49 protein-coding genes (2 of these 49 running past the window's edge) are annotated in these 57,671 nt (G+C 71.3%); 30 read left to right on the plus strand and 19 right to left on the minus strand.

The features are described from left to right. The 7 genes in view from ABH927_RS12660 to ABH927_RS12690 are tightly spaced (at most 17 nt apart) and all read left to right on the plus strand, a layout consistent with a single transcriptional unit that may run on beyond the window. Positions 1 to 496 carry the 3' portion of an acyl-CoA thioesterase gene (locus tag ABH927_RS12660; RefSeq protein ID WP_370021089.1) on the plus strand. It extends 359 nt beyond the left edge of the window, so only the last 496 of its 855 coding nucleotides appear in the window; the start codon falls outside the window, past its left edge; the stop codon is at positions 494 to 496. Next, on the plus strand, positions 493 to 1,155 hold the full coding sequence (locus tag ABH927_RS12665) for a 2-hydroxychromene-2-carboxylate isomerase (RefSeq protein ID WP_370021091.1): 663 nt from the start codon (positions 493 to 495) through the stop codon (positions 1,153 to 1,155). The genes ABH927_RS12660 and ABH927_RS12665 overlap by 4 nt, the downstream gene beginning before the upstream one ends. Further along, positions 1,148 to 1,858, plus strand: a complete 711-nt coding sequence (locus ABH927_RS12670; protein ID WP_370021093.1) for a class II aldolase/adducin family protein — start codon at positions 1,148 to 1,150, stop codon at positions 1,856 to 1,858. The genes ABH927_RS12665 and ABH927_RS12670 overlap by 8 nt, the downstream gene beginning before the upstream one ends. 17 nt (positions 1,859 to 1,875) lie before the next feature. Further along, on the plus strand, positions 1,876 to 3,357 hold the full coding sequence (locus ABH927_RS12675; protein WP_370021094.1) for an AMP-binding protein: 1,482 nt from the start codon (positions 1,876 to 1,878) through the stop codon (positions 3,355 to 3,357). Then, on the plus strand, positions 3,354 to 4,598 hold the full coding sequence (locus ABH927_RS12680) for a cytochrome P450 (RefSeq protein ID WP_370021096.1): 1,245 nt from the start codon (positions 3,354 to 3,356) through the stop codon (positions 4,596 to 4,598). Before ABH927_RS12675 ends, ABH927_RS12680 begins: the two co-directional genes overlap by 4 nt. Positions 4,599 to 4,600: 2 nt before the next feature. Next, a complete protein-coding gene (locus ABH927_RS12685; RefSeq protein ID WP_370021097.1) occupies positions 4,601 to 5,677 on the plus strand; it encodes an LLM class flavin-dependent oxidoreductase in 1,077 nt (358 codons plus the stop codon). Further along, the gene (locus ABH927_RS12690; protein ID WP_370021099.1) at positions 5,674 to 6,192 is read left to right on the plus strand and encodes an NADPH-dependent FMN reductase; all 519 of its coding nucleotides are present in this window, start codon (positions 5,674 to 5,676) and stop codon (positions 6,190 to 6,192) included. The genes ABH927_RS12685 and ABH927_RS12690 overlap by 4 nt, the downstream gene beginning before the upstream one ends. On the opposite strand, the gene ABH927_RS12695 is transcribed toward ABH927_RS12690, so the two are convergent. The 3 genes from ABH927_RS12695 to ABH927_RS12705 form a co-directional block, all read right to left on the minus strand. After that, on the minus strand, positions 6,181 to 6,660 hold the full coding sequence (locus ABH927_RS12695; RefSeq protein ID WP_370021100.1) for a hypothetical protein: 480 nt from the start codon (positions 6,658 to 6,660) through the stop codon (positions 6,181 to 6,183). The two genes, ABH927_RS12690 and ABH927_RS12695, sit on opposite strands and share 12 nt — an antisense overlap. A gap of 141 nt (positions 6,661 to 6,801) precedes the next feature. Further along, positions 6,802 to 7,236 (minus strand): hypothetical protein, encoded by a 435-nt coding sequence (locus tag ABH927_RS12700; RefSeq protein WP_370021102.1) that lies wholly within the window; start codon positions 7,234 to 7,236, stop codon positions 6,802 to 6,804. A gap of 494 nt (positions 7,237 to 7,730) precedes the next feature. Next, complete coding sequence (locus tag ABH927_RS12705) at positions 7,731 to 9,020, minus strand: MFS transporter (protein WP_370021104.1); 1,290 nt, start codon at positions 9,018 to 9,020, stop codon at positions 7,731 to 7,733. A 173-nt stretch (positions 9,021 to 9,193) separates the two neighbouring features. On the opposite strand from ABH927_RS12705, the gene ABH927_RS12710 reads away from it, so the two are divergent. Further along, positions 9,194 to 10,054, plus strand: coding sequence for a TIGR03619 family F420-dependent LLM class oxidoreductase (locus tag ABH927_RS12710; protein ID WP_370021106.1), 861 nt, complete (start codon positions 9,194 to 9,196; stop codon positions 10,052 to 10,054). A 1-nt stretch (position 10,055) separates the two neighbouring features. Here ABH927_RS12710 and ABH927_RS12715 read toward each other — a convergent pair whose 3' ends face one another. From ABH927_RS12715 to ABH927_RS12730, 4 genes are read right to left on the minus strand one after another with little or no spacing between them, the layout of a single operon-like run. Beyond that, entirely contained in the window at positions 10,056 to 10,772 is a 717-nt protein-coding gene (locus ABH927_RS12715; protein ID WP_370021108.1) for a histidine phosphatase family protein, read from the minus strand. A 16-nt stretch (positions 10,773 to 10,788) separates the two neighbouring features. Then, complete coding sequence (locus ABH927_RS12720) at positions 10,789 to 11,286, minus strand: hypothetical protein (protein ID WP_370021110.1); 498 nt, start codon at positions 11,284 to 11,286, stop codon at positions 10,789 to 10,791. Continuing rightward, entirely contained in the window at positions 11,280 to 11,612 is a 333-nt protein-coding gene (locus ABH927_RS12725) for a nucleotidyltransferase domain-containing protein (protein WP_370021112.1), read from the minus strand. Before ABH927_RS12725 ends, ABH927_RS12720 begins: the two co-directional genes overlap by 7 nt. Before the next feature lie 50 nt (positions 11,613 to 11,662). Beyond that, positions 11,663 to 11,881, minus strand: a complete 219-nt coding sequence (locus ABH927_RS12730; protein ID WP_370021113.1) for a hypothetical protein — start codon at positions 11,879 to 11,881, stop codon at positions 11,663 to 11,665. A gap of 241 nt (positions 11,882 to 12,122) precedes the next feature. On the opposite strand from ABH927_RS12730, the gene ABH927_RS12735 reads away from it, so the two are divergent. Then, positions 12,123 to 12,443 carry a hypothetical protein gene (locus ABH927_RS12735; RefSeq protein ID WP_370021115.1) on the plus strand — a complete coding sequence of 107 codons (321 nt, stop codon included), beginning with the start codon at positions 12,123 to 12,125 and terminating at the stop codon, positions 12,441 to 12,443. Here ABH927_RS12735 and ABH927_RS12740 read toward each other — a convergent pair. After that, the gene (locus ABH927_RS12740) at positions 12,436 to 13,047 is read right to left on the minus strand and encodes a class I SAM-dependent methyltransferase (RefSeq protein WP_370021117.1); all 612 of its coding nucleotides are present in this window, start codon (positions 13,045 to 13,047) and stop codon (positions 12,436 to 12,438) included. The two genes, ABH927_RS12735 and ABH927_RS12740, sit on opposite strands and share 8 nt — an antisense overlap. 274 nt (positions 13,048 to 13,321) lie before the next feature. Here ABH927_RS12740 and ABH927_RS12745 point away from each other — a divergent pair, with 274 nt between their 5' ends. Next, positions 13,322 to 15,250, plus strand: coding sequence for an amino acid transporter (locus tag ABH927_RS12745; protein ID WP_370021119.1), 1,929 nt, complete (start codon positions 13,322 to 13,324; stop codon positions 15,248 to 15,250). Positions 15,251 to 15,317: 67 nt separating this feature from the next. Next, positions 15,318 to 15,782, plus strand: coding sequence for a MarR family winged helix-turn-helix transcriptional regulator (locus tag ABH927_RS12750; protein ID WP_370021121.1), 465 nt, complete (start codon positions 15,318 to 15,320; stop codon positions 15,780 to 15,782). Positions 15,783 to 15,788: 6 nt separating this feature from the next. On the opposite strand, the gene ABH927_RS12755 is transcribed toward ABH927_RS12750, so the two are convergent. After that, complete coding sequence (locus tag ABH927_RS12755) at positions 15,789 to 16,298, minus strand: ATP-binding protein (protein WP_370021123.1); 510 nt, start codon at positions 16,296 to 16,298, stop codon at positions 15,789 to 15,791. Positions 16,299 to 16,525: 227 nt separating this feature from the next. On the opposite strand from ABH927_RS12755, the gene ABH927_RS12760 reads away from it, so the two are divergent. Beyond that, on the plus strand, positions 16,526 to 16,900 hold the full coding sequence (locus ABH927_RS12760; protein ID WP_370021124.1) for a response regulator: 375 nt from the start codon (positions 16,526 to 16,528) through the stop codon (positions 16,898 to 16,900). A gap of 259 nt (positions 16,901 to 17,159) precedes the next feature. On the opposite strand, the gene ABH927_RS12765 is transcribed toward ABH927_RS12760, so the two are convergent. Then, the gene (locus ABH927_RS12765; RefSeq protein ID WP_370021126.1) at positions 17,160 to 17,819 is read right to left on the minus strand and encodes a response regulator; all 660 of its coding nucleotides are present in this window, start codon (positions 17,817 to 17,819) and stop codon (positions 17,160 to 17,162) included. A gap of 203 nt (positions 17,820 to 18,022) precedes the next feature. Between ABH927_RS12765 and ABH927_RS12770 the strand changes: the two genes are divergently transcribed. From ABH927_RS12770 to ABH927_RS12810, 9 genes are all read left to right on the plus strand, one after another. Continuing rightward, positions 18,023 to 19,573, plus strand: a complete 1,551-nt coding sequence (locus ABH927_RS12770) for a DUF4118 domain-containing protein (protein ID WP_370021270.1) — start codon at positions 18,023 to 18,025, stop codon at positions 19,571 to 19,573. 74 nt (positions 19,574 to 19,647) lie between these two features. After that, positions 19,648 to 21,894: a hypothetical protein gene (locus ABH927_RS12775; RefSeq protein WP_370021128.1), complete on the plus strand. Its 2,247-nt coding sequence runs from the start codon at positions 19,648 to 19,650 to the stop codon at positions 21,892 to 21,894. Further along, positions 21,894 to 24,146 (plus strand): hypothetical protein, encoded by a 2,253-nt coding sequence (locus ABH927_RS12780; protein ID WP_370021130.1) that lies wholly within the window; start codon positions 21,894 to 21,896, stop codon positions 24,144 to 24,146. Before ABH927_RS12775 ends, ABH927_RS12780 begins: the two co-directional genes overlap by 1 nt. Positions 24,147 to 24,183: 37 nt before the next feature. Next, a complete protein-coding gene (locus ABH927_RS12785) occupies positions 24,184 to 26,361 on the plus strand; it encodes a hypothetical protein (RefSeq protein WP_370021132.1) in 2,178 nt (725 codons plus the stop codon). Between the two features lie 17 nt (positions 26,362 to 26,378). Next, the gene (locus ABH927_RS12790; protein WP_370021133.1) at positions 26,379 to 28,598 is read left to right on the plus strand and encodes a hypothetical protein; all 2,220 of its coding nucleotides are present in this window, start codon (positions 26,379 to 26,381) and stop codon (positions 28,596 to 28,598) included. A 34-nt stretch (positions 28,599 to 28,632) separates the two neighbouring features. Further along, positions 28,633 to 31,560 (plus strand): hypothetical protein, encoded by a 2,928-nt coding sequence (locus ABH927_RS12795; protein ID WP_370021135.1) that lies wholly within the window; start codon positions 28,633 to 28,635, stop codon positions 31,558 to 31,560. A 125-nt stretch (positions 31,561 to 31,685) separates the two neighbouring features. Further along, complete coding sequence (locus ABH927_RS12800; protein WP_370021137.1) at positions 31,686 to 32,726, plus strand: hypothetical protein; 1,041 nt, start codon at positions 31,686 to 31,688, stop codon at positions 32,724 to 32,726. An 81-nt stretch (positions 32,727 to 32,807) separates the two neighbouring features. Further along, a complete protein-coding gene (locus ABH927_RS12805) occupies positions 32,808 to 32,939 on the plus strand; it encodes a hypothetical protein (RefSeq protein ID WP_370021139.1) in 132 nt (43 codons plus the stop codon). After that, positions 32,923 to 33,687, plus strand: coding sequence for a peptidoglycan-binding protein (locus ABH927_RS12810; protein ID WP_370021141.1), 765 nt, complete (start codon positions 32,923 to 32,925; stop codon positions 33,685 to 33,687). The genes ABH927_RS12805 and ABH927_RS12810 overlap by 17 nt, the downstream gene beginning before the upstream one ends. 96 nt (positions 33,688 to 33,783) lie before the next feature. Here the strand turns inward: ABH927_RS12810 and ABH927_RS12815 are convergent, their stop codons facing one another. The 3 genes from ABH927_RS12815 to ABH927_RS12825 form a co-directional block, all read right to left on the minus strand. Continuing rightward, positions 33,784 to 34,221, minus strand: a complete 438-nt coding sequence (locus ABH927_RS12815) for a hypothetical protein (RefSeq protein ID WP_370021143.1) — start codon at positions 34,219 to 34,221, stop codon at positions 33,784 to 33,786. A gap of 52 nt (positions 34,222 to 34,273) precedes the next feature. Continuing rightward, the gene (locus tag ABH927_RS12820; RefSeq protein ID WP_370021145.1) at positions 34,274 to 34,837 is read right to left on the minus strand and encodes an RNA polymerase sigma factor; all 564 of its coding nucleotides are present in this window, start codon (positions 34,835 to 34,837) and stop codon (positions 34,274 to 34,276) included. 61 nt (positions 34,838 to 34,898) lie between these two features. Next, positions 34,899 to 36,518, minus strand: coding sequence for a S8/S53 family peptidase (locus tag ABH927_RS12825; RefSeq protein WP_370021146.1), 1,620 nt, complete (start codon positions 36,516 to 36,518; stop codon positions 34,899 to 34,901). Between the two features lie 115 nt (positions 36,519 to 36,633). Between ABH927_RS12825 and ABH927_RS12830 the strand changes: the two genes are divergently transcribed. Next, positions 36,634 to 39,255, plus strand: a complete 2,622-nt coding sequence (locus ABH927_RS12830; protein WP_370021148.1) for a CHAT domain-containing protein — start codon at positions 36,634 to 36,636, stop codon at positions 39,253 to 39,255. Here ABH927_RS12830 and ABH927_RS12835 read toward each other — a convergent pair. After that, positions 39,210 to 41,129 (minus strand): LuxR C-terminal-related transcriptional regulator, encoded by a 1,920-nt coding sequence (locus ABH927_RS12835; protein ID WP_370021150.1) that lies wholly within the window; start codon positions 41,127 to 41,129, stop codon positions 39,210 to 39,212. The genes ABH927_RS12830 and ABH927_RS12835 overlap by 46 nt on opposite strands. 100 nt (positions 41,130 to 41,229) lie before the next feature. Between ABH927_RS12835 and ABH927_RS12840 the strand changes: the two genes are divergently transcribed. The 3 genes from ABH927_RS12840 to ABH927_RS12850 all read left to right on the plus strand — a co-directional run bounded on the left by ABH927_RS12840 (position 41,230) and on the right by ABH927_RS12850 (position 44,360). Further along, positions 41,230 to 42,045, plus strand: coding sequence for a hypothetical protein (locus ABH927_RS12840; RefSeq protein ID WP_370021152.1), 816 nt, complete (start codon positions 41,230 to 41,232; stop codon positions 42,043 to 42,045). Further along, positions 42,042 to 43,451, plus strand: a complete 1,410-nt coding sequence (locus ABH927_RS12845) for a hypothetical protein (RefSeq protein ID WP_370021154.1) — start codon at positions 42,042 to 42,044, stop codon at positions 43,449 to 43,451. The genes ABH927_RS12840 and ABH927_RS12845 overlap by 4 nt, the downstream gene beginning before the upstream one ends. 243 nt (positions 43,452 to 43,694) lie before the next feature. Then, entirely contained in the window at positions 43,695 to 44,360 is a 666-nt protein-coding gene (locus ABH927_RS12850) for a hypothetical protein (protein ID WP_370021156.1), read from the plus strand. Between the two features lie 97 nt (positions 44,361 to 44,457). Here ABH927_RS12850 and glpK (ABH927_RS12855) read toward each other — a convergent pair whose 3' ends face one another. Then, on the minus strand, positions 44,458 to 45,969 hold the full coding sequence (gene glpK, locus ABH927_RS12855; RefSeq protein WP_370021158.1) for a glycerol kinase GlpK: 1,512 nt from the start codon (positions 45,967 to 45,969) through the stop codon (positions 44,458 to 44,460). A gap of 16 nt (positions 45,970 to 45,985) precedes the next feature. After that, positions 45,986 to 46,753, minus strand: a complete 768-nt coding sequence (locus ABH927_RS12860; RefSeq protein ID WP_370021160.1) for an IclR family transcriptional regulator — start codon at positions 46,751 to 46,753, stop codon at positions 45,986 to 45,988. Positions 46,754 to 47,061: 308 nt separating this feature from the next. Between ABH927_RS12860 and ABH927_RS12865 the strand changes: the two genes are divergently transcribed. The 5 genes from ABH927_RS12865 (at position 47,062) to ABH927_RS12885 (ending at position 55,383) form a co-directional block, all read left to right on the plus strand. Beyond that, positions 47,062 to 47,904: an MIP/aquaporin family protein gene (locus ABH927_RS12865; protein WP_370021161.1), complete on the plus strand. Its 843-nt coding sequence runs from the start codon at positions 47,062 to 47,064 to the stop codon at positions 47,902 to 47,904. Positions 47,905 to 47,940: 36 nt separating this feature from the next. After that, positions 47,941 to 49,458, plus strand: a complete 1,518-nt coding sequence (gene glpK, locus ABH927_RS12870) for a glycerol kinase GlpK (protein WP_370021162.1) — start codon at positions 47,941 to 47,943, stop codon at positions 49,456 to 49,458. A gap of 49 nt (positions 49,459 to 49,507) precedes the next feature. After that, positions 49,508 to 51,229: a glycerol-3-phosphate dehydrogenase/oxidase gene (locus tag ABH927_RS12875; RefSeq protein ID WP_370021164.1), complete on the plus strand. Its 1,722-nt coding sequence runs from the start codon at positions 49,508 to 49,510 to the stop codon at positions 51,227 to 51,229. A gap of 157 nt (positions 51,230 to 51,386) precedes the next feature. Further along, the gene (locus ABH927_RS12880) at positions 51,387 to 54,242 is read left to right on the plus strand and encodes a CDP-glycerol glycerophosphotransferase family protein (RefSeq protein ID WP_370021166.1); all 2,856 of its coding nucleotides are present in this window, start codon (positions 51,387 to 51,389) and stop codon (positions 54,240 to 54,242) included. Then, the gene (locus tag ABH927_RS12885; protein WP_370021168.1) at positions 54,235 to 55,383 is read left to right on the plus strand and encodes a glycosyltransferase; all 1,149 of its coding nucleotides are present in this window, start codon (positions 54,235 to 54,237) and stop codon (positions 55,381 to 55,383) included. The genes ABH927_RS12880 and ABH927_RS12885 overlap by 8 nt, the downstream gene beginning before the upstream one ends. 10 nt (positions 55,384 to 55,393) lie before the next feature. Here the strand turns inward: ABH927_RS12885 and ABH927_RS12890 are convergent, their stop codons facing one another. The 3 genes in view from ABH927_RS12890 to ABH927_RS12900 are tightly spaced (each overlapping or abutting the next) and all read right to left on the minus strand, a layout consistent with a single transcriptional unit that may run on beyond the window. Continuing rightward, positions 55,394 to 56,197 carry a DUF1295 domain-containing protein gene (locus ABH927_RS12890; protein WP_370021170.1) on the minus strand — a complete coding sequence of 268 codons (804 nt, stop codon included), beginning with the start codon at positions 56,195 to 56,197 and terminating at the stop codon, positions 55,394 to 55,396. Further along, a complete protein-coding gene (locus ABH927_RS12895; protein WP_370021172.1) occupies positions 56,194 to 57,090 on the minus strand; it encodes an SDR family NAD(P)-dependent oxidoreductase in 897 nt (298 codons plus the stop codon). Before ABH927_RS12895 ends, ABH927_RS12890 begins: the two co-directional genes overlap by 4 nt. Then, a protein-coding gene (locus ABH927_RS12900; protein ID WP_370021174.1) for an acetyl-CoA C-acyltransferase crosses the window boundary here: on the minus strand, positions 57,087 to 57,671 show its 3' end. 624 nt of this gene lie beyond the right edge of the window; the window shows 585 of its 1,209 coding nt (coding positions 625-1,209); the start codon falls outside the window, past its right edge; it ends in the stop codon at positions 57,087 to 57,089. Before ABH927_RS12900 ends, ABH927_RS12895 begins: the two co-directional genes overlap by 4 nt.

The raw sequence follows: 57,671 nt of genomic DNA on the forward strand, positions 1-57,671 counted from the left end.
GGCCGCCGCCCCGCCGCCCGCGGAGCTCGCGGACCTGGTCACCGAACCCACCACGGGAGCCGAGGCCCGGCCCGGCGCCGGGTTCTCCTGGTCCTACCGGGTCCCCTACTTCCACTGCCACTTCTCCGACCGCGTCGCCCACTCGGCGTACGCGCGGACCCTGGAGGACACCGTGGACCGCTTCCTCTACGACCGCGGCATCGGCGTCGGACGCCTGCTCGCCGAGCGCGGCTGGATCCCCGTCGTGTCCCGCTCGCGGATCACGATGCTCGCCGACGCGCACCTGGACGACACCATGACCGTCACCTTCTCGGCCGGCGACATCATCGGGGGCGTCACCTTCGACGGGCGAATGGACTGCTACGCCCAGCGTGGCGACGACCCGCCCCGGCACGTGGCGACCGCCACGATCCTGCACGGGTACGCGATCAGCCGCGGGCCGGACGCCGGCACCCTCGCCACGCTCGACGACGACGTGCTGAAGGCGCTCCAGTGAGGCCGGGGCGCGGGCCGCGGGTGCACTTCTCCCTCCGCAGCCCGTTCAGCTGGATGGCCATCGAGCGGCTCCGCCGCGAGATTCCCGACGCGCACGATGTCGTGGAGTTCATCCCGTTCTGGGACCCGGACCCCGAGACCGAGCGCCGCCTGGCCGCGCGCGGCGGGGAGTTCCACTACCAGCAGATGAGCAAGGCCAAGCACCTGTACATCCTGCACGACACGAAACGGATGGCCGCGCGGCTCAAGCTGGACATGCGCTGGCCCGTCGACATCGACCCGTGGTGGGAGATCCCGCACCTGGCCTTCCTCAAGGCCCGCGACCTGGGCGCGGAGGCCGCCTTCTACACCGAGGTCACCGAGGCCCGCTGGACCCGCGGCGAGAACATCTGCGACCCGGCCGTCATCACCGCCATCGAACACCGCTGTGGCCTCGACGGCGCCGGCCTCGCCCGGACCCCGGACGACTCCGAGCTGCGTGAGCGGGGCGTGGACTGCCTGTTCCGGGCGTATGAGGACGACATCTTCGGCATCCCCTACTTCCGCGTCGGACGCGAGCGCTACTGGGGTCTCGACCGGTTCGACTGGTTCCTGGCCGACCTGCTGCGCACGCTCGGCGACCGGCGCTTCGACACGGACACGGCAGGCGGCTGTGGATAGCCCGACGACGGAGCACGTCAAGCGGCAGCTCGTGCTGGCCCTCCGGCTGTTCGCGGTCAACGGGTTCGACGAGGGCGCGGGCGGGCACATCACGGCCCGCGACCCGGAGCGGCCCGACCACTTCTGGATCAACCCGTTCGGCCGCAGCTTCGCCCACGTCGCCGTCGCCGACCTGCTCCTGGTCGACCACGCGGGCGAGGTCGTCGAGGGACAGGGCAAGGTCAACCCGGCCGGCTACGCCATCCACTCGGCCATCCACGCGGCCCGCCCCGACGTGCACGCCGCCGCGCACAGCCACTCCGTGTACGGCCGGGCCTTCGCCACCCTCGGGCGCCTCCTTGATCCGATCACCCAGGACGCGTGCGTGTTCTTCGAGGACCACGCGCTCCACCAGGAGTTCGGCGGCGTGGTCCTGGAAGGCAAGCAGGTCGCCGCGTCCCTGGGCGACGCCAAGGCCGTGATCATGCGGAACCACGGTCTGCTGACGGTCGGCGGCACGGTCGAGGAGGCCGCCTGGTGGTTCCTGGCGATGGACCGCTGCTGCCAGGTCCAGCTCATCGCGGAAGCGGCCGGAAAACCGCATCTCATCGACCCGGAAACGGCCCGCCTCACCCGCGGGCAGATCGGCACTCCCGGCACGGCCCGGCTCAATTTCCGCCCTTTACGCGAGCACATTCTGACGCTATTTCCTGACATTTCTTGAATGAGTGGAGTCAAAATATGGCCGTACTGCTGGACGGATTTCCCCATGAGGAAGTCGCCCTTATCGACGACACCGGGTCGTCGACCTGGGGTGAGTTCGCGGCCCGTGCCGATTTGTGGTCGGGGGTTCTGCGCGGCGCCGGGCTCCGTACGGGTGACCGGGTGGCCGTGGTGCTGGGTAACCGGCGGGAGACCTACGAGGTGCTGTTCGGCTGCCTGCACGCGGGACTGGTCGTGGTGCCGATCAACTGGCGGCTGACCCCTCCGGAGATCGCCTACATCCTGGCCGACTCCGAGGCCGCCCTCGTCGTCACCGAGCCCGCGTATGCCGCGAACGTCGCCCAGGCCTCAGGAGGCCTCGCCGTACTGGACTGCGAAGCCGACCTCGCGGACCTGCCGTCGGCGGACGGCGAGCCCGTGGCGGGGGCGACCCTGCTCTACACCTCGGGGACGAGCGGACGCCCGAAGGGCGTCGTCACCACCCTGCTCAAGGTGGGCGCGCCGATCGAGCGGGTCGCGGCGACCGCGACCGCCCTCGGGGACTGGCTGGAGATCCCGCGAGGTGGCCGGAGCCTGCTGGTCGGCCCCTGGTACCACTCGGCGCAGCTGTTCTTCACCCTCTACCCGCTGCTGCGCGGCTGCTCGGTGGTGATGCGCCGCAAGTTCGACGCGGCCGAGACCCTCGCCCTCATCGACCGGTACGGCGTGACCATCTCCCACCTCGTCCCCACCCAGTTCATCCGCATGCTGCGCCTGCGCGACACGACGTTCGACGGCACGAGCCTGGTCCGGATCTGGCACGGCGGCGCGCCCTGCCCGCCCGCCGTGAAACGGGACATGATCGACTGGTGGGGCCCCGTGTTCCGGGAGTACTACGCGGCCACCGAGTCGGGCATCGTCACCCTCATCGACTCGCCGGCCTGGCTCAAGAAGCCGGGCAGCGTCGGCCGGTCGCTGCCGCCCAACGAGGTGGTCATCGTCGACGCTGACGGGCAGCCGGCGCCGCGCGGCGTCGAGGGGCGGGTCGGCATCCGGCGTAACCCGAAGCGGTCCTTCAGCTACCTCAAGGCCCCTGAGAAGACGGCCGAGGCCTACGTGGCGCCAGAGGTGTTCACGGTCGGCGACGTCGGCTACCTCGACGACGAGGGGTACCTCTTCCTCACCGGGCGGTCCGTCGAGATCATCGTCTCCGGCGGGGTCAACATCTACCCGGCCGAGATCGAGGCCGCGCTGCTGGCCCACCCCGGCGTGCGGGACGCGGTCGTCATCGGCGTCCCGGACGCCGAGTTCGGCGAACAGGTCAAGGCCCTCGTCGAACGCGAACCGGGCAGCGAGGTCACGGACGCCGAACTGGACGCGCACTGCCGGACCGAGCTCGCCGGGTTCAAGGTCCCCCGCTCGTACGACTTCGTCACCGGCCTGCCCCGTGAACCCACCGGCAAGGTGGCCAGGCAGGCGCTGCGCGAGCCGTACTGGGAACACGCGGGGCGGCGCATATGAGCACCCTGCTCGCCGATCCGGCGACCTACGCCGAGAGCGTGCCGTTCGAGGAGTTCGCCCGCCGCCGCCGTGACGATCCCGTCGCCTGGGTCGAGGAGCCCGAGCTGGTGGCGCACGCGGCCGACGGCACGGCCAGAACCCGGCAGGGGACCGGTTACTGGGCGGTGACCAGGCACGCGACCGCGCACGCCGCGTCCCGCGACCCGGCGCTGTTCTCCTCGGCCGAACGCGGCGCGTTCCTCGCCGACCCGCGCAGCCGCGCCGACCTGGAACGCAACCGGCAGCTGCTGATCAACATGGACGCCCCCCGGCACACCCGGATCCGGCGGCTGGTCAGCGCGGCGTTCACGCCGCGGGCGGTCGCCCGGCTGCGCGAATCCGTCCGCGACCACGCGGCGACCCTGGTGAAACGCCTTTCGGCGGCGGGTGGCGGCGATCTCGTCACCGACCTGGCCGCCGAACTGCCGCTGCTGGTTCTCACCGACCTGCTCGGCATGCCCCGCGAGGACCGGGGGCTGCTCTACACCTGGAGCAACAACCTGGTCGGCTTCGACGACCCGGAATTCGGCGGCGGCCAGATCGACGTGTACGCGCGCACGTTCGCCGATGCCTACGCCTACGCGGCCGAACTGGCGGAGTCGCGCCGTCGCGACCCGGGCGACGACCTGTTCACCCGGCTGGTGGCCGCCGAGGCCGACGGCAACCAGCTCACCAGACGCGAACTGGCCCAGATGTGGCTGCTGCTGGTCATCGCGGGCAACGAGACGACCCGGCATCTGATTTCCGGATCCGTGCTCGCCCTGCTCGACCACCCGGCCGAGCGCGACCGGCTCGTGGCCGACCCCGGCCTCGTTCCGTCGGCCGTCGAGGAACTCCTGCGCTGGGTCACCCCCATCATGCAGTTCCGCCGTACGGCGACCCGCGACACCGTCCTCGACGGCCGCCCGATCTCCGCCGGGGACAAGGTCGTGTTGTACTACATCTCCGCCAACCGGGACGAGCGGGTGTTCGGCGCCCCCGACACGCTGGATCTCTCGCGGACCCCCAATCCGCACCTGGCCTTCGGCATCGGCCCGCATTTCTGCCTCGGCGCTCACCTTGCCCGGCTGGAGGCCGCCGAACTGCTCCACCAACTCCGCCCCCTCCTGCCCGGACTGCGCCTCGCCGGTCCCGTACGGCGGATGCGCTCCAACTTCATGAACGCCATCACGTCCATGCCCGTCGAGTTCACTGAGAGGTAGTGATGTCGTTACATCTCTACTGGTTCCTCCCATCGCACGGCGACGGACGGGACCTGGCCGAACGCCGAGGCGGGCCGCGCTCGACGACCATCACGCGGCGCAAGCCCACGCTCGGCTACCTCGGGCAGGTGGCGCGCGCCGCCGACCAGCTCGGGTTCGAGGGTGTGCTGACCCCCGCCGGGCTGTTCTGCGAGGACGCCTGGGTCGTCGCCTCCGCGCTCGCCGCCCAGACCGACCGCCTCAAATTCATGATCGCCATTCGGCCCGGCCTCGTCGCGCCGCTGCTGGCCGCCCAGATGGCGGCCACCTTCCAGCGGATCTCCGGCGACCGGCTCCAGTTCAACGTGGTCATCGGCGGCGACCCCGACGAGCAGCACCGCTTCGGCGACTGGCTGGACCACGACGCCCGCTACGACCGGGCCGGGGAGTTCCTGCGGATCCTGTCCGGGGTGTGGGACGGCAAGCCGTACACCTTCGAGGGCGTCCACTACCAGGTGCGCGACGCGCTGCTGACCAGACCGCCCGCCGTGCCGCCCACCGTGTTCCTCGGCGGTTCGTCCGGCGCGGCGCGACAGGCCGCGGCGGAGCACGCCGAGGTGTACCTGACCTGGGGTGAGTCGCCGGGAGGGCTGGCCGGGATGTTCAAACAGGCCAGGCAGGAGGCCGAGGAACACGGGCGCGCCCTGTCGTGCGGCACCCGGCTGCACGTGATCACCCGGGAGACGGCCGACGAGGCGTGGGCGGAGGCCGACCGGCTGATCGCGGGCCTTGACGCCGAGACCATCGCCGCCGCGCAACGCCGGTTCGCGGCGTCGGAGTCCGAGGGCCAGCGGCGGATGGCCGCCCTGCACGGCGGCGGCCTGGAGATCTACCCCAACGTCTGGACCGGGTACGGCCTGGCCCGCCCCGGCCCGGCCGCCGCCCTGGTCGGCAGCCATGCCGAGGTCGCCGACCGGATCGCCGAGTTCCACGCGGCCGGGGCCAACCACCTGATCCTGTCCGCGCAACCGCATCTGGAGGAGGCCTACACCTTCGCCGAGGGCGTCATGCCGATCCTGCGCGCGCGGGGGTTGCTATGACGCCGTTCCACGTGCTCGTCGGCAATCCGAAACCGCACTCGAGGACCCGGCAGATCGCCGTGCACTCGGCGCACGCGCTGGGGGCGTCACTGGGCGGGACGGTCGGCGAGCCGCGGCTGATCGATCTGGCCGAACTGATGGCCGACCTGCTCGGGCAGTGGAACGGGGGAGGTGGCCTGGACGAGATCCTGACCGCGGTGCGGACGCCCGGGGGGTTGCTGCTCGTGGCCAGTCCCACGTTCAAGGCCGCCTACACGGGACTGCTGAAACTCTTCATCGACCTGCTGCCGAAGGGCGGCCTGCGGGATGTGGTGGCCGTGCCGTTGATGACGGCCGCCAGCCCTCGGCATGGTCAGGTCGCCGAGACCATGCTCGGCCCGCTGCTGGCCGAGGTCGGCGCGAGCGTGCCGGCCCCGGCGCTGTGCCTGCTCGAAGCCGAGTTCGACGCGCTCGACGGCAAACTCGGCCCGTGGCTGGAGCAGGCCGTGCCGGTGCTGCGGCGTTCACTCGGCTGATATGGCTCCCCGGCGGCGCAGCCGGCCGATCCACCCCTGCGCCGTGTGACTCGGGACGTCGTAGTGCTTGGCGACTCCGGCGATGCTGCCGGTGTCGGCGTAAACCTGCTGCAGCTCGTCCGGATCGGGCATCTTGCGGTATGCCCTGGCGCCGGGAACCGCCATCGCCGTGGCCGCCGCGCGGCGTGTGCGGCGCGGGCGCGCGGAGGCCTGGGCGGCCGGCGGCGCGGGGGCCGTCAGCGGCGCCGCCGGCGACGACTGGGTCGCGAACGCGCGGGCCAGGCTCTCCAGATCGACCGAAGGAAGGTCGCCACTAGTGAGGTCGGCTCCCGCGGTGGCCCGCACGGTCAGCTCGACGACGTGGGGCTCCCCGTGGACCACCTCGATGCGTACCACCATCTCTGGCCGAGTCGCGCGCGCCGCCTCTTCGCCGGCCTCCGGCGCGATCGTCACCGTATAGCGCTTCACAGTCTCTCCCGGAACCTCAAACAGGACTCATGAGACCAGTGTGAGGCTCCCGCGGGGAAGCTGCAAACGCGATAGTGCTAACAGGATACTGCAATCGGGGGCCCGGCCTCTAACCGTACGCGGTGGAGGAAGACCAGATGGTCACGAACAGGACCCACATCGGGGTCCGACGAGTGCCGAGGCCAGATGGCCGACCACGTACCGGTCGGCGGGCGGGGCGAGTCTGGCCAGGTCGTGAAGGGACGAGACGTACGGTCCCGCGGACGGCCGCGCCGTGGGCATCCCAGATACGGGATAGAAGAGCACCGCGGTCCTCGGCTGTGCTTCGGTGAGCAGCACGATGACCCGGTCGCGCAGCACGGCGGGCATCAGGATCAGGTTGCTTGTGCTGGTGCTGTGCTCGCTGTCGCACATGGTGTCCACCAGGAGCGTGGAACCGTCCAGGCGGATGCCCGGGTTGAGATCGGAGAGCAGCAGCGGCAACCCTCCGTTCGCCAGTCGCGACATCCGATAGCGCAGGTCGGCCTCCAGCACGTCGCGCAGGCGCGCGCGGGTCTCCCAGGTGTGGGCGCGCACGGCCCGGGTGGCCGGACACGGGCGGGCCGCTGCCGGCCGGGGCCGGCAGCGGGTGACGTGAACATGTGACGCTGAGTCATGGCCGACGCCGGACCGGTTATTTGAATTCTTGACGAAAAATAGGCCGGCAAGCGCACTAGCAATTGGTGCGACTTTGAGCTGAAGGCTCGCGGGTTGTTTTGTCTCAATTAACAACCGCATAACCATCTCGGACTCCTGGGTCGGGGGGCTGCCCAGCTAGATACAACTATCACCCGATAAACAAGGCGGTCAATGCTCGCGAATCTCTCTCGACGGCCTGGTGTCCATTCAGGGGAGGGGCGTCAGACGGTGCTCGGCGAACGTAACCAGGTGCCGATCCCGCGAGAGCTGCGTGAATGGCATCGATCGCCGTCAGGTGCGGTCGATCACCGCTTCCTCTGCGACAGGGGAACCGAGGGCGTGTCTCCGACCTGATCACTTCTGTTCACGCCCGCGTAACATCGGCGACAAGCTCAGCGGAGGGCGGGGGCCTGCTCGGCGGGGACGCGGCGGAACAGGAGCCCCTGCACCGGAACGGTGACGGCCCTGCCGAGCCGGACCTTCGCCAGGCGGGCCAGGACGACGGCGGCGACCAGCGTGGCGGCCATGACCGCCATTCCCGTGGTGCCGAGGGTGAGGCGGGGGCCGATGCCGTCGCAGAGCCAGCCGAGCAGGGGGCCGCCGATCGCGCCGGCGCCCGCGCTCACCACGCCCTGGACGGCGATGACGCGCCCGCGCATGTGATCGGGGCTGTCCAGCTGGACACGCGCGCCGAACGTCGTGTCGATGATCACGGCGCCGACGGCGATCGGGGCCATCAGCGAGGCGAAGGTCGTCATGCCCGGCATCAACCCGCTCGCGGTCTGCGCGACGCCGGTCAGCAGGGCCGTGCCGAGCAGCAGGCCCACCGTGAGGTGACGACGACCGGCCGCGATCACGCCTCCGGCTACCGTCCCGATCGCGAAGACCGTCGACAGCAGGCCGTACCCGCCCGGTCCCGCGTGGAGCGGGCCCGCGCTCATGGCGGCCATGGTCACCTGGTAGTTGCGGCCCAGGCTGCCGAGGACCAGTGCCAGCGCCAGCAGTACGGCGAGCCGAGGCGTGCGGAGCACGTAGGAGAGCCCGGCACGGACGCTGGCCGCGCTCGCCTCGGTGGGCACGAGCCGGTGCATCTCGGAGGAGCGCATGGCGGCGATCGCCGCGATCACGGCGAAGAAGCTCGCCGCGTTGATGAGGAACAGACCGCCCGCGCCGGTGAGGGGGAGGAGCACTCCGGCCAGGCTCATGCCGAGGATGCGGCCCGCCGAGTTGATGACCGAGCCGAGCGCCATGGCGTTGGGCAGGTCCGCCGGAGGGACCACCTCCGCGCCGAACTTGCCGAGCGCGGGGCCGCCGATCGCGCTGACCACGCCGCTGGCGAGGACGAGTCCGTAGATCGGCGTCATCGAGGTGGGACCGCTCATCGCGGCACATGCGATGGTGGCGGCGACGATCGCGTGGGCGATCTGTGTGACCAGCACGACCGGGCGGGTCGGGAGCCTGTCGGCCAGGGAGCCGCCCCACAGCCCGAGCAGCAGCGTGGGGAGCGCCTGAAGCACCAGGCTCAGGCCCACGCTGGTCGCCGAACCGGTCGCGGACAGGATGAGCCAGTTGACCCCGAGCACCTGCATCCAGGTGCCCGTGACCGAGACGAGGTCGGCCCCTGCCCAGAGCCGGTAATTGTGGTGGTTGAGAGATCGCAGCGTCGCCGCAGGTAAAGGCACGGGTTTGCCCTTCTTTAGGCATTCTCGGGAGAACGAACACCGTACTTAGGGGCATAGATTCCGATTTGTCGCGAATGTGGGATATATCACGCACTGGTATGGGTTTAGGGTAGATTATCCGCTTCGCGAAGGGGTGCGGCGGCCAAGCGCTTGCTAGATGTACGCTCACGTCCATGCGCTTCGGAGTCAACCTGGGGCTGCTGCACCCGGCGGTCTGGACGGACGTGGCCGTCGCCGCCGACGAGCTCGGCTACGAGTCGGTGTGGCTGCCCGAGCACCTGGTCCTGACCACGGACATGGCCGACTCCGGCTACCCCGGCGCGGCGGACGGGCGCCCCCCGGTGCCGCCCGAGACGCCGCTGTTCGACGCCCCCACCTTCCTGGCCTCCATCGCCGCGCGCACCCGTCACGTGCTCCTGGGCACGTACGTCTACCTCTTCGGGCTGCGGCACCCGCTGGTCGCGGCGCGGGCGTTCGGCACGCTCGACTGGGTGTCCGGCGGGCGGGCCGTCATCGGCGTGGGCGCCGGGTGGATGGCGGAGGAGTGGCGCGCCCTGGAGCTCGACTTCGCCACCCGCGGCGCGCGTCTCGACGAGGCGATCGAGGTCGCGAAGCGGCTGTGGACCGAGCCGGTCGTCAGCCATCGGGGCCGGTTCTACTCCTTCGACAGGGTCGTGTTCGAGCCGAAGCCGATCTCCCGGCCGCACCCTCCGCTGCTCGCGGGCGGGGAGAGCGCCGCCGCGCTGCGCCGGGCCGTAGGGCTCTGCGACGGGTGGATCAGCATGCCGCACACGCTTGAGAGCGCGCGGCCGCAGATCGAGCGCCTGCGGCGGATGCTCGACGAGGCCGGTCGCGACCCCGGGCCGTTCCAGCTGACGGTGAGCGCCTTCGAGGCGCCGCCGGAGCAGGTCGCGGCGTTCGAGGAGCTGGGCGTCCACCGGCTGATCGTCCGTCCCGCGCGGCGGTCCCGGCAGGCGGTGGAGCAGCTCGCCGCCTTCGCCGGCCGCTACGGGATCTCTCCGGCGATCAAGTGACTCAGCCGGGCAGATGGGAACGGTCGTCGTAGGCCAGGAGCCGGTAACCGCCGGCGGCCCGCCGCCAGGTGGTGATGGAGCCGTTGCCCGCCAGGCCGATCCCGGCGATGGCGAGGATGTCGGCGTCGGTGAGCCGTTCGAGGATCTGCCGGAAGAACAGCACGACCGCGTCGTGGGCCACGATCAGCACGCGACGGTGGCGGTGGTCGGCCTCGACGTCGGCCAGCACACCGCGGAGCCGCTCGGCGACGTCGAGGAACGACTCACCGCCGGGCGGCCGGTAGCGCAGGGTGTCGCGGGCCTCCTTCGCCGGTTCGCCGGGAAACCGTTCCCGCACGACGGCCGGGTGCAGGTGCTTGAGCTGTCCGCGGTCCCGGTCGCGGAGCCGTACGTCGACTCGATGGCAGGGCAGCGGCCGGCCCGCGGCGCCGAGCTCCCGCTCGGCGATCTGCCAGGTCTGCCCGGCCCGCAGGTACGGCGAGCACCACACCATGTCGGGGGCCTCGTCCTCGCCTAGAGCGGCCAGCCACCGGCCCACCGCGGCGGCCTGCCGTTCACCCAGGCCGGTCAGCGAGATCGCCATGTCGTCGGAGGGAATGACCGCCGTCCCGTCGATCTCGGCGGCGGCGAAGGCGGCGTTGCCGGTGCTCTGGCCGTGCCGCACCGCGTACAGCAGGTCGGCGGGCCCGGATCGCTCGGGGTGCGGGCAGGTCGTCACAGGGTCCTCCAGCGGGTCAGCGGCGTCCCCCGTACAGGGAGACCCGCTCGTCCTTCTCGTGGTCGAACTCCTCGGTGAGGAAGAGGTCGTGCCGCCAGGGCGCGCAGGCGATGTTGACGGTCCACTGTTCGTAGTACCACTCGACGCCGGCGCCGCTGAAGCGGAAGTTGGCCCGATAACGGGCCCGGTCTCCCGGACGGAGGAGGAACACCTGCCCCGGGTGCCGATTCGCCGGATACGCGGCCCACACCGGAGACCGGGCGACTCGGAGCCCGGACTGCGGCGCTTCCTCGAACCGCAGCCCGTTGAGCCGCCCTGGCAGGGAATGGGCGCCGGCCGCGCTGGTGGCGGCATATCCGGTCCGCTCGTCGGCGAGCACGTCGTGGAGGAGAAGAGGCCCGTCCGGCATCGGCGGCAGCTCGAACGCCGAGGGGATCTCGCGCCGGCGCGCGGCCTCGCCGGCGCCGCGCCCCCGCTTGGTCCACCGGACCACGACCCGCTGCACGATCACCATGTGCCGGCCGCGCCGCCGAACGCCGCGCGGAGTTGGGCCATGTCGTGCCGGTCCCGGTCGGTCGGCTCGTACCCCTGGTGGAAGTGGACCTGCTGGGCCGCCGACAGGCAGGGCAGGGCGTCGCCGGTCTCCGCGTAGCCGGCCTGTTCCAGCGTTCCGATCACCACGGGCTCCTGCTCGGCCCGGTGGGCGAGGTCGAGGTCACGGTGCTCCCGGGTGACCCGGCCCACCAGGGCGTCGATTCCCCAGCCGCCACCGATCCAGACCTCGCAGCCCGCCGTACGCAACAGGGTCAGAACGCGCAGGACTTCCGCTGCTTCGAACACGGCACGAGCCTGTCATCCGGGCCCCGCGGAGGTCGATCGGTTTTCCACTCTCAGCGGCGGGGGATCATCAGCCATTCACGGGCCCGGCCGAGAGCCAGCTCGGCGTCGGCCGCTGCCGCCAGGTTCCGGAGCCGGGAACCGTCCCGAGGGTCGAGCAGGACCTTGTACGGCTCGCCGTCCAGGACAACGTCGTAACGGCGGAAGCGTGGCGACGAGCGCCGGGAGGGGTTGAGCACCCCGTCCACGTCCAGCAGGATGAGCGGCCTCATCAGGCGTCCAGCGTCGGGCCGAGGTGTTTACCGTAGTGCCAGACCAAGGATCAACGGGCGTCGTGAGGTGAGCGGGGTGTCCGTTCGGCGATCCTGGTCACCCACGGTCAACCACAGACGGCCGAACGTGCACACGGGCACCAATGGAATCGCAGGTCGCGGGGTAAGGAGGGGGATGTCGCAGGTCTAACCGAAAGGGATTGAAATGACGAGTCGTTGTGGGGCAAGTGGGATTTCCGGCGTGGCCGTACGGCTATTGCCGTTGACCGCGCTCGCGATCGTGATGTCGGGGGCCGTCACGCCGCCGGAGGCGGAGGCGGAGGCGAGCGCCGGGTGGCCGCAGGGCTCGCATGGTGGGCAGGGTCAGCATGGCAACGGCAACACCCACAACGAGAACGGCAAGCGCCACAAGAGGTATTCGGCGGTGAAGAGCCCGACCATCATGCGCGGCACGCAGCAGATCTCGATCAGCGTCAGCGAGAAGACCTATACCCAGGCCGCTTTCTGCAAGAAGACGCCACACGCCTGCAACATCTCGCAGAAGGTCCAGCCGTTCAACTAGCTGCGCGCGATTTCCGGGCGGTGCCGAGGACATGGCTTATCCCGTGGGAGGCGAACCGGTCGACGCGCCCGACGGCGTAGCCCGCCTCCTCGATGGCGATCACGGTGTCCCGGGCGGGGTGACAGCCGCCGCAGGCCTGCGACCACAGGGGGGTCACGAGGCTCTCGGCCATCGCGGCGAGCGGGTTGGCCGACCGCACGTGCTCGTAGAACCGCAGCTCGCCACCGGGCTTGAGGACTCGCCCGATCTCGGCCAGGGTCCGGCCGAGGCGCCGTGCCGTACAAAGGACGAGCGAGCAGACGACGGCGTCCGCGGACTCGTCCGGCAGGGGAAGACGGCTGAGATCGGCCGGGGTGACCAGATCGACCGGGACGGGGGCGTCCGAGCAGACCGTCCTGACCGTCGGAAGCAGGAACGGGTTGGGTTCCGCGACGACGATCCGGGCGACGGCGTCCGGGTAGCAGGTGAACTTGACGCCGTCGCCCGCGCCGATCTCCAGCACCGTCCCGGTGAGACCCTCAAGGAGACGCCGGCGCTCCTCCGTCGGCCGTGTGGACGGGCCGTGACCGGCGTACACGGAACGCGGATGGTGGAACTGCTCCATGCCGCGACCATGCCGTGGCCTCATGTCCGGAGGTCGGTCCTCCCCGAGCGAACGCGTCGTCATGAGGCCCACTATGGAGGCGTTCGTCACGCTCCGGCGGCGTTCCTGACTGAACCCTGACGGCCGATCCCGGTATCGCCACGCGTTCTTGACGCCGGCCGATCGAGGGGCATACGGATATATACGTTTTCTTGACGCCATGATCACGGGAATCCCAGTCTGACCTCAGTAGGGTGCTTTGCGTCTTTGTGTGCGCTTGATGTGAGGTGACGGGTTGGCCGGGTCGGTGCAGTCCGCGACGGCCGGGAACCGGTCGCTGCGGGCGTGGCTGCTGGACGGGCTCCAGCAGGAGGACCTGAAGGCGGTGGGTCCGCACGGGCCCGAGGCTCCGCACAAGCAGCACTCGTGGTGGCAGGTCATGTGCCTCACGGGCGTCGACTACTTCTCGACACTCGGCTACCAGCCGGGGATCGCCGCGCTGGCCGCGGGGGCCCTGTCGCCGATCGCCACCCTGCTTCTCGTCCTGCTGACCCTGTTCGGCGCGCTGCCGATCTACCGGCGGGTCGCCGTCGAGAGCCCCCACGGGCAGGGCTCCATCGCCATGCTGGAGAAGCTGGTCCCGCAGTGGTGGGGCAAGCTGTTCGTGCTGGTCCTGCTCGGCTTCGCGGCCACCGACTTCGTCATCACCATCACCCTGTCGGCCGCCGACGCGACGGCCCACATCCTGGAGAACCCGTTCGTGCCGGGCTTCCTGGAGGGGCACCAGGTCCTCGTCACGCTGGTGCTCGTCGCCCTGCTCGGCGGGATCTTCCTGAAGGGCTTCCGCGAGGCCATCGGCATCGCCGTCGTGCTGGTGGGCGTCTATCTCGTGCTCAACGCGGTCGTGGTCACGGTCGGGCTGCTCCACGTGATGCGCCAGCCGGACCTCGTCGTGAGCTGGCAGAACGTGCTGACCACCGACCACGGCAGCCCGATCGGCATGATCGCCGTCTCGTTGTGGGTGATGCCCAAGCTGGCGCTCGGGATGTCCGGGTTCGAGACCGGTGTCGCCGTGATGCCGCTCGTCAAGGGCGGCCTCTCGGGGCGGATCAAGGGCACCAAACGACTGCTCACCGTCGCCGCCCTGATCATGAGCGTCTTCCTGATCTTCAGCAGCTTCGTCACCGCCGTCCTGATCCCGGCGAAGGAGTTCGGGAAGGGCGGCAAGGCGAGTGGCCGCGCCCTGGCCTATCTCGCCCACGGCTTCCTGGGCGACTGGTTCGGCACGCTGTACGACGTCAGCACGATCGCGATCCTCTGGTTCGCGGGCGCGTCCGCGATGGCCGGGCTGCTCAACCTCGTGCCCCGCTACCTTCCCCGGTACGGCATGGCCCCCGACTGGACGCGGGCCGTACGGCCTCTGGTGCTGGTCTTCATGGTCATCGCGTTCGCCATCACGATCATCTTCGGCGCCGACGTCGAGGCGCAGGGCGGTGCGTACGCCACGGGGGTTCTGGTGCTCTTCATGTCGGCCAACGTCGCGGTGGCCATAGCCGCGGCCAGGGCGGGGCAGGTCAGGCTCCTGATCGCGTTCTCCCTGATCGGCGTGGTGCTGGCCTACACCCTGGTTGCCAACGTCTTCGAGCGGCCGGACGGCGTCAAGATCGCCTTCTTCTTCATCGTCGCGATCATCGTCACCTCGCTGGTCTCGCGGGCCACCCGCTCCACCGAGCTTCGGGTGACCGAGGTGCATCTCGATCCGCTCGCCGAGCGGTTCGTCATCGAGGCGTGCGGCGACATCCATCTGATCGCCAATGAGCCGCACGAACGGAACCAGACCGAGTACAACGACAAGCTCCGGGAGCAGTGGCTGAACCATCGCCTGCGCACCTCCGAGCCGGTCATGTTCGTCGAGGTGACCGTGCCGGACGCCTCGGAGTTCGAGACCGAGCTGCGGGTCCAGGGCGAGGAGCGGTACGGCCATCGCATCCTGAGGATCGAGAGCTCGACGGTCCCGAACGCGCTCGCCGCGCTGCTGCTCTACCTCCGGGACCGCACCGGCCGGGCGCCGCACATCTACTTCCACTGGGCCGAGGGCAATCCGATCGTGGCCATGCTCCGCTACCTGATGTTCGGCGGGGGAGACGTGCCGCCGCTGACCCGCGAGGTCCTGCGGCAGGCCGAACCCGACGTCGAGCGGCGCCCGCACGTCCACGTCGGCTAGACATCTGGGCTCCTCAGGCCGGGACGAGACAACATGACGTATCAACAAAAGGCTTATCATGACCGTCATGACGGAACCGCGATGGCTTGACGAGCGGGAGGCCCGCATCTGGCAGGCCTATCGCGATGTGCGCCGAGAGCTGCAGAGTGCGCTGGACCGGCAGCTCGTCCGCGACGCGGGTCTGTCCGGTGCCGACTACGCGCTGCTGGTGCCGCTGTCCGAGGCGCCCGAGGGCGCCCTGCGGGCGCGCGACCTGGGCCTGTCGGTCGGGTGGGACCGCAGCCGGTTGTCTCACCAGGTCGGCCGGATGGAGAAGCGGGGGCTCGTCACCCGCGAGGAGTGCGTCGAAGACGCCCGGGGCTCGATGGTGCGGCTGACCGCCGCCGGCCGGGCCGCCATCGAGGCCGCCGCGCCGGAGCACGTGGAGACCGTCCGGCGCTATTTCTTCGATCCGCTGACCGACGAGGAGCTCGACCAGCTCGGTGACGTGTTCCACCGGCTGCTCGCCAGGCTCGCCCAGGGCGACGCCTGATCCGCGTCAGCACGCGGTCTGGTCAAAACGGAAGTCGCCGTCCTGCCGGGGTCCGCAGGTCCAAGTCGATCTGAGGCGCTGGTTTCCTCGGCTTGGCGATGCGAATTCGCCGCATGGCATGGAACTCCTGTCCTTCAGCAGGTTCTTCGGTGGGTCTTTCAGTGGGTACGGCTGAGCGGGCAGCTCGAACCAGACGACCTTTCCCGGCCGTCCGGCATCCGAGGGGCGGCTCCCCCATGACCGGGACAGCCGGTCCACCAGGAGCAGCCCCCGGCCGGTATCGGAGATCGGCTCGGGGTTGTCGTCCCGCACCTCGCAGCGGGGCGTGCCGCCCCGGAGGACGAGGGTGAGGACGGGCTCTCCCCATCCGTGGCACAGGGCGTTGGTGACCAGCTCGCTGACGAGCAGCTCGGCGACCTCGTGCTGCCCGCCGTAACCCCAGGCGGCCAGCTGCGAGCGGACCCGGCGCCGCGCGGTGGACACCGACGCGACGTCCCGGGGAAGAACCCACGACATGCGCCGCTGAAGCGCCTGAGCGCCTGTCCTGGCTGATGTTCTGTGGGAGCGATGACTCGGCATTCCTTCCCCCAAGGGCGTGAAGCGTGGCTGTTTCCTCCACCATCACGGCGGCGGGCATTCGCCGTCTGCGCCGACAGCCCCCATTTCGGGGCCATGCCAACGGCACCCGGGACATTCCTGCTGGCTGCAATGCCGTACCCGCGGATTCCTGCGATCCTGGGGTCGTGGCCCTGTGTTGCCTCATCGTCGACGACAACGATCGCTTCAGGGAAGCCGCCCGCCGGCTGCTCGAACACGAGGGAATCACCGTCGTCGGCGAGGCATCGACGAGCGCCGAAGCCGTCCGGCAGGCCGGCGAGCTCCGGCCCACTGTCGCGTTGGTCGACATCGACCTGGGGGAGGAGAGCGGCTTCGACGTGGCCTCGCGGCTCTCGCACACGACCGACGTGGAGCCGCCCAGCGTCATCCTGATCTCGACCTACTCGCAGAGGGACTTCGCGGACATGATCGAGGCCAGCCCCGCCGTCGCGTTCCTCCCCAAGCCGGATCTCTCAGCGAGGGCCATCCAGGAGATCCTCGAGCGGAGCGGCCGCGACTAGAGCGCCGGTCTGGTGAGGGAAGAAGGTGCGGGCCCCTTCCGCCCCGCCCTTGTGGCGTGATCATGCAGTACGAGGGTGCGCCCGACGGACGGGCACCGCATGATCACAAACGGTGTCGGCGCTGATCAGACCGCGTACGGCGGAATCCATGCATGATCACGATCCGGGGAACCCCACGTCCCCCGAGCTTCCCGGGAAACCCTGCATGATCATGGTGAGGGGGGTACCTGACCGGCCCTCTTGACCGGACTTGACCGGACTAGACCGCCTGGAGGAAGGTGATGACGGCGAGCACGCGCCGGTGGTCGTCTTCCGTCTCCGGGAGCCGCATCCGCGACATGATGCTGCGCACGTGCTTCTCGACCGTGCCCTCGGTGATCCAGAGCTGGTGGGCGATCCCGGCGTTCGACCGGCCCTCCGCCATCAGCGACAGCACCTCGCGCTCCCGCTTGGTGAGCGACTCCAGCGGGTCGTTCCTGCGGCGCGTGGTGATCAGCTCTCGCACCAGGGTGGGATCGACGACCGCGCCGCCGTTGACGATCCGCCCGGCCGTCTCGATGAAGTCCGCCACGTCGGTGACCCGGCTCTTGAGCAGGTAGCCGACGCTGCGCCCGGTCGCGAGCAACTCCATCGCCTGCTCGACCTCGACGTGCGCCGACAGCAGGAGTATGCCCGTGTCCGGGAACTCCGCGCGGATCACCCGGGCCGCGTCGAGGCCCTCGGCCGCGTGCCCCGGCGGCATCCGGATGTCGAGGATGACGAGGTCCGGGCGGTGCTCGCGGGTGATGGTGACGATCCCCGGCGCGTCCGCCGCCTGGCCGACGACCTCGAACCCCGACCGCTCGAGCAGGCTCGCCAGCCCCTCGCGCAGCAGTACGTCGTCGTCCGCCAGCGCGATGCGCGTCCGGCCTTCGTCCACCGCCCCGTCGCCCCTGTTTCGAATGGTTTGTCGACTCTCATCCTCAATAGTCGTTATGCTGGGGATTGAATCCCAATAACACCATTTTCGACTATCCGAGCAATCGCCCGCACGGCGGGAGCGGCCAGCGGAAGTAGTCAACCAGATCCGCTGGGCGCCCCGGTGGAAGCGGGAGTTGTGAAGCCATTATGCGCCCGTGGCTGATGTCGCTGTTGTTACGCCCGACGCGCCCGTCCCGCACACTGGGGATCGTGGTCGCCGCCGCGTGCATAGTCGCGGAAACTTTGCTGACATACGTGCTGAAGCCCGTCGCGCCCGAGAGCTCTCTCGGCGTCATCTATCTCCTCGGCGTCCTCGCGGTCTCGGTCATCTGGGGCCTTGGCCTCGGGTTGGCGACCGCCATCGCCAGCGGTCTCGCCTTCGACTTCTTCCACCTTCCGCCTTTCGGCACCTTGGAAATCAGGGATAAATGGGCGTGGGCGCCGCTCCCCATCTTCCTGATCGTCGCGCTCATCACCAGCTTGGGCGCGTCGCTGATGCGCTCACTGGCGCTCGACGCCGACCGGCGGCGCCAGGAGGCCGACCTCGCCCGTGACGAGCTGGGCCGCATCGCGTCGGAACAGGCAGCGCTCCGGCGGGTCGCGACGCTCGTGGCCCGCGGCGTGTCGGCCGCGGAGCTCTTCGGCTCCGTCGCCTTCGAGGTCGGTCTCCTCCTCAAGGCGGACTGTACGGCGATAGCCCGCTACGAGCCCGACCGGTCGGTGGTCGTGACCGGCTCGTGGAGCGATCGCGGCCCGGACTTCGTGCTCCCGCTCGGCTCGCGCTGGCCGCTCGAGGAGCGGAGTGTCTCGGCGCTGGTGCTGCGGACCAGGCGGCCGGCGCGCGTGACGGACTACGACGGCGCCGGTGGAGAGATGTCCGCGTGGATCAGGGAGCGGGGCATCGGCGCGTCGGTCGGCACCCCGATCATCGTCGAGGCGCGCCTGTGGGGCGTGATCGTGGCCGGTTTCCTGTCCCCAGAGCCGGAGCCGGACAGCACCTGCGGGCGCATGCTCGACTTCACCAAGCTCGTCGCGACCGCGATCTCCAACGCCGAGGCCCGGGACGAGCTCGCCGCCTCCCGTGCCCGCGTCATCGCCGCCGCCGACGACACCCGGCGCCGGATCGAACGCGATCTGCACGACGGGGCCCAGCAGCGCCTCGTCTCGCTCGGGCTCGAACTGCGGGCCGCCGAGGCCACCGTGCCGCCCGAACTGGTGAACCTCAAGGCGCAGCTGTCCCACACGGTTCAGGGCATGACCGGCGTGCTGGAAGAGCTGCAGGAGCTCTCCCGCGGCATCCACCCGGCCATCCTCTCCAAGGGCGGCATCGGGCCCGCGCTGAAGATGCTCTCGCGCCGCTCCGCCGTACCGGTGGAGCTCAGTCTCCACGCCGACCGGCGCCTCCCGGAGCGCGTCGAGGCGGCCGCCTACTACGTCGTGGCCGAGGCGCTGACCAACATCGCCAAGCACGCACAGGCCTCCGTCGCCCGCGTCGATCTCAGCGTGGACGACTCCGCCGTCCGGATCTCCGTACGCGACGACGGGATAGGAGGGGCCGACCCCGGCAACGGGTCGGGCCTCGTGGGGCTCAGAGACCGCGTCCAGGCGCTCGGCGGCAGCATGGAGGTCACCAGCCCCGCCGGAACCGGCACCTCACTGGTTGCCACCGTCCCATTGGGCACGGTCCCGTTGGGCGCGGCCCCAATGGAGTAGGCCCCTACTCATGCGGCGCTCCCGCGTGGCCCCGCACTCTCGTCACGAGACAAGCGAACGGCGGGAGCGTGGCTGTGACGACCGACAACGGGGCGACGTCCTTCGTATTCAATCCCGGTGACAGCGATCTGGGCCTGTTCGACGCGGTCCCCGAGGCACTCACCGGCGACGTCGAGATCGGAGACCTCTTCCGGGTGCCGGGAGGCCGGCGGCTGGGCAGGCTGGGCAGGCTGGGGACGGAGCTGCGGGAGGGGACGCTGGGCACGGGGCTACGGGAGGGGACGCTGGGCACGGGGCTACGGGAGGGGTCGCTCGGTCTCGATCTCGGGGCACGGTTGCCCGGCCATGACGGCATCGCCACCGACCCGCCGGAGTTCCCACGGCTCGACGATCCGCCGATCCTCTGGAAGGACCCCCTGCTCACCGACCGGATCTTCTGGGTCGACCCGGACCTCCAGTGGCCGCCGGCGGTGGTCCGGCCGCCGGTCCCGGCGTCGGCGCACCGGAGAGACCTGACGGTCCCCATCGCGCCGCGCGCCGCGCCGACCGACGGCGATCTCTTCGAAAGCCCGGACGGAACCGTCAAGTACGCGCTGCCGCGCTACTCGCTCGCCTTCGACAAGGTGGGCACGACCGACGAGCCGCGCGTCGTCATCGCCGACCGCGACGGAACGGCCACTCTCATGCTGACCTTCGTCGAGGCGCCGTCGCCCGCCGCGGGGCCGGGGGTCGCCGAGCTGCCGCACGTCATCAGCGTCTCCATGAAATACCGCGTCCCCGTGATCAGCGGCGAGTCCCTCGTGCTGGAGCTGCCGTTCCCCAGCGTGCGCCTCGACGCCACGCAGACGGTCGTGACCGCCGAGATGCCGCTGACCACTCCGGGGCTGCGCCAGCAGGTCCTCGCCGCGCTCGCCTCGCTGGAGGCGGCCGTGTCCCTCGTGGTCGGCCGCGGGGTGACGGTCGGCGTGCCGACGGGGGAGACGCTGGAGGACGGCCTGCCCGGCTACCGCCAGGAACGGCTGCTCCTGGAATGGACCGCTCCACCGACCCCGCTGGTCCTCTCCGACGCCCAGCGGGAGCGGCTCGGGGGAGACCCCGGGGGCCTGCGCCCGATGGGCCGCGTCCGGGTGCCCTTCGACGGGCGCAGCCACTCCTACTGGCAGGACCCGGCGCGTCCCGAGCGGTACTACTACCTGCCCGACCGCTTCCTCCTCGCGCGGCTCGCGAGCGCGGGCCGTCCACCGGCTCTGCGGGTGCGGGCCACGGGCGCGGCGTCCGAAGACGCGGTGCGCGTGACCATGGAGTTCTCCGCCCAGCCGGTCCTCCAGCGGGAGCGGCTGGAGGCGGCCCGGCCGATCCTGGAGCAGGAGGCCAGAGCGAAAGGCGCTTCCGGGCCGGTGCGCCTGGAGATCCTGCCGGACGCCCAGCCCGTCCTGCGGCTCGCGCTGCCCGAAGGCGGCGCCCCGTCGTCCGCCCTGACCGAACGGCCCGCGGCCGAGATCGATCTGGAGCTCGGCGTCACCCACGCCGAGACGCTGGGGATCGAGGACTTCCGCCTCGTCTACGACGCGCTCTTCGGGGCCTCCCTCAGCCTGCTGCGGGGAGAGGTGCGGGTCGGGGCGGGCGGCGGCACCCCCGACGACGTGCCGCTCGAGCTGCGCCTGGACCGCACGGCAGGCGACGTGCTCGCCCTCACCCCGACCGAGAGCTCCGCCACGCGGATCACCGCCCGCCTGACGAACGCCATCGAGAGCCCGGTGCGGCCGGGACGGCTCGTGGCCGTGGCGCTCTGCGGGGACCGGCGCGTCCCGCTCCGCATCGAGGGACTCCCCGGCGATGCGGTCCTGGCGGCCGGCGAGGGCGTGGACGTGCGTCTGGTGCCCGAAACGTCCCTGCCGGAGGGCGGCGCCGACACGATCGCGCTCGACCAGAGCGACGCCGTGGCCGAGCCCGACCGCCAGGCGATCTGGGCCCTCGTGTTCGACCGGAGCGCCCAGCCCCAGCTCACCCGGGACGTGCGGGTGGAGGCCGTCCCGGCCCTCTTCGCCGGCCCGCCGGGTGATTCGGGTGATCGGGTCGCGATGTTCGTGGTGGTCGTGGAGCGCGGCGGCACGGTCCGGCTCACCGAGACCGAGCTCAGCGCCGTCACCACCGTGCGCGTGCCGGTGCAGCCGCTGCTCACGGGCGCTCCGATCCCTCCGCTGCGCTACCGCACCGAGACGTTGTGGCAGTCAGGGGGCGTCGGCGTGAGCGAATGGCGCGAGACGGACGCCACCATCCTCCTGCCCATGAAGACGGCCCCCGGGACGGGCGGTGCGTGATGACATCCCCCACCGGCCTGCTCACCGGCTTGCTCACCGGCCTGCCTGACCTCGGCGCGCCGCTCACCTCACTGCCGGGCGCCGTCTTCCGCGGCTTCGACGACAACGGCCTGGCGGTGGCCGTACCGGACGTCCTGGACCTCGAACGGCAGGCGGACGGTTCGGCGGCGCTGCTCGTGACGCTGGTCCGCGGTGAGGAGCCGCCCTACGGGCGGATCGAGGCCGGGTTCGCGGTCGGCACCCGCCTGCCCGAGATCGGGGCGGCCGCCGTGGCGCAGGGGCAGATCATCAGGCTCGCCGAGGCCGAGGTGCGGGGAGGCGTGCTGGAGTTCACCGCCAGGCTCGGCCGCGTGGCGGAACAGGTGCTCGTCCCCGCGTTCGAGCTCGCCCCCGGCCTGCTGGCACGGGCCAGGGTCGCCGCGATCCTCTCCCCGGAGGCCGCCACGCTCGCGGCGCGGCTCGTCGAGGACGCCACCCTGCTGGTGACCGCGACGCTGCGCCTCACCCTGCGCGCGGTCGCGCCGCGGCTGCCCCTGGCGGTCACCGTCGACCCGCACGACCTCGCCGTACGGCTGGCCGGGCGGGTGGGCGAGGGGGCGGCCCTCACCCTCGAGGAGCTGGGTGAGGCCCTCGGCGCCCTGCTTGCCGGGCAAGGCGAGGGGCGGGCGGAGACGCTGGCCCTGCGGTTGAAGGAGCTGCTGGCCCGCCCGGAGCTGTCCACGGAGATCCGCTACCGGTTGCGCTCTCCGGACGAGGTGGCGCCGGGCCGGGAGCACGTCGATCTCGCCGTGCCCACCGCCGTGCTCGTCGACCGGGTGGTCAGCGTCGACCCGTTCTCCACGGCGCGGGCGCTTTCGGGCGGCAGCCTCGACCGGCACGTGCGCCGGATCACGGTGCCCCCCCTGCCCGCCGGTCACGTCTCCGTGGAGTTCGCCGCCAACCTGCCCGAGCCGGTGTCCGGCCTGCTCGCGCTCTTCGCCGACCTGCGGGTGCCTCCCGCGCCGCCCCTGCGTCTCCAGCAGGTCACCGCCGGAGCCACTCTGGAGCCGCCCGGCCGTACCGGCACGGCGCACGTCGTCCTCGCGCCCGGGGAGGAGTCGCACCTCGGGGACCTGGGCGCCGAGGTGCGGCTGCGCGCGCTGCTCGATGTGCCGGCGGGGGCATCGGAGGTGTCAGGGGCGGCTGGCGGGCCCGCTGAGCTCGCCGGGCCGTGGCAGCCGGCGACGGACCGGCACCTGCTGCTCGGGCCGGCCGCCTTCCCGCTGCCGCTGACGGTGGTCCGGGCGTCGGAGGCCCTGACCGCTCTGGCCGTCGCCGAGGTGGTGACGGCGGCGGGGCGGACGCAGGCGCGGCTCGACGTGGCGACGCCGCTGGCCGCCGTGCCGCGCGTGCCCGGGGACCCGCCCGTCCGCGTGATCATCCGGCCGACCGGGCCGGGACGGACGATCGAGCTGCCTGTCGACGGGCCCGACCGGCTCGACCTCGACCCCGTGACCCTGCCGGGATTCGGCGCGCATCAGGCGCGCCTCATCTGCCGTAAGCCGCCCGTCCAGGTCGAGTGGCGGGCCGAAGGCGACGCCGGGCCGCCGCGGACCATACGGCTGCGAGGGGAGGGCGAGATCCGCTGGATCGCCACCTCCCCGTTCCAGCCCGGCGTGGTGTGGCGGGTGGTGACCGCTGGCGTTCCGGGGCCTGCGGGGCCGTGGTCGGCGCCGGTCGCCCCCGCCGAGGGGCTGGTCATCGCCGTCGATCCCCCCGAGGCGATCGTGCTGAACGGGGTCGAGGCCTGGCCGGACGACGCGGAGCCGGGCGTCTGGACGTACGTCCCTCCCGGCCCCTTCCTCGATCGCCTGCCGGGAGGGGGGCGGGCGATCGGCCTCGTCGAGGCGGGTGTCGTGGCGTTCCTGCAGGTCACCACCCGCCTCGACGTGCCGGACCAGGATCGGGACGCCATGCGGCGGGGGTTGCCCGCCGGGTCCGATCTCCGCCCCGCGCCGGTGACCGTACGGCGGGTCGCCGTGGAGGTCAGGAAGCCGGACGGCGGCTGGGCCCCCGTCGCCGAGGGCACCAGCTCAGGCCTCCCGCCCTGGACCACCGCGCTGTCCGCCACGCTCGACGCCGCCCAGGCGGCGGCGGTCAAGGCCGCGCTCGGGGGAGCCAGGGATCGGCTCCGCCTGGTCGGCGAGGTGGCCGCGGCCGCAGGCGTCACGGTGCGGACCCGGGACGTCGCCGACCTGCTCGAAACCCAGTGACCCCCGCAAAAGAAGAGATCACGACCAGGAGGAATCCATGCTCTTGCTCCAAGGAGCCATCGACCTGCCCGAGGCGACCGCCTATCTGGACGACGGCGACGACCTGCGGTTCCACATCCTGCCGAAGGTGCCGATCCTGCGGCGCGAGGCCGGCAAGGCCGTCTTCAAGTTCGTCAAGTACCGCACGCTCAAGCCGCTGGCCAGCGGCGACGTGGGGGCCGCGCTGGTCTTCATGGACATCGAGCTGGCGCTCACCGACCAGCAGGAGCAGACGGTGCGCGGGAAGCTGGCCCAGCTGATCACCGCACGCCGCGGCCCCGGCGCGCAGCCGGTGGACCCGAACCAGCTCGTCCTCACCAAACCCCAGGTCACCACGGCCGACGTCACGGTCGAGGTGCTCGCCGCCAGTGGCGACCTGGTCCAGAGGGTCAACAACGCGGGCAAGCCGTCCATGTACGGCAACAACGTCGTGGCGATCTCGGCGGAGCTCACCCAGTTCGGCGCGCCCGTCTTCGAGGCCGTGATGAGCAGCCAGGGGGCCGGCGGCGTCCGGGTCGTGTACGACCTGACCTTCGCCGCCCGGATGCCCCCGGTGCGGGCCGTCGGCACCTGGGTCGCGACCAAGTTCTACAACTTCGTCCAGGAGGTCGACTTCGAGGAGAACTTCTGGTCGGAGGACGACTTCAGCGAGCACGTCACCGAGATCTTCCGGAACTCCGAGTCCCGGATCGTGGAAGTCGACCCCGGCGCGCTGCCGAACGCCGACCCCGAGACCGCCAAGCTGCTCGACATCGTGCGCGGGTCGGTCGAGCGGCAGCTCGACGAGGCGGTCAAGCGCAACCTGCTGGAGGCCGTCCCGCCGGAGAACCGCGACTTCTCGAAGGTCCGCGACGACGACTTCGAGAACATCAAGCGGAGCGTCCTGGTGGACAAGCGGTCGGACGTCCGGATCGAGGTCAAGGAGAACCAGGTCACCACCGTCGAGGTGCACCCGCAGGCCAACATGCAGTCGCTCGTCAGCCAGGGGTTCACCTGGACCGACTACTCGATGGAGGTCGACCTCGACGACCCGTTCTTCCGCCAGCTCAACCTCACGATCCAGGTGAACGCGGACTTCGTCGAGCTGCCGATCTTCAGCGTGGACGTGAAGATCGACTATCCGCCGCACACCAGGGACCACGGCATCCAGACCTTCGGCTTCCGCAAGGCCGACGACGTCGGGAAGTTCAACGCCTTCATCAGCGGCGGCTCGACGAAGTTCAAGTACCAGTACGTCGTCAACTACAAGGGCGAGAGCCGGGTGTTCACGTCCGAATGGATCGAGGACGACACCAACGACCTGAAGATCAACGTGGACGAGCTGGGCCTGTGGCTGGTCGACATCGAAGTGGGCGACATGAACTTCGACCAGGTCACCCGCGCCGTCCTCACGCTGGAGCACCCCGAGGTCGCGCCCGGAGTGCCCCCGGTGAACCGCTTCCAGATCGACAAGGACACCAAGAAGGCCACGGTCAAGGAGCTGCTGCTGAAGCCGGTCCAGCCGTACGGCGGCTCGATCAAGTACTTCATGCAGGACGGCCGGGAGTACGTCAAGCAGCTGACCGGCCTCAAGGGACAGCGGTTCTACGTCGACGACCCCTTCTCCGCGACGCGCACGGTCCAGCTCCGCACCCGGGGCGACTTCGAGCGGCGGATCGACACGATCTTCGTCGATCTGTCGTACGCCGACGAGGGCAACGACTACCGCCAGTCGACGTCCATCGCGCTGCAGAAGGACAAGCGCTTCTTCGACTGGTCGTTCCCCGTCATCGACGAGCGGCAGGGAGCGGTCACCTACCGCGCCATCACCACCTTCCGGGAGGGCACGTCCACCGACAGCGGCGACCTACCGGTCACGGGCAAGACGCTGCTGCTCGGCGAGGAGTCGGTCACGCTGAGCGTCAAGATCGTCCCCGACCTCATCGACTGGACCCTCGTGAAGCTGGCCACCGTCGAGATCCACTACACCGACCCCGGCCACGGCATCGACGAGCGCGGCAGCTTCACCTTCCGCAAGCCCGGCACGGAGCAGGCCTTCGAGCTGGCCATCCAGGACAAGACCCAGAAGAGCTACACGTGGAAGGCGAAGTTCTTCATGGCCGACGGAAGCCGCAAGGAGGTCGAGTCCCCGGGACCGGTCACCGACGCGGACCTGATCATCGAGCTCCCCGCCTGACCGGAAAGGACCCGGCCATGCTCTTCGAGGCACCGCCGTACTACCTGATCGACGGCGTGTCGATCATGCGGGACCATCTCGACCCGCTGCAGTTCTACTACCTGCCGCTCGCGCCGCGGTTCGTGACCAGGACCGACGGCGGGATCGAGGTCCCCGAGTTCCTCCTCATCAAGTTCAGGTCCGCGACGCGCAACGGGGGCTTCGCCGAGTTCGACGTCGACCTCGGCATGTCCGCCGACCGGCTGGAGACCGTGCGGCGCGAGCTCCAGCGGCTCGCCGGCCTCTCCGAGCCGCCGCGGCTCGCTCCGGTGCCCGTCATCGACGGCTCGGTGAAGCTCATGATCTTCGGGGAGACGGGCGACGGGGGCGGCCCGGGGTTCGTGCGGGCCGTACAGCACGCCGCCAAGCCCGCGCTGTACGGCGACAACCGCGCGGCGTTCTCCGTCGAGCTCGACGAGCGGGGGGTCACGATCCTCGACCAGGCCATGGCCGGGGAGCTGGCGCCGATCGGCGTCGTCTACAGCCTCGACTACCTGGCCCTCCGGCCCGCCTACCACGTGCGGCTCACGATCGACTGGGACCGGACGCAGGAGATCCTCGACGAGACGTTCGGCCACGAGGGCCAGTTCACCGACATCCAGATCCAGAACGTCATGGAGCGCCTGGAGGACGAGAGGGCCATCCGGTTCGAGGTCGACACCACCGTTCCCGAGGACGACGAGACCGGCACCCTTCTGGAGCGCAGGGACGCGGCCGCCGCGCGCGCCCGCGACATGATCACTGACGCCTTCTTCGAGAGCTCGATCGACCCCCTCCGGCAGCCGCCCGACGGCTGGGACAAGGCGCGCGACGTCATCAAGTCGTTCTCGCCGGAGCGCACCACGCCGCTCGGCGTCTTCACCTACAAGAAGACGCACTACACCCGGGTCGACGCCAAGCGCCTCGACGCCGACTTCTCGGAACGGACGACCGCCCGGCGGACCATCTACCCCCAGGGGCATCTCGACGGCCTGTTCCGCGTCTTCGGCGCGGGGCTCGACCGCGACCGGCTCGTGCTGCCGATCGACGCCGACGACCCCTGGTTCCAGCGGCGCAAGGTGCAGGTCATCTCCCAGGCCGACTTCGCCCACGACCCGGTCCGCTCGATCACCGCCACGCTGACCTACCACGGGCAGACCAAGACGGTGCGGCTCGACCCGGCCACGCCGACGGGCGAGGCGCAGTGGCCGTCGGCCCTCGTGGACGGGCGGCTCATCGAGCCGGTCGATCTCAGCTTCGTGGTGGACCTGAAGCCGGCCGACGCGGGCGAGCGGCCGGGCAAACTCGTCTCCGGCACCACCCAGGTCCTCGGCGAGACCGAGGGCATCGAGCCGCGAGACCTGTTCTCCCTGGAGACCATCCCCGTCCTGTCCCTTCCTGGCTTCCCCTGGGACCGCTACCCGCAGGTCGAGGTGCAGCTCCGCTACGACGACCCGGCCCACCTGGTCCGGCAGGACGACCTCGTACGGCTCACCTCGGACAAGCCGGCCGCGGAGTGGCAGCGCTTCCTCGTCGGCCCGCCCGCGGGGGCGGTCATGGCGCGGCTCACCTACCGGGCGGCCGACCACCGGGACCATGTCACGCCGTTCGCCCCGCTCACCCGGCCGCAGGTCGACGTCCCAGACCCGTTCCCCCGGCGGCTCAAGGTCAGCGTCGTCCCCGCGCTCAACTTCGATCAGGTCGACAGGGCGTGGGTCGATTTCGTCTACGACGATCCGGCCAACGGCATCCATGCCGAGGACTCGGTCGAGATCGTCTCAGGGCAGACGCCGCGGCCGTTCATCGCCGATCGGGTCGATCCCACCGTCAACCAGACCCGCTACCGCATCACCATCCTGATGAAGGACGGCACGGTGTTCGAGGGGCCGTGGTCGACAACCCTGGCGAGCCGCGTCTTCGTCCGGGCCGACCTGCGCGGCCACCGTGCGGTGACCCTGCGGTCCCCGGCCGACTTCGCCGCCAAGGGTTTGGAGCGCATCCACGTGGACGCCCGCGCGAAGGACGAGCTCGCCGGGCTGTCCTTCGAGGACGCCGTCGAGTTCGCCGCGGCGGACGCCACGGCCGTGTTCGAGTTCGACTTCGCGACCGCCGACGCCTACGAGCTCAAGGTCCGCCGGTTCTTCCGCAACGGGCTCACGGCCGAGCAGGACTGGCGGCGCTTCGACCAGGACAACGTCACCATCGCCGCCAATCCCTGACCGCCGCCAATCCCCGATCAGGAGGGACCACCCAATGCTCCAGCTCGGCTCCGGCACGTTCGACGTCGACGGCGTGACGGTCTTCCGTGACCACGCGGACGAGACCCAGTTCTGGTATCTCGCGACCCAGGTCTCACTCGGACGGCGCCCGGACGGCAGCGCCGCGTTCAGCTTCATCAAATATCGCCCCGAGGTCGCCGACGCCGGGGTGGACGGCGGCGGGTTCCTGATGTTCGAGTCGGTCGTCGAGCTGCCCGAGGCCACCCGCCGGAAGATCATGGGCCGGATCGGCGCGCTCGTCCGGAACGGCGTGCCCAACCTCGCTCCCGCGCCGATCGAGCGGGGGACCGTACGCTGCATCGCCCTCAACCTGGAAGGCTCCGGCGGCGCCGTGGCCGCGGACCCGCCGCCCGGCGGCTTCACCGCCGTGACCAAGATCCTCGGCGCCACCAGGCCGTCCCTCGTCGGCCCGGAGACCGCGGCGTTCTCCCTGGTCCTGGACAAGGAAGGGGCGATCATCCTGGAGCAGGCCTTCGCCAAGGGCCTCACCCCGGTCGGGATCGTCTACGAGCTGGAGTATTCCGGGCTCACCCCCGACATCCACGTGGAGATCACGGCCGACTTCGAGCGCATATATACCCATTTCTCGGCCAACCTGGAAGCCCAGATCTACTGGGTGCGGGCGGGCATCGAAGCCGGGTTCGAGAAGCTCGTCCAGGATGGGGCCATCCAGATCAAGGTGATCGACTTCGACGGCGCGCCCGACCGCGAGGCCAAGGAGAAGTGGGCCCTCGACTTCTTCAAGAACGACCTGCTCGCGAAGTGGTTCGAGCCCTCCCTCGACCTGGGGCAGCTCAAGGGCGCGGGCCAGCCGGAGGGGCTCGACGCGGTCCTCGACCGGCTCAAGAAGCTCCGCCCGGGCGGTACGGCGGGCAGCCCCGCTTCGCCCGCCACGGCGGGACAGCCGCCCACCGGGACGACCACTTCAGGGACGCCTTCCGCAGGGACGACCCCTTCGGGGACGCACACGGCGACGGCCCCCGCCGGGACGCTTCCGGCCGCGACTCTCACGGTCAACGCGACGACGCCCTCGCCGCTGCCGGGCGGCTACGGCCTGTCGCTCGTGCCGGGGTCTGCCGGCCCGTCCGAGACCCTGCGCGTCGAGGGTCCGGCGGGTGCGGTCGTGACGGTGGGCGGGCAGTTGGAGGTGGCGGACGCGGACGGCACGGTCGCCGTCACCGTGCCCCCCGGTAGCAGCCTCCCCGTGACCGTGAACTGGCCTGCTTCGGCACCCGTCGACGAGACGTTCGTCCTCGGATTCACCTACGACCAGCCGCACGAGCAGGGCTTCACCCCGAGCCCGGCCAATCCGGTCTTCACCTCCTACCTGCTCGGCAATCCCGTGCCCCCGGATCCGCGCTTCTCCCAGAGCACCGCACCCGGCAGGACGCCGCCGCCGTCGGGAGCGGCCGCGCTGCGGGAGTGGCTCGACCAGCGCCTCCTGCCGCCGAAGAACGTCTCCGTCGTCGCCCACGCCAGCTTCGAGGGCGACAACGATCCGGCGAAGGTCGCGTTCAACCAGAGGCTGTCCGAGCGGCGCCTGACCATCGCGCGCGGCCTCATCGCCAACCGCGCCATGATCGTGACGAGCGAGGCGCGGGGCTTCTCGCGGGCGCAGGCCGCCGGGCGCGTCGGCCATGACGAGGACCGGGTCGCCGAGATCACCGGAAAGGTGCCCGGCCGCGATCCCGCCGTGTCCATCCAGGCCACACTCGCACGCCAGCCGGCCCCGACGCCCACTCCCACTCCCACTCCCACGCCGACACCGACGCCCACTCCCACGCCGACTCCCACCACTCCGGCCACGGGCGACGGCGGGATCCCGGCGCTGGTGTCGTTCCGCCTCAAGTTCGTGCGGCAGGAGGAGCGGAAGAAGCTCACGATCGTGTACGACCGCAAGAAGGCGGTGACCCGGACCTACGCGCCACAGGGGTTCATCGGTCTCCTGCTGGACCAGCTTCCCGACAAGGCCGCCCATTTCATCTCCGTCGATCTGGACGACCCGTTCTTCCGGGAGCTCCACGTCGACGTCGGCACGCCGGTCGACTTCCAGCGGATCGGCCTTTTCGCCACCGACGTGATGATCGACTACGGAGATCCGGCCGACGCGCAGAACCATCGCCACGCCGAGTTCCGGCTCACGGCGGCGGACCCGGGGCCGAAGCGGTTCACGACCTTCCTCAACCAGGCTCACGACATCGGCTTCCGCGTCGGCCTCCAGCACCACTTCCGCGCGGACTCCGGCTGGGTGGGGGAGCGGCTCAGCTACGAAATCGCCCCGCGGTCCAGCACGGACCGCACGCTCAAGGTGGACCCGGACGACGACCTGGGCTTCGTCGAGGTGCAGATCTTCCCGAACCGGATCGACGCCGGGATCGTCGACGCGATCGACGTCGAGATGTCCTATGACGACGGCGCGGCGTTCCAGCGGCACGACGTGTTCCGGGTGGTCCCCGGCGGTCCCGGCGGCGCGCCCCAGCTCTGGAGGCTCCGGCTCACCCGCCCCGACCGGCGCGGGTGGACCGCCCGGCTGACGCATCATCTGAAGAACGGCACGGCGCGGACCACGGGGCCGATCAGCGGCGACGCCTCGTTCCTCCCCGTGGACGACCCGTTCGTCGACGCGCTCGACATCCGGGCCATCCCGCTCTTCGCCCTCGGCACGGTGCAGGTCGCCTTCCTCGACATCGACTACGACGACCCGGGCAACGCCTACCGCCGCAGCGAGCGGCTGGAGATCCCGGGGACCGCCACCGAGCCCGTCCCCTTGCGCGTCGCGCTGCTGGACGCGGGCCTGCGCGCCTTCCGCCGCCGCGTGACCATCGTCACCAAGGACGGCCATCTGGTCCAGGAGGCGCCCGTCGACGGAACGGAGACGCTCATCCCCATCGGCGCGGCGTGACCAGGCGGCTGGGCGCGAGGTTCACGCGCGACACGGCGGTGGTCCGTGGGGATACGGCAACTGCGGCGGGAGGTCCGGCCGGAAGTCCGCCCTGCGAGGCAGAGGTTCGGTGCGACGAGCCGGGCGTGCTGCGAGGGCCGGTGGCGGGTCTTGTCCGCGAGGCGACCGGTGCCGGCGTCCTTCCGCCGCATCTCGACGCCGCCGTCGGCCGGCTCGAGGCCGGCCCGTGGCCGGAGGTGGCCGCGCGGTGGAGCCGTCTGACGCCGTCCGGCTTCCCCGTCGAGCTGACGGTCGGCGCCGCCGACGGCTGTCTCCGCTGGACGGTCGAGGTCGCCGGGCCGGAGGTCGCCGACTCGCGGCGGCTGCCCCTGGCGGCCGCGCTGCTGGCGGCGTGGGGTCAGGCACCCGATCCGGCGCTCGCCGAGGAGCTGCGACGGGCCCAGGTCGGTGTGGAACTGCGCTTCGGCGCCTGGCTCGGCGGCCGCGAGGCGCTCCCCGGGCTGCCCGGGCTCACGCCCGAGGAGTCGTCCGGTGGTGTGTCTCGGCCCAAGCCCGAGGACTACGGCGGGCCGTACCGGCTTGAGCCTGACGAGGCGCTCAGCGGGGCCGCGCGGCTCAAGGTGTACGCCGAGATGCCATCGCGGGAGAGCGGCGGCCCAGTCATGAGGAACGAGCGCCTCCCTGAGTGGCTGCCGATGCCCGCGCGGGTGGCGGCGGCCTGGAGGCTTCTGCCACCCGGCAGCCGGGTGCGCATGCTCGGCATCGAGCCCGCGCGGAGCCGGACTGAGATGTACGCCCGCCTCCCCTCGATCGACGCTCTCGCGCTCCTGCCTTTCCTGCACGCCGTCGGGCACGCCGCGGCCCTGACCGCCCTGGAGCGCGATCTCGTGGACGGCCTGCGGCGTCTCAGAGGGCGGAGGCTGGGGCTGAGCGTCGCCTGGGGGCCCGGCGACCGGATCGAGACGGCTCTGTTCGCGTCCGCCCGCTCGCTCTTCCCCGCCGACCCGGCCATGCTCACCCGCCTGGTGCCCGAAGCGGGCAGGCCCGGCCGCCCGCGAGAGGCGTCGCGCACGGGACTCGTCACGCTCGGCCTCGATCCCGAGGGCGGGCCGGTGCGAGCCACTGTCGGGCTCTCGCCCGATGTAAGAGCCCGCCGTACGGCATGAGCGTTGAAAGCGCGATTCCGGTCGAAATCGAGTAGGGGCCTACTCATGCCCGCGTGAATGGCCGTGCGATCCCATTGATTCATGACCGAGAAAATCCCCACTCAGCCAAGACCGGAGCCGGAGCTCACAGCGGACGATCCACCCCAGGAATTCGCCGAGCCCGACTACGACGAGATCGATCGGGAGGTGGCGGGCGATGCCCAAGCCCAGTGAACTGCTCAGGGAAATGACCCGTTACCTCGACTACAGGGAGCCCTCGGGCGGGAAGACGGTGTTCGGGGCCACCTACCGCGAGCGCAAGCAACTGGAGCCCGCTTTCGACGTGGCCCCGTGGTGTGACATGTTCATCGCCCAGTGCTCGCTGGCCGCCGGAGGGGCGGACATGCTCGACGTCGTCGGCGACTTCGCCCTGACGACGAGCCACGCGGAGTGGTTCCGCGAGCACGACAGATGGCACGCCGGAACGGCCGGAATCCGCCCCGGAGACATCGTTTTCTTCGACTGGTCCGGCGGCAGGAAAATCAGCGCAATCGACCATGTCGCGACGGTCGAGAAAGTCATTTCCGAGCACGATGTCCAGACGATCGACGGGAATGTCGACGACACCTGTAAAAGGCGTCGCCGTACGAGCGCCCTGGTCGTCGGATACGGGCGCCCAGCATATGACGGGACGCCGTCAAGGCCGGATGTCTCGCTCATCTCCACCCTGGCCGAGCTCGGGCACGCCCCCGATTTCCCGGGCGTCGTACGGCCGGACCAGAACGGTAAGAACGTCCGGCGGGTGCAGGAGAAGCTCCGCCGCCGCCAGTTCGGCCTGGGTCCTTCCGGCGTCGACGGCGACTTCGGCCCGGCCACCAAGGCGGCGGTCGCGGCCTTCCAGGAGAGCGTCGGCCTGGAGGCGACCGGCCTCGTCGACGAGAAGACCTGGGAGGCGCTGTGGGAGGCTCCCATCGAGGGCTGACCCCCAGTGATGTGACGGCCATCGCCGCCCTCCGCGCCAGAAGGCGCCGGGCCGCGGTGGCCGTCTTTTCGTGGCCGGGCAGGTTCGTGGCCCGGGTCAGATGGTGACCCACTCGGTCGTGAACGCGACGTCGCCGATCCGGCAGCGGATGCTGAACGGTCCCGCCGGCACCCGATCGACGGTGAAGCGGCCCAGTGCGTCTGTGGTCAGCGAGACCGGGCCGGGGCCGCGGACCTCGATCGCCGCCTCCCGCGGAGGCATCACCTGGCCCACGATGCGGTTCGTCGTCCCGGTCTCGGAGATCTCCAGATCGAGGGCGGACCCGGCCGCGCCGAATGTCAGCAGCCGAGGGTGTTCGCCGCCCCTCACCGGCACGGGGCCGGCGAGAGAGTCGAAGGTCAGATCGGCCAGCTCGGCGTCGATCGTCCGAAACCGGAAGGCCTCGGTGGCGACCTGAAGGAGGTGGGGCGGCACCGGATCGAACAGCTCGGCCGCTCGGCGCAGCTTCCCCTCCAGCTCCATGTCGTCGTTCATGCCGCACATCCTTCGCAGTGACGCCGGTGACCCCCGTGACGCCGGTGACGTCTCATTCGGCGAGCAGCTTTCTCAGGTGGCCGAGGCACCGTCCCCGGGTCGGCCCGATGCTTCCGATGGCGATCCCGAGGCCCGCCGCGACCTCGGCATAGGTCGGCGGCGGCGAGGCCATCAGCACGCGGAGCAGCCTCCGGCAGTTCTCTGAGAGCTGTTCGTACGCCTCCCAGACCCGCCGGAGCCGCGCCGCCTCATTCCTGGTCTCCTCCGCGTCGAGGACGGCGCGTTCCGGTGACAGATCGTCGACGCCGGGGGACAGTACGTCCAGGTCGCTCGTCGGGATGACCCGGCGGGAGCCTCGGATGACCTTGAGGCACTCGTGCCGGGCCGTGCTGGCGAGCCACGCGCCGACCTTGTCCGGCTCCTTGATCCGCGTGAGGTTGTCGGCGAGCCGGAACCAGGTGGTCTGGTACACCTCGTGGGCGTCGGCGTCGATCAGCCGGTATGACCGGATGACCGACCAGACGAGCGGGCTGAGCCGCTTCACGAGCGCCTCCCAGGCCGCGGTGTCACCGTCGGCCGCGGCCTGGAAGAGGCGGGCAGTTGAATCGCTGTCCACGCGGCGTGTCCCTTACGTTCGGGATCGTCATCGTACGCGGGGGGAGCCCCGGACGGCGGGGCTATACGAGCGATTGATCGGCCCGCAGGATCGGCAGGACGAGTCCGTCCGTGTCGGTCACGGCCTGCTTCCGGGCCTGGTCGAGTAGCCACGTCGCCGCGTCCCTGCTCGACTCGCCCGCCACCGACATGCGCGCGACGATGAGGCCCGCGACGAGCGGGGTGGAGAAGGACGTGCCGCTCCACCTGGCCAGCCCCTCGAACTGGCTGGTCTTCCCCTGAGGCTGGTTCGCCCCGACGAAGTGGTCGGCGGGGTGCAGCGTGGTGTACTCCCCGAAGGCGAACGCGTTGACCAGGTGGTAGCCCCTGGCGTACACCTTGACCCAGTCGCCGTAGTCGCTGAACGCGATGCGGGCGTTCTCCTCCTTGTTGAGCGCTCCGACGGAGACCACGCTCGGGTCGTCCGCGGCGTAGGCCGCGGGATAGAACGGCGTGCTCAGCGCGTCGTTGCCCGCGGCGGCGACGAGTGTCGTCCCGGGGTGGGCGTGCAACTGGTCCATGAAGGCGCCCAGGCTGTCGAGGGGCCGCCCCTCTACCGTCCGCACGCCGGCGGAGAGGCTGATGACGTCGGGCCACCGCCCGTGCTCGCCGGCGTACCTCGCCAGGTCTTCCACGAGCTTGTCGCCGAAGCTCATCGCGTCGATGGTGCCCGCCCACTGGAGCGTGTTGTACACCGTCACCCGCGCCCTCGGCGCGACGCATCGGACCACTCCCGCGATGAAGGTCCCGTGGCCGACGTACTCCTGGATGACGCCGTGCCTGGGCCGGCCCCTGTCGTCGCCCCAGATCTCCCGGCCCCCGAGCAGGCCCCCGAGCAGGCCAGCGGGAAGGCCCCCGTGACCCGGCACCGGGATGTCGTCGCCCAGATCCAGATCCAGACGCGGGTCCAGATGCGGGTGCGGCGCGGGAGCGTCCCCGAGCTCCGGTGCTCTGAGCCTTCCCTTCACCTCATCCTTCTCGACCTTGTCGGCGAGCCACGGGTACGCCTTGAGATGGTCCGGCGTGTCCCACCCCGTCACGAGACCGGTGTCGATCACGAGGACGAGCTTCCCGGCACCGAGGTCCGGCTCCGGCCGTTGCGGTGGGTCGGGACGCGTGAACTCGGGAACGACCGGCTCGTCCGCCGGGCAGAGGTTGACGTTGCAGATCGACACGAGGTAGTTGGGGCTCACGGACTCGACGTCCCGGAGCTTGCGGAGCGCGTCGAGCACGCGGGACTCGCCGTGCTCGGCGGGCTCGTCGAGGCGCATCGCGTACACGCCGGCCGGACGCCAGGGCCTGGCGGCGTCGTCGGCCGCGCCGGGCACTCTCTCCAGAATCGTGTCGCGGGCCGTCGCGTCGTGGCAGATGAGGACGTCCTTCTCATACACGTATCCGGGGTCGAAGTCCTGGTCCGGTGTGGCGAAGACCTCCGTCCCCTCGGCGAGGCTTCTCCGGCGGATGCCGTCAGGAGCCTGGACGGGAAAGCACCGGGCGGGCGGCCGGCGGGGATCCAGCGTGGCGCTGTGCTCGGCGACCTCCAGCCAGAGGCCTGGCGGCGCGTCGGCGAGGACCAGCCCGAGCTGCCTCCAGAACCGGTCGCGGAGGGACTCTTTCGAGGGAAGCGCTGGTGACTCGGCCATGCGAGGTGTCCCTTTCATAGTCAGGATGCGGGTCTCCTCAAACAGGAGCCAGCGGGTGGCGCCCTGATACACCGCAGTGTGGACGCTCCGGCGAGCCCGCGTCTAACATCGATCCGTGGCCGGGGACCCCCAAGATCCACTCGATTTGCTGCCCCTGGTCTTCTCACAGCCCAAGGAGGCGCTGGCGGGCGCACGCGCGCTGCTCGCCGGCAGGCCCACGCCCCATGACGCGTCCGTCGCGCATCACGTGCTCGGCCTCATCGAGCGCGACTTCGGCGACCTGACCGCGGCCATCGCACATCTGCGGCGGGCCAGGTCGCTCGCCCGCGCGGCCGGTTCCGCCGCCAGGGAGGCCGACGTCCTCGCGACCCTCGGCATCGCCCTCATCCACGGCGGGCGAACCCGGCCGGGCCTCGCCGCGCTCGACCGCGCCTTCTCCCAGGCACTCGCCCAGCCGGACGGTGTGGCGGCGGCCCAGGTGCTGTTCCGGCGGGCCGGAGCGCTGTGGATCCTCGGCCGGCACACCGAAGCCCTCGACGACCTGCGCCGGGCGATTCCCGACCTGCGGCGGGCGGAGGACACCATCTGGACCGCCCGGGCGATCACGCTGCGGGCCACGCTCCTGCTGGCGCTCGGCTCCGTCGAGCGGGCCAACCTCGACTTCCTCGCCGCCGAGCAGCTGTGGGCGACGACCGGCCAGGAGCACGACAAGGTCGTCGCCGTGGAGAACCGCGGCCGCGCGGCCTTCCGCTCCGGAGACCTGCCCGCGGCGCTCGGCCACTTCGACGAGGCCGCCAGACGTTACCGGGCGCTCGGCACGCCGATGTACGTCATGGAGATGGAACGCTGCGCCGTCCTCATGGCGGCGGGGCTGCCCCGGGAGGCTCTGGAAGCGGCCGACGCCGCGATCGGCCGCCTCGACCGGACCGGCGGTCAGCCGACGAGGAAGGCGCAACTCCTGCTCACGGCCGCCCAGGCCGCGATCGCCGCGGGCGACCCGGACACCGCGGTAACGCGCGGACAGGCGGCGATCCGGCTCTTCGCCGGCCAGAACCGCGAATGGTGGGAGACGCACGCCCGGCTGGTGCTCTGCCAGGCCAGGTTCGCCTCCGGGCGGATCTCCGCGCGGCTGGTCCGCGACGCCGCCACGGTGGCCGCGCGGCTCTCGGAGCTGCGCTCGCCGGACGCCGTCCAGGCGTGCCTCCTCGCCGGACGTACGGCTCTCGCGCTGAACCGGCCGGCCGACGCCGCCCCCTACCTGGCCGCGGCGGCGCGCGGGCGGTTCAGGGGGCCGGCGTTCGCCAGGGCGGACGGGTGGCTCGCCCAGGCTCTGCGGGCCGAGGCGGCCGGGCGGCCGAGGGGCGTGCTCAACGCCTGCCGGCGCGGGCTGGACGTGCTCGACGAGCACCGGTTGACGCTGGGCGCGTCCGAGTTGCGGGCCCGCGCCACCGCGCAGGGCGCCGAGCTGGCCTCGCTGGCGCAGCGGGTCAGTCTCCGGTCGGGGAGCCCCCGCCGGTTCCTCGTGTGGAGCGAGCGCTGGCGGGCGACGGCCCTCGCGGTGCCGCGCACGCGCTCTCCGGAGGACCGCGACCTGCTGCGGGACGTGACGGCCTTCCGCGAGATCACGGTCAGGGCCGACGAGGCGCGTTCCTCGGGCGCCCCCGTCCCGGCGCTCGACCGCGAACGTCGGCGGCTGGAGCGGGAGATCCGCGCCCGGACTTTGCGGATCCGGGCCGAGACCACCTCCGGCGGTCACCGCTTCGACGTCCGCGCGCTGATCGACCGGCTCGGCGGCGGCGCGCTGGCCGAGATCGTCAGCGTGGACGGCGACCTGCACGTCCTGCTCTGCGGAGAGGGACGGGTCCGCCGGTTCAGGGCGGGGCGGGCCGCCGACGCCGCAGCCGAGATCGAGCACGTCCGCGCCGGGCTGCGCCGGCTCGCCTACGACGGGGCTCCCGGGCGGCTGCCGCTGATCGAGGAGGGCGGCCGCCGCCTCCAGGAGATCCTGCTCGGCCCCGCCGTACGGCATCTGGGGGAGGGGCCCGTCGTCGTGGTGCCGCCGGGACGGCTGCACGGCGTGCCGTGGGCGGTGCTCCCCGCGCTGCGCGACCGCGTGGTGAGCGTCTCGCCGTCGGCCAGCGCCTGGCTGCGCGCCGCCGACCTCGCCCCGCCGCCGGTGGCCGGGCCCGGAGTCGTGCTCGCCAGGGGCCCCGGCCTGGAGAGCGGCGGGGGAGAGGTCCCGCTGCTCGCCGCGCTGTACGGCGACGCGGCCGTCCTGGAGAACGGCGACGCGACCGCCTCGGCCGTGCTCAAGGCGATCGACGGCAGCAGGCTCGCCCATGTGGCCGCCCATGGCACGTTCCGCGCCGACAGCCCGATGTTCTCCTCGCTGCGCATGGACGACGGGCCGCTGACCGTGTACGAGTTCGAGCAGCTGGGCCGCGCGCCGTACCGGATCATCCTGCCGAGCTGCGACTCGGGCAGGCTGGAGCCGGTCGGGGCCGACGAACTGCTCGGCCTGGCCACGGCGCTGCTCCCTCTCGGCACGGCCGGGATCGTCGCGAGCCTGGTCCCCGTGAACGACGAGGCCGTGATCCCGCTCATGCTGGCCCTGCACGACCGGCTGCGCGCGGGGTCGTCCATGGCGGAGGCCCTGCGGGACGCCCGGCGGGAGGCCCCTGGGGATGCCCTTCACCAGGCCACGGGATGGTCCCTCACCGCCATCGGCGCCGCGTAGGACAGGCTGATCAGCCGGCCGAGCGCGGTCCGGTCGCTGCTGCCGAGATGCTCGTACATCCGGCACAGCTGGTTGGCCACCGTCCGGATGGACAGCCCGAGCCGCTCCGCGATCTCCCGGTTGGTCAGGCCCGCGGTGGCGAGGCCCGCGATCTGCCGCTGGCGCGGGGTGAGGCGGGGTGTCGCCAGGTCGACCAGCGTCGGGGTGCGGGCGCCCTGACACGCGTGGGCCAGCATGGCGGCGTGGGCCTGCGAGGCGTCCGCGGCACGGCCCTCACGATGGGCACGATGGGCCTTCGCCGCGTGCCCGGCCGCCTCCGCCGCGTGCAGCAGCAGGCCCAGCTCCGCGAGCTTGCGGGCCACCTTGTCGAGCGCCGCCGCGTCGCCCGCCGCCAGCGCGGCGGCGTGCTCGGCCAGCAGGGGAGCGAGATCGCCGGTCATCGTCTCGGCGAGGCGGTCCAGCCGGGCGGCGACCTCTCCGGGCGCGCCGAGCCGGGCGACGTCATGCAGTGCGAACAGGTCGCCGCCTTCGGCCGCGGCGAGGGCGGACCGCAGCGCGCCGTCGAGGTCACCCCTGGCGGCCAGGACCCAGGCCCGCGCCGACGCGTCGTCCGGACACCGGTCGAGGGCCTCCTCGGCGGTCAGCAGGTCGCCGGCGCAGGCGGCGGCCCGGGCCAGCTCGCCCAGGCATGGAACGTTCCCGGGGAAGCGCCGCAGCCCCTCGCCGCTCCAGCTCACCGCCTCGCGGACCTCGCCGCGCAGGCGGGCGATCCACGCCCGGCGCGCGCAGAACTCGGCCATTCCGGCCTCGTCCCAGCCCGCGTCGTCCTCCACCAGCCGCTCGCCGGCGCCCGGCGCGATCCTGGCGAGGTCACCCGCGTAGCCGCGCGCGGCCAGCTTGGCGCATTGGTCCGACAGCGCCGCGGTGACGTCCCGCGGGGGCGGTGCCGTACGGCTCAGCCTCTGGGCGCGCAACCGCCCGACACCGGCCCGCACGGCCGGGCCGAACAGGGGATGGGCGAGCCGTACGAGCAGGTCGTCGTCGGTGACGATGAGCCCGCGCGCCTCCAGCCGTTCGAGCGCGGCGACCGGGACCGGGGCCGCCGCGGCGGCCAGCGGCTCCCCGAAGGCCACCAGCTCGAGCGCCTCCCGCTCCGCCTCGCCGAGCTCGCCGATGGCGGCGGCGACGAGCTCCCGCAGCCTGCCGGTCATGGGCACCTCACCCCGCCAGCGCCACACCCCGTGGGCCCGCTCCAACGCCCCCGCCTCCCGCGTGGCGGCGACCAGCTCGCGCAGCAGCAGGAGGTTGCCCCCGCTCAGGCGGTGCAGCCGGCGCACGGTCAGGGCCTCGACGTGGTCGCCGAGCACCGAGGTGAGCACCTCGGCCACCCGTTCCTCCGAGAGCGGGCCGATGGTGAGGCGCGGAAGGACATGCCGCCGCCAGAGCCCGGTCACCGCGTCGGGACACGATGAGGCCGCCGTCTCGTCCGCGGACACCGTGACGAGCAGCCCGGCCCGCCGGTGGACGGCCAGGTGCTGGACGAGCGCGGCGGAGGCCTCGTCGAGAAGATGGGCGTCGTCCACGACCAGGACGCGCACCCATCGGAGCGTCTCGACGGCCCTGCTCAGGGAGTCCGCCGCCGAGCCGGGAAGCAGGTGGGCGAACGCGCCGAAACGAAGGGACGCGCCGCCACGGGTTCCGGTGACCCAGACATGGGAGAGACCCGCGACGGCTTCGGCGGCCAGGCGGGTCCTGCCCGTCCCCGCCGCGCCGCAGACGACGATGCCGCGCCGGCCACCGCCCAGGCTCTCCCGCACGTGCCCGAGCTCCGCCGCGCGCCCACTGAACGGCCATTGGTCCCGTAGGTCTTCCATGTCAGCTAGAGCCCGCCGTGTCCCGGCTGATACACCGGCGCTTGGTTGAGTATGGGGATACTCATTGCCGCCGCCCCACGGAACGGAGCATGATCATGGCATGGGATCGATGGACACCCGCGTGTGGCCTGCGCTCGTTGTGGTGATGCTGACGGCGGCGCTGGTCCTGGCGGGCTGCCGGGACTCCGACCCCGGGAACCCGGCGGGGGCGGGCACGGTCGCCGCGACCGGAACCCAGCAGGGAACAACCGGGGCCGGACAGGCGACGGGCAACGGGCAGGGTGGTTCCCCGGGCGCGAGTGGCGGCGGGAACCGACAGAGCCGTTACACGCTGACCTCGGGTCCCACGCTCGACGGCGACTTCAGCGCGCCGATAGGCACCAACGCGGGGGTTGGCTGCCGGCCTGTGCGCGGCGGCACGCTGGGAGAGGTACGCGTCCGCCAGGTTCGTTTCATCCAGGAGGAGCCGCAGGTCTTCACCTTCGGCGGCGGCGCGGTGACATGTACCAGCACGGCTCAGGTGCTCGAGCCGTGCGAGGGGTCGGTGCTGAAGCCGGGAACGGAGTGCCTTTTCATGGCATACGGCCGAGGAGAGGTGAACTCCAGAGCCAGGCTGGTCCTGACCTTGGAGCAGAACTGCGTTAACAGGGACACGCCGGCCTGCGGGAGTCTGCCCGCGTCGGCCCGTCCCTCGCCCGACGCGCCGGTCACCGTCACCTGGCACTATTCGGTGCCGTTCTACTACTGCGCCAGGACGCCGGTCGGCCCGACCGTGGAGGGGAATCCGTGCGCCCCTGCGCCGGAGCTCTCGCCGTCATCCCAGCTCCAGCCCTCGCCCACCGACCCCGTGCCCACCGACCCCATGCCGACGACCCCCATCCCCACGGCCGACCCCACGGACACCGGGCCGGCGTGACGACAGAAAAGGATCATCCCGGCCAGGAGCACGAGCACGTGGAGCACTCCGAGCCACTGCGTCCCGAGGACAACCGCCCGGAGCGAAACCACCCCGTGGGAAGCCACCCCGTGCGGGAGCAGCACGACCAGCAGCCCCCGCATGAGAAGGAGCGGGTCGCGCAGGCTCAGGCCGCCCAGGTTGCCGCGCAGGGGCAAGCCGAACAGGTGCAGACGGCGCAGGTGCAGGCCGGGCAGGAGGAGGCCGCGCAGGAGCTCACGCCGCTTGAGCGCAGGGTAAGGACGTTCGCCCAGTTCATCGGCATCGGCGCGCTGCCACCGAGCATCGCCGTGGGATTGCTGTTCTACTTCGGCTACGTGGCCAGTCGGCGGCGCTTCGCCCGGTTCGGTGTCGACCTGGACATCCTCGACCTGTCGACGCAGGCGGTCCTGCTGTATGGCTCCGAGGCGCTGTGGTTCCCACTCGTGGCGTTGTTCCTGGTCACGATGCTCGGGCTGTGGGCGCATGTGGAACTGGCCCGTCTCGTACGGCGGAGCCGCGCGAGCGACCTCGCCAACGGTTCCACAAGCGCTCCAACCAGCACCTCCACGAGCGTTTCCACGAGTGCGTCCACAAGCCCTTCCACGGACGACGCCATAGACGGCCACCTGGGCGGCTCCACGAGCGGCTCCGTGAGCGGTGGGACGGGTGGCGTTGCGAGCGCCGACAGGGGCGGCTCCGCGAGAGCTTTCCCGAGAGCCTTCCCGAGAGCCTTCGTGAGAGGCTTCGCGAGAGCGTTCACGCGTTCCTTCAGGCGTGGCGGCGCGCTGACGTGGACGGGAATCGCCGTGTTCCTGCTCGGCCTGGCTCTGCTCGTGAGGGGCGTGGTCGGCATGGTGAACCCGGACATCGCGTACAACGAGTTCCCGGGGACCACGCCGGTCTGCCTCGGCCTGGGAGCCCTGGTCAGCGCCTATGGCCGGTGGCTGGCCACCTGGCGTCGCACCGACAGGCGGCGGCTTCTCGAACGGGCGGCCGTGGTGGGCGCGGTCTCCATCGCGGTCGCGAGCCTGTTCTGGGCGAGTGCCAGCTACGCGGTCGCGTACGGCAGGGAACGCGCGACCGACTTTGCCGTCGATCTGGCGACCAGGCCAGAGGTAGTGCTGGACACCACGGAACCTCTCGCGCTGGGCGCCGAGTTCGCGGGCGTGACCGAGTCGAAACTGGCTCCCGGGAAGGGCGGCCGCTACACCTATCGCTATCGCAACCTGCGGCTGCTCACCGAGTCCGGAGGGCGGCTCTTCCTGATTCCCGCCCAGTGGCCACGTGGTCCGCGCTGGCCCGAGGTATGGCGGGGCGGCGGGACGCTGGTGATCCCGTACAACGACTCGATCCGGATGCGCCTGCTCCCGTACGCGGGCCCCTGATCGCCCAAACCAGCATGATCACCGGAGATCGCCCGGAGACGCGTCTGGAGATCGGCCGGGGTGGCCCCTAGGTGGGGAGGGCCAGCGGCACGGTCATGAGCTCGGTGGCCGACGCCCCGGTCGCGAAGAGTCGCGCGGCCCGCCGTACAGGCCTCGGCGAGCATTGACATGGCCTTTCCCGCCGCGCGGGCCCTGCAAGCAGGGATCAACCTCGGTGCAAGCGAGGACCGATAGCTTCGGGACATGTCACGACGATTCCTGGGAGGCGCGGCCGCGGCCGCCTCGGCCGCCGCTCTGCTCCTCACGTTCTCCCCGGCCTCCCCGGCCTCCGCCACTTCCGCCACTTCCACCGCCTCCGCCGCGTCCGCGCAGGCGGCTCCGGCCGGGGTGGCGAAGAAGCTGTTCAAGGCGTGGCTGAGCGGCGACCGCGACGCCGCCGCCCTGGTCGCCTCGCCGTCCGCGGTCAAGACCCTGTTCTCGTACGTCTACCGGGCCCCCGACGAGTTCGGCGGCTGCGTGGGGAACGCCTGCCGGTTCGTCCACACGAGCGTGCATATGCCGGGCGGGCTGAACGGCATCTTGATGATCGTCTCCGGGTCCAAGGTGGCCAAGGTCTACGAGTCGCGCCACCTGACCACGCCGTCGGCCCCGGCGAAGTACCTCTTCAAGGCGTGGCAGCAGGGCGACCGCAACCGTGGCCTGGAGGTCGCGACCGGCACCGCCGTCAAGACGCTGTTCCGCACCAAGTACGACCCGGCGGGCGTGACCCACTTCTTCCAGGGCTGTACGGCCGAGCCGAAGGGCTACAGCTGCGCGTACTCCTACGAGGGCGGCGCGATGCTCATGCACGTCCGCGGCTCCAAGGCCCGCGGCTACGACGTCCGCTCCATCAGCTACATCGCCGACTGACGCTTCTTCCACCAGGCGAGCAGAACGTGCACGAGGCCGCCCACCCCCGGGAGGGCGGTCCCGAGCACGAGCTTCGGGACGGCCGGGCGCTCCGGCGTCAGTCCTTGGGGGGTTTGATCCAGTCGAAGGTGCGCTCGACGGCGCGCTGCCAGTTGTCGTACTCCTCCTCGCGGCGGCCGGGCTCCATCGCCGGCAGCCACTGGGCGGCGCGGTGCCAGTTGCGGCGCAGGCCCTCCAGGTCGGGCCAGTAGCCGACCGCCAGCCCGGCGGCGTAGGCGGCGCCGAGCGAGACGGTCTCGGCGACCATGGGGCGGACCACCGGCACGTCGAGGACGTCGGCGATGAACTGCATGAGCAGGTTGTTCGCCGTCATGCCGCCGTCGACCTTCAGGGTCGTGAGGTTCAGCCCGGAGTCGGCGTTCATCGCGTCGACGACCTCGCGCGTCTGCCAGCCCGTGGCCTCCAGGACGGCGCGCGCCAGGTGGCCCTTGGTGATGTAGGACGTGAGGCCGACGATGATCCCGCGAGCCTCGCTGCGCCAGTGCGGAGCGAACAGGCCGGAGAACGCGGGCACGATGTAGCAGCCGCCGTTGTCGTCGACGGTGCGGGCCAGCGTCTCGATCTCCGGGGCGGTGCCGATGAGGCCGAGCCGGTCGCGGAACCACTGGACCAGCGCGCCGGTGATCGCGATCGAGCCTTCCAGCGCGTACACGGCGGGCTGGTCGCCGATCTGGTAGCCGACGGTCGTGAGCAGGCCATGGGTGGAGCGGACCGGCTCGGTGCCGGTGTTGAGCAGGAGGAAGCTGCCGGTGCCGTACGTGCACTTGGCCTCTCCGCGGGCGAAGCAGGTCTGCCCGAACAGCGCCGCCTGCTGGTCGCCGAGGGCGGCGGCGATCCGCACCCCCGGCACGACCCGCCGCGCCGCGCCGTACGTCTCGGCCGACGGGCGGATCTCGGGGAGCATCGCGCGGGGCACCCCGAAGAAGTCCAGCAGGGTGTCGTCCCAGGTGAGGGCGCGGATGTCCATCAGGAGCGTACGGCTGGCATTGGTGACGTCGGTGACGTGGACGCCTCCGTCGGGGCCGCCGGTGAGGTTCCAGATGAGCCAGCTCTCCATCGTGCCGAACAGCACCTCGCCGCGCTCGGCGCGTTCGCGCAGGCCCGGCGTGTGATCGAGCAGCCACCGGATGCTGGGCGCGGAGAAGTACGTGGCGAGGGGGAGCCCGCAGCGCTCCTTGACGATGTGCGCGTCGGGGCGGCGGGAGAGCTCGTCCACCAGGGTGTCGGTGCGGGTGTCCTGCCAGACGACGGCCGGGGCCACGGGAACGCCGGTCCGGCGGTCCCAGAGCACGGTCGTCTCCCGCTGGTTGGCGATGCCCACGGCGGCCACCTGCTCGGGGCCGACCCCCGCCTGGGAGAGCGCCTCGGGGGCGATGCGTTCGAGGTTGCGCCAGATCTCGGTGGCGTCGTGCTCGACCCAGCCCGGTCGGGGGAAGTGCTGCCGGTGCTCGCGCTGCGTCACCGACACCAGCCGGCCGCCGTGGTCGAACAGGATGCAGCGGGTGGACGTCGTGCCCTGATCGATGGACATCACATAGCGCTCGGTCACGGTGCCCTCCTCCCTTTCACCAACGGGAAGCCCCGAGGTCCCGCGACACGGCCCGCGCGGCGTCGCGCACGTAGGTGACGAAGTCCGGCCGCGGCCGGCCCTGGGCGTCGCAGATCCGCTCGACGGCCCCCGAGATCCCGATGGCCCCGACGACGAGCCCGCCGTACCCGCGGATGGGCGCCGCCACGCTCGCCTCGCCTATGGTGATCTCCTCGATCTCGGCCGCCCAGCCGACCTCGCGCACGCCGGCGAGGGCGCGGGTGAGCTCCTTGGGGGTGTGGATCGTGCGGCGGCTGAACTGCTCCAGCTCGCCGTTCTGCTTGGCGGCGGCCGCGTTGGCGTCGTAGGCGAGCAGCACCTTGCCGAGGGCCGTGGCGTGCATGGGCAGCAGCACCCCGACGTCGAGTGTCTGGAGGCTGTCGTCCGGCCGGAACACGTGGTGGACCACCAGGACCTTGCCCTGGAGACACGTCCCGATCCGTACGGCCTCGCCGCTGCGTGAGGCGAGCGCGTCGGCCCAGTTGATCGCGCGGGAGCGCAGCTCGTTGACGTCGAGGTAGCTCGTCCCGAGGTGCAGCAGGGCAGCGCCGAGCTGGTACTTGCCGGTCGCCTCGTCCTGCTCGACGAAGCCGACCATCTGCAGGGTGCGCAGGATGCCGTGGGCGGTGCCCCGGGCCAGCCCGAGGGAGTTGGCGATCTCGCTGAGGCCGAGCCGGCCCGATCCCTGCGCCAGCAGGCGCAGTATCGCGGCGGCGCGCTCGATGGACTGTACGGGACCGGGCACGTGCCGGATCGTACCGCTGTCGGATGTCGTTCGACAATGCCGACAGACGAATGAAAGACCTACGGAGATTTTGACCGGTTTATACCGAGATCGGCGCGTTCGGGGATGAATCATCGGTGTCAGGGTCACGGCTCTGGAGCCTAATACGCCCACGGGAAGCTGACCAGTGTTCGACAATGCCGACACCTATTCGTTGACGCTTCCTAGCAGCGCCGTTTAACCTCCGGTGCAGCCCCCTCCCCACCGGGGCCCCCACCACGCGGTCATTCGCGCTGGTAGCGGCACCGAACAGGTCCTAGGAGGAAGACATGGCGGAACGGCTCAGAGCCGGAGGGCCGGCCGGCGAGTTGGCGGCCGAGTTCGCGGGGACGTTGATTCTGATCTTGTTCGGAGCCGGCGTCGTTGCCCAAGTCGTCGCCGGGGGGATCGGCGACCACGACAGCATCGCCTGGGCGTGGGGGCTCGCCGTGGTCATGGGCGTCTACACCGCCTCCCGGATCAGCGGCGCCCACCTCAACCCCGCCGTCACCGTGGCCCTCGCGGTCTTCAAGGGCTTCTCCTGGCGCAAGGTCCTGCCGTACGCGCTGGCGCAGACCGTCGGCGCGTTCGTCGCCGCCCTGATCGTGCGCTGGAACTACGGCGAGGTCCTGGCCAAGGTCGACCCCGGGCTCACCATCAAGACGCAGGGGGTCTTCTCGACCCTGCCGGGCAACGGCGCGCTGCCCGTCGGCGAGTGGGGCGCCTTTCGCGACCAGGTGATCGGCACCGCGATCCTGCTGTTCCTCATCCTCGCCGTCACCGACCTGCGCAACTCGGCCCCGCTGGCCAACCTCGCGCCGTTCATCGTGGGGCTGATCGTGGTGGCCATCGGCATGGCCTGGGGCACGGACGCCGGATACGCGATCAACCCCGCCCGCGACTTCGGCCCGCGGCTCGCCTCGTTCCTCACCGGATACGAGACCGCGTGGAAGGACCAGTACGGCAACCTCTACTTCTGGGTGCCGATCGTCGCGCCGGTGGTCGGAGCCGTCGTCGGCGCCGGTCTCTACCAGGCCCTGATCGGTCACTTCCTCCCCCGCGAGGAGGCTCCCGAGCCCGGCCGCTCCGCTCCGCCAGCCACTTTCGAGACCGCGACCGGCAAGGCAGGCTGACCCCCGCTACCCCACGACACGAGAGGCAGAGCCAGGATGGCCGACTTCGTCGGAGCGATCGACCAGGGCACCACGAGCACCCGCTTCATGATCTTCGATCACAGCGGCAACGAGGTGGCGCGCCACCAGCTCGAACACGAGCAGATCCTGCCCCAGGCGGGCTGGGTCGAGCACAACCCCACCGAGATCTGGGAGCGCACCCGCGCCGTCGTCGAGACCGGCCTCCGGGTCGCGAACCTCGGCGTCGCCGACCTCGCCGCGCTCGGCATCACGAACCAGCGGGAGACGACGGTCGTCTGGGACCGCCGCACCGGCCGGCCGTACTACAACGCGATCGTCTGGCAGGACACCCGCACCGACCGCATCGCCTCGGCGCTGGAGCGAGACGGCAAGGGCGACGTCATCCGGCGCAAGGCGGGCCTGCCCCCGGCCACCTACTTCTCCGGCGGCAAGATCCAGTGGATCCTGGAGAACGTCGACGGCGTCCGGGAGGCGGCCGAGCGCGGCGACGCCATCTTCGGGAACACCGACACATGGCTGCTGTGGAACCTCACCGGAGGCCCCGACGGCGGCGTTCATGTCACCGACCCGACCAACGCCAGCCGCACGATGCTGATGAACCTGGAGACACTCGACTGGGACGACGAGCTGCTGTCGTTCTTCGGCGTCCCCCGGCGGATGCTCCCGGAGATCAAGCCGTCCTCCAACCCGGGTCTGTACGGCATGACGCGGGTGAACGGCCCGCTGGGCGGGGAAGTGGCGCTGGCCGGGGACCTCGGCGACCAGCAGGCGGCGACGGTCGGGCAGGTCTGCTTCGAGCCCGGCGAGGCCAAGAACACCTACGGCACCGGCAACTTCCTGCTGCTCAACACCGGCACGGAGCTGGTCCGCTCGCGGCACGGCCTGCTGACCACGGTGTGCTACCAGCTCGGCGACGAGGCGCCGGTGTACGCGCTGGAGGGCTCGATCGCGGTCACGGGCTCGGCGGTGCAGTGGCTCCGCGACCAGCTCGGCATCATCTCCGGCGCCTCCCAGAGCGAGGCGCTGGCCCGCCAGGTCGAGGACAACGGCGGCGTCTACTTCGTGCCCGCGTTCTCCGGGCTGTTCGCGCCGTACTGGCGGTCCGACGCCCGCGGCGCGATCGTCGGGCTCTCCCGCTTCAACACCAACGCCCACCTGGCGCGGGCGACCCTGGAGTCGATCTGCTACCAGACCCGCGACGTCGTCGAGGCGATGGAGCAGGACTCCGGCGTCGTCCTCGACGTGCTGCGGGTGGACGGCGGCGTGACGGCCAACGAGCTCTGCATGGAGCTTCAGGCCGACATCCTCGGCGTCCCCGTGTCCAAGCCGGTCGTCGCCGAGACCACCGCGCTCGGCGCGGCCTACGCCGCCGGGCTGGCCGTCGGCTTCTGGAAGTCCACCGAGGACCTCAAGCGCAACTGGCAGGAGGACCGGCGCTGGGAGCCGCAGTGGACCGAGGAGCAGCGCGAGCGAGGCTACGCCGGCTGGAAGAAGGCCGTGTCCCGCACGCTCGACTGGGTCGACGTCCAGTGACCGCCGGCTCATCCATCAACTGAGGAGCGCACAGCAGATGTCTGTATCAATGGGGCCATCGTTTGGGCCACAGCTGGGGCCGCGCTACCGGGCGGCCGCGCTGCGGAAGCTGGCCGAGCGCGAGTTCGACGTGCTCGTCGTCGGCGGCGGCGTGGTCGGGGCCGGGGCGGCGCTGGACGCGGTGTCGCGCGGCCTGTCGGTCGCGCTGGTGGAGGCCCGCGACCTCGCGGCCGGGACCTCCAGCCGCTCCAGCAAGCTCATCCACGGCGGGCTGCGCTACCTGGAGCAGCTCGACTTCCGGCTGGTGCGGGAGGCGCTCAAGGAGCGCGGCCTGCTGGTCAACCGGCTGGCCCCCCATCTGGTCCGGCCCATCCCGTTCCTCTACCCGCTGCGCCACCGGGTCTGGGAGCGGGGCTACATCGGCGCGGGCATCCTGCTCTACGACACCCTCGGCGGCTCGTGGAAGCTGCCCCGCCACCGGCAGCTCAGCCTGCGGCGCACCCTGCAGAAGGCCCCCGCCCTCCGCAAGGACGCCCTCGTCGGGTCCATCCAGTACTACGACGCGCAGGTCGACGACGCCCGGTTCACCATGATGGTCGCCCGTACGGCGGCGCGGTACGGCGCCTGCGTCACCACGCGGACACCCGTGATCGACTTCCTGCGGGAGGGCGAGCGGGTGACCGGAGCCCTCGTGCGGGACCTTGAGACCGGCGCGGAGATAGAGGTGAAGGCCCGGCAGGTGATCAACGCCACGGGCGTCTGGACCGACGAGAGCCAGCGGCTGGCGGGGCCGGCCAAACCGGCGTCCGGCGGCTCGGTCTCCGTCCAGGCGTCCAAGGGCGTGCACGTCGTGGTGCCGCGCGACCGGATCAAGCTCGACACCGGGCTGATCCTGCGCACCGAGAAGAGCGTGCTGTTCGTCATCCCGTGGGGGCCGCACTGGATCGTCGGCACCACCGACACCCCCTGGGATCTCGACAAGGCCGAGCCCTCCGCCACCCACGCGGACATCGACTACATCCTCGACCACGTCAACGCGGTGCTGAACACGCCGCTGACCCGCGACGACATCGAGGGCGTCTATGTCGGGCTGCGACCCCTGCTGGGCCACACGGGGGAGGAGACCGTCAAGCTGTCGCGCGAGCACGCCGTCATCCGGCCGGTCCCCGGCCTGGTGATCGTCGCGGGCGGCAAGTACACCACCTACCGGGTGATGGCCAAGGACGCGGTCGACGTCGCCGTCAGCGGGCTGGGCGAGGCCGTGCCCGCGTCGGTCACCGAGCGGGTGCCGATCCTCGGCGCCGACGGGTTCGCGGCGCTCCGCAACAACCGGCGGCGGCTCGCGGAACGCTCGGGCCTCACCGTGGGGCGGATCGACCACCTCCTGCACCGGTACGGCTCCCGCGTCGAGGACCTGCTGGAGCTCATCGAGGCCACGCCCGCCCTCGCCGAGCCGATCCCCGGCGCGGACGCCTACCTGAAGGCGGAGGCGGTCTACGCGGCCTCCGACGAAGGCGCGCTCCACCTGGAGGACATCATGGTCCGCCGCACCCGCGTCTTCATCGAGGAACGCGACCACGGGCTGGTGGCCGCACCGGTGATCGCCGAGCTGGTCGCGCCCGTCCTCGGCTGGGACGCCGAGGCGGTGAGCCGCGAGATCGGCCGGTACCGCGAGTTCGTCGAGGCGGACCTGGCCGCGCAGCGGGAGTGGGACGACGCCGCCGCGAACGCCGTACGGCAGAGCGCGCGGCACAGTCCTGCCACGAAGTAGGCCGTCGTGCCGGCGGCGAACCCGCTAGGGTTATAGAGGGCGTAAGTGGATCGGCGGGAAAATCCCCCTGGCTTTCGGGCTAACGATCCTCTAACCCGCGGGGCAGTACGATCCACCCATCTCTACTACTCGAATAGTAGTTCTCGATGGGTGGTGAATGCCTTTGTTGTCGTCGCCGGACGTGACCGTCGTGGTCATCGTCTACAACGACGCCGAGCGCCTGCCGACCGCGGTCCGTTCGGTGCTCGAGCAGTCCCTCCGCGGCGTCGAGGTCGTGATCGTCGACGACGCCAGCACGGACTCCTCGGCGCAGGTCGCCGAGGGTTTCGCTCGGGCACACCCGGACCGCGTCAGGGCGATCCGGCTGCCGGAGAACTCCGGGGGGTGCGGGCGGCCGCGCAACGTCGGCATCGAGCACGCCCGCGGCTCCTACGTGATGTTCCTGGACAGCGACGACACACTCGACCGGCACGCCTGCCGGAACATGGTGGCCGCGGCCGAGGAGACCGGCGCGGACCTGGTCTCCGGCCGGTGCGTGCGCGTCTACAGCGACACCGGCGACGAGCGGAGCTGGTATCCGAGCCTCTACCGGCGCCGCGCGGTGCTCGACGACGTCCTGGAGAACCCCACCCTCCTGTACGACACGCTGAGCACCAACAAGTGCTACCGCCGCGACTTCCTCAGGCGGGCGAACCTCAGCTTCGTCGAGGGCCTGCACTACGAGGACCTGCTGTTCAGCGCCCAGGCGTACGTGTCGGCCCGGCGGATCGCCATCATCCCGCACCGGGTCTACAACTGGTTCGTGGTCCAGCGGGGCCCCAACCTGTCCATCACGAACCGGCGCAACGAGCTGCGCGGCTTCGCCGACCGGCTGACGATCCACCGGGCCATCGACGAGGTGTTCCGCAAGCACGACGCGGTCGAGCTGAAGCGCCGCAAGGACGCCAAGTTCCTCAACCACGACCTGGTCCTCTACCTCCGCGAGCTGCGCAGCCGCGACGCCGATTACCGCCGGGAGTTCCTCGACCTGGCCCGCGCGTACCTCGCCGAGCTGGGCGAGGAGGCGTTCGACGAGTGCAAGCCGCTCCCGGCGATCGGCGGGCTGATGGTCCTGCACGGCGACTACGACGCCGCGCTCGCGGCGGCCGACTACCTGCCGAAGAAGGGCGTGCGGCCGACGCTCTCGACCGACCTGGTGGAGCGTGACGGCCGGGTCTACTGGTGCGACCGGCACCTCGACGGCGAGCGCGAGCGCCGCATCCTCGACGTGACCGACCTCGGCGTCCACTCCGCGCCGTTCAACACGTTCAAGCTCGGCGGCCGGGTCACCGAGGTGTCCCGCCGGGGCGCCGACCTGCATGTGGCCGGGGACGCCGTGAACCCGCTCGGCAGGATCGGCTCCAAGGACCTGACCGGCACACTGGAGTTCCGCGACCGCCAGCGCAAGGGCCGCGCGTTCAAGGTGCCCGCCCGGGTCAGCACGGACGGCAGACGCATCCACTGGGAGGCCACCTTCCCGGCGGAACGGACGATCCGCCCCATCGGCCTCCTCGACCAGACCTTCGGGCTGTGGCTCGTGCTGACCGCCGACGGGCAGAGCGTCACGGTCCGCCTGACCTCCGACGTCACCTCCAGCGGGGTCGACTACGAGCAGGCCGCCATCGCCGTACGGCCCCGCCTGACCCGCCTCGCCGGGGACCACATGGAGTTCTACGTCCCCGAGTCCGGAGAGCTGGCCCTCCGCACGGTGGCCACGGGCTGGCCCGGCCGGGTGACGCTGCCCCTGCTCCGCAAGGCCGCCACCAACGGCGCCGGAGCCCGGGTGTGGGGCACGCTTAGCAGGAAGGAACGCGACCTCCTCACAGGGCTCAAGAGCCGCAAGACCAAGATCGCCGTGTACAACTCCGTGCTGCGGCGGCTGCCCGTCCGGAAGGGGACCGTGGTCTTCGAGAGCCACCTCGGCGCGCAGTACTCCGACAACCCCAAGTACATCTACGAGGAGCTGGCCCGCCGGGGCGGCGGCTACAAGGTGATCTGGTCGTACAAGAGCAGCCCCAAGGGCTTCCCGAAGAAGGCGGAGCTCGTCAAGCGCGGGTCCTGGGCGTACTACCGCGCGCTGGCCCGCGCGGAGTACTGGGTGGACAACCAGGGCTTCCCCGCCGGGCTGGTCAAGCCGTCCGGGACGACCTACATCCAGACCTGGCACGGCTCGGCGTTCAAGCAGATGGGCTTCGACGAGCCGCAGGTCAAGGCCGCCACCCGGGCGCGGCACGACCGGATGCGCCAGATGGTGGGCCGGTTCGACCACTTCGTCATCCGCTCCGAGCACGACCGCCGGACGCTGGTGAAGGGCCTCGGCGTGACCGCCGGCCTGCTGGAGACCGGCTACCCGCGCAACGACCCGCTCGTCACGGGCGGCGACCCCAAGCAGCTCGCCGCGCTGCGGCGCAGGCTCGGCCTCGGCGACGACCGCACGGTGGTGCTGTACGCCCCGACCTTCCGGGCCGACGAGAAGGGCAGGCCCGTCAAGCGGTTCGAGATCCCCTTCGAGCTGGAGCGGTTCGTCAGGGAGTTGGGCCGCACCCATGTCCTGCTGATCCGGGCGCACTACCTGAGCACGGTCGTGGTGCCGCCGGGGGTGAGCCACGCGGTGGTCGACGTGGGCGATGTGCACGACGTCAGCCAGCTACTGCTGCTCTCCGACGTCCTCGTCACCGACTATTCGTCGCTGATGTTCGACTACGCGCTGCTCGACCGCCCGATCGTCTTCTACACGCCGGACGCCGACACGTACGTGAACCAGGACCGGGGCGCCTACTTCGACCTGGCGGAGCACGCCCCCGGCCCGATCGTCACCGAGGAGCACGAGCTGTTCGCCACACTGCGCGACACCACGAGGGAGAAGGACGCGGAGCCGCGGCGCCGCTTCGTCGAGCGCTTCGGCGAGTACGACACCGGGACCGCCGCGAAGACCATCGTCGACCGGTTCTTCCCCGGAGGCCGCCGTGGCTGAGCACCGGGACGTCTTCATCGTCTGCAACAACTTCGAGGAGCTCGGCGGGCTCCAGCGCTGGGCGCACCACATCGGGAGGCTGTTCGCCGAGCGGGGCCACCGAGTTCACCTGATCGGCATCACGCACGCCGAGCGGGCCCACGACTACGGCAGTGACCTGCCGTACGCGACCACGGTCCTGTACGAGCGCCGCCCCGCGGCGAAGTGGCAGCCGCGCGGCGCCCTCGACCGGCTCAACGTGCCCGCCCAGGTGCGCATGGCGCGCAGGCGGGCCGGGATGAGGCGGGCCGCCGCCCGCCTGTCGGAGATCTTCCGGACCGGCGGGCCGGGCTCGGTCGTCATCGCCGCCCAGGTGTGGGCGATGGAGTGGGTGGTGCTGGCCGACACGCGCGGGATGACCGTCATCGGCATGAGCCACGAGTCGTACGCCGCGACCCGCTCGTCCAGCCGCTACGAGCGGGTGAAGACCTACTTCTCCGGCGTGGACAGCTTCCTCGTGCTCACGCAGGAGGACGCCGACGCCTGGGCGGCCGCCGGGATGTCCGCCGCCGGCGCCATGCCGAACCCCCTGCACGTCCATCCGGAGCGGACCGCGTCGCTCGACGAGCAGGTCGTGGTCCGCCTCGGCCGGATGTCGTTCGAGAAGGGCCAGGACCTGCTGCTGGAGGCCTGGGCCAAGGTCGCTCCCCGGCACCCCGGCTGGCGGCTCCGGCTCTACGGCTCCGGCCCCGACGAGGCCGAGATCCGGGCGCTCGCCGGCGAGCTCGGCCTGGCCGGCAGCGTGGAGTTCCCCGGGCCGACCGACGACCTGGAGACCGCCCTGACCGGCGGGTCGATCTTCGCGCTCTCCTCCCGCGAGGAGGGCTTCCCGATGTCGATCCTGGAGGCCATGGCGTACGGCCTGCCGACCGTGGCCTTCGACTGCGCGCCCGGCGTCCGGGAACTGATCACCCACGACGTCGACGGGCTCATCGTCCACCCGGGTAACACGGTGAAGTTCGCCGCCTCACTGGAGCGGCTGATGGACGACGCCGGGCTGCGCCGGAGCTTCGGCGCGGCGGCCCGGCGGTCGGTCACCAGGTTCGCGCCCCACAGGGTCGTCGACCAGTGGGAGCGGCTGTTCACGCTGCTGGAGCGCTGAGAACCAAACGTCAGACCCGGCGAGGCGGGCGGGGGAGGAAACCGCTCGTCCTCGCCAGGTAGTCGGCGTACTCCGGGCCGCGCGAGCGGGCCATGCGGCGCTCCAGCAGCGCCTTCCCACTCCAGTTGAGCAGCAGATGCGTCATCACGATCGGGGCGACGACCGTGAGGACCCCCACCCAGTGGGAACAGGCGAGCAGGAACAGGCCCCACCAGACGGTCGCGTCGCCGAAGTAGTTGGGGTGCCGGGTCCACGCCCACAGGCCGCGGTCCATCACCTTGCCGGCGTTGGCCGGGTCGGCCTTGAACCGGGAGAGCTGCCAGTCGCCGACCGACTCGAAGGCGAACCCGAAGACCCACACGGCGACGCCGATCCAGGTGACGATCCCGAGCGGGGCGGTCTCGTACATCGCGGCCTGCACCGGCAGCGACACCACCCACATCAGCGCGCCCTGCGGCCAGTAGATCTTGCGGATGACGTACGGCACGACCGGGCCGGTGTTCTTCCGCATCAGCGCGGCGTAGCGCGGGTCCTCGCCCTTGCCGTGGTTCCGGCGGTGGATGTAGGCGCCGAGCCGTACGCCCCAGATCGCGGTGAGCGCGAGCACGATGACGCGGCGGGCGTCCAGGCCCCCGTCGAGCACCTGGGATGTGACGAAGCTGACGATGGCGACGACGACGAAGCCCAGCCCCCACACGGTGTCGATCACGCTCTGGACGCCGGTGCGCAGGGCGTACGTCATGGTCGCCAGCATCGTGAGGGCCACGGCGGCCACCGACACCACCAGGTTGACCAGCAGGTGGGCGAGCGTCATCGGGTCATCTCCTCGGCGAAGTCAAGGAAGCCGTCCTTGGCGTTGGTGTAGCTGTGGGCGGGACCCTTGCGGCTGCGGTCGAGCAGCTCGGCCAGCTCGGCGGGGTCGAGGGTGTCGCGGGGGACGGGCGCGCTGCCCCACTCCACCGAGTCGGCCGCGCGCAGCCCGCCGCCCGCCGCCACGATGACCTCGCCGTTCAGCGCGGAGCGGCGGTCGCACAGGGCCGCGACCACGGGGGCGACCGCCTCGGCGTCCATCAGGTCGCGATAGGCGGGCTCCATGCCCTGGCCGGAGTCGGTCATCTGGGTCAGGGCGTAGGGGAGCAGCACGTTGGTGAACACGCCGCGCGGCGCGCCCTCGACGGCGATGGACTTGCCGAGCGCGATGACCGCCCCCTTGCTGGCGGCGTACGCGGACACGGTCGGCTCGCCGTGCAGCCCCGCGGTCGAGGCCACCAGGACGATGCGGCCGTGGCGCTGCTCGCGCATGACGGCGCTGCACGCCATGGCGATCTGGGCGGTGCCGAGCACGTTGGTGCGGATCACGGCCTCGAACGCCTCGGGCGTCGACTTGTGGAACATCGCCGGGGCGCTGACGGCCGCGCTGGTCACGCAGGCGTCGATCCGGCCCCACGTCGCGAGCGCCAGCTCGACCAGGTCGCGCGCGGTCGCGGGGTCGGCCACGTCGCCGTGTTCGGCGACCGCCTCGCCCCCGGCTGCCCGGATCTCCTCGACCACGTGGTCGGCCGGTCCGAGGCCGTGCTCGTCCACCACCCGGTTGCGGTTGTTCACCACCACGCGCGCCCCCTGGGCGGCCAGGTGCAGGGCGAACGCGCGGCCGAGGCCCCGCCCGCCCCCGGTGATGACGACGACCTGTCCCTCTAGCTGCCTCACGCGCTCGCCCTTTCCAGCAGTACGGCCACGCCGAGCCCGGCGGCTCCGCTGACGGCGGCGACGCCGTAACGGCCGCCACGGCGTTCGAGTTCGTCGACGCAGCCGCCGACCATGATCGCGCCGGTCGCGCCGAAGGCGTGTCCCATCGCGATGGTCCCGCCGTTCGGGTTGAGCCGTTCGGGGCCCGCCGACAGGTCGCGGCGGAAGCGCAGGCACAGCGCGGAGAACGCCTCGGCGATCTCGAAGACGTCGATGTCCGACGGCCGGAGCCCGGCCTTGGCGATGACCTTCTCGACCGCCTCCTGGCCGGCCGTGAGCATGATCACGGGATCGACGGCGGCGGTGGCGGAGGCGACCACGCGGGCCCGGGGGCGCAGGCCGTTCGCCTGAGCCTGCTCCTCGGTGCCGAGGAGGAGCAGTGCCGCGCCGTCGGCCAGCGCGGGGGAGGTGCCGACCGTGTGCAGGTGGGAGATCTTCCCGGCCTCGGGGTGGGTCGCCAGTGCGATGTCGTCCTGCCCGGACGCGCCCAGCTCCTCGAAGGCCGGCTGCAGCGCGGCCAGGCTCTCGGCGGTCGTGCCGGG

The sequence above is a fragment of the Planotetraspora sp. GP83 genome, assembly GCF_041262585.1.
Classification (GTDB): Bacteria; Actinomycetota; Actinomycetes; order Streptosporangiales; family Streptosporangiaceae; genus JAOEGB01.

What these genes read in the sequence shown, in the direction of transcription:
- ABH927_RS12675 (WP_370021094.1), top strand. Translation starts at nt 1,876, where the DNA reads ATGGCCGTACTGCTGGACGGATTTCCCCATGAGGAAGTCGCCCTTATC.
- ABH927_RS12680 (WP_370021096.1), top strand. Translation starts at nt 3,354, where the DNA reads ATGAGCACCCTGCTCGCCGATCCGGCGACCTACGCCGAGAGCGTGCCG.
- ABH927_RS12685 (WP_370021097.1), top strand. Translation starts at nt 4,601, where the DNA reads ATGTCGTTACATCTCTACTGGTTCCTCCCATCGCACGGCGACGGACGG.
- ABH927_RS12690 (WP_370021099.1), top strand. Translation starts at nt 5,674, where the DNA reads ATGACGCCGTTCCACGTGCTCGTCGGCAATCCGAAACCGCACTCGAGG.
- ABH927_RS12710 (WP_370021106.1), top strand. Translation starts at nt 9,194, where the DNA reads ATGCGCTTCGGAGTCAACCTGGGGCTGCTGCACCCGGCGGTCTGGACG.
- ABH927_RS12720 (WP_370021110.1), bottom strand. Translation starts at nt 11,286, where the DNA reads ATGGTGATCGTGCAGCGGGTCGTGGTCCGGTGGACCAAGCGGGGGCGC.
- ABH927_RS12730 (WP_370021113.1), bottom strand. Translation starts at nt 11,881, where the DNA reads ATGAGGCCGCTCATCCTGCTGGACGTGGACGGGGTGCTCAACCCCTCC.
- ABH927_RS12740 (WP_370021117.1), bottom strand. Translation starts at nt 13,047, where the DNA reads ATGGAGCAGTTCCACCATCCGCGTTCCGTGTACGCCGGTCACGGCCCG.
- ABH927_RS12750 (WP_370021121.1), top strand. Translation starts at nt 15,318, where the DNA reads ATGACGGAACCGCGATGGCTTGACGAGCGGGAGGCCCGCATCTGGCAG.
- ABH927_RS12755 (WP_370021123.1), bottom strand. Translation starts at nt 16,298, where the DNA reads ATGTCGTGGGTTCTTCCCCGGGACGTCGCGTCGGTGTCCACCGCGCGG.
- ABH927_RS12770 (WP_370021270.1), top strand. Translation starts at nt 18,023, where the DNA reads ATGTCGCTGTTGTTACGCCCGACGCGCCCGTCCCGCACACTGGGGATC.
- ABH927_RS12780 (WP_370021130.1), top strand. Translation starts at nt 21,894, where the DNA reads ATGACATCCCCCACCGGCCTGCTCACCGGCTTGCTCACCGGCCTGCCT.
- ABH927_RS12785 (WP_370021132.1), top strand. Translation starts at nt 24,184, where the DNA reads ATGCTCTTGCTCCAAGGAGCCATCGACCTGCCCGAGGCGACCGCCTAT.
- ABH927_RS12790 (WP_370021133.1), top strand. Translation starts at nt 26,379, where the DNA reads ATGCTCTTCGAGGCACCGCCGTACTACCTGATCGACGGCGTGTCGATC.
- ABH927_RS12795 (WP_370021135.1), top strand. Translation starts at nt 28,633, where the DNA reads ATGCTCCAGCTCGGCTCCGGCACGTTCGACGTCGACGGCGTGACGGTC.
- ABH927_RS12805 (WP_370021139.1), top strand. Translation starts at nt 32,808, where the DNA reads ATGACCGAGAAAATCCCCACTCAGCCAAGACCGGAGCCGGAGCTCACA.
- ABH927_RS12810 (WP_370021141.1), top strand. Translation starts at nt 32,923, where the DNA reads ATGCCCAAGCCCAGTGAACTGCTCAGGGAAATGACCCGTTACCTCGAC.
- ABH927_RS12815 (WP_370021143.1), bottom strand. Translation starts at nt 34,221, where the DNA reads ATGAACGACGACATGGAGCTGGAGGGGAAGCTGCGCCGAGCGGCCGAG.
- ABH927_RS12825 (WP_370021146.1), bottom strand. Translation starts at nt 36,518, where the DNA reads ATGGCCGAGTCACCAGCGCTTCCCTCGAAAGAGTCCCTCCGCGACCGG.
- ABH927_RS12835 (WP_370021150.1), bottom strand. Translation starts at nt 41,129, where the DNA reads ATGGAAGACCTACGGGACCAATGGCCGTTCAGTGGGCGCGCGGCGGAG.
- ABH927_RS12840 (WP_370021152.1), top strand. Translation starts at nt 41,230, where the DNA reads ATGGGATCGATGGACACCCGCGTGTGGCCTGCGCTCGTTGTGGTGATG.
- ABH927_RS12850 (WP_370021156.1), top strand. Translation starts at nt 43,695, where the DNA reads ATGTCACGACGATTCCTGGGAGGCGCGGCCGCGGCCGCCTCGGCCGCC.
- ABH927_RS12865 (WP_370021161.1), top strand. Translation starts at nt 47,062, where the DNA reads ATGGCGGAACGGCTCAGAGCCGGAGGGCCGGCCGGCGAGTTGGCGGCC.
- glpK (WP_370021162.1), top strand. Translation starts at nt 47,941, where the DNA reads ATGGCCGACTTCGTCGGAGCGATCGACCAGGGCACCACGAGCACCCGC.
- ABH927_RS12875 (WP_370021164.1), top strand. Translation starts at nt 49,508, where the DNA reads ATGGGGCCATCGTTTGGGCCACAGCTGGGGCCGCGCTACCGGGCGGCC.
- ABH927_RS12880 (WP_370021166.1), top strand. Translation starts at nt 51,387, where the DNA reads ATGCCTTTGTTGTCGTCGCCGGACGTGACCGTCGTGGTCATCGTCTAC.
- ABH927_RS12890 (WP_370021170.1), bottom strand. Translation starts at nt 56,197, where the DNA reads ATGACGCTCGCCCACCTGCTGGTCAACCTGGTGGTGTCGGTGGCCGCC.